The sequence below is a fragment of the Paenarthrobacter sp. NPDC091669 genome (genome assembly GCF_044756725.1).
Classification (GTDB): domain Bacteria; phylum Actinomycetota; class Actinomycetes; order Actinomycetales; family Micrococcaceae; genus Arthrobacter; species Arthrobacter bambusae_C.
Genome location: NZ_JBIVTK010000017.1, coordinates 1 through 57,671, shown reverse-complemented (window position 1 = coordinate 57,671; position 57,671 = coordinate 1). Strand labels below are relative to the sequence as shown.

Here is a 57,671-nt window from a genome sequence, read left to right as displayed (position 1 = left end):
GCGCATCACGCGAACAGGCTTCGAAGACGCACTCTTCGCCGCCTGGCGCAAGGATGATTCCTTTATCCTCAACCAGGCCCCGTTCAATGCCGGTTCGGTCCTGGTGGCCGGGCCGGACTTCGGCACGGGTTCATCCCGCGAGCACGCTGTCTGGGCGCTGAAGGACTACGGTTTCAAAGCCGTACTGTCTTCCCGCTTCGCCGATATCTTCCGGGGAAACTCGGGCAAACAGGGTCTCCTTGCCGCGCAGCTCGCGCAGGATGACATCGAGCTCATCTGGAAAGTGCTGGAGAACAATCCCGGCACGGAAGTCAAGGTGGACCTGGTCAGCAAAACCGTGGAGTGCGGCACCATCGTGGCTCCGTTCGACATTGACGACTACACCCGTTGGCGCCTCCTGGAAGGGCTGGATGACATCGGCCTGACACTTCAGCACGAAGAAGACATCACCGCCTACGAGGCCAAGCGTCCGTCCTTCAAGCCCAAGACGCTTCCCGCGAAACTTCAGGCTGGATAGCGCCGCCCTCTGAGGCCGCAGAGCTGCAGATTATGGACCGGTGGGCACCCTGTGGGAGTGCCCGCCGGTCCTTTTTCGTCAACGTTCAACCGATGCCTGAAGCTCGCGGCGCCGGGTGCGTCCATTTCGGTTCGGTAACGCGAGCTTCTATGCTTAGCTGGAGCCTTTGTAAGTTTGGGGGGCGAGTAGTCGTGAGGAAACCGGTATAGATGAGTAGTGTTCTGACAATCCGCGGTGGCGTCCCTTTAACAGGACGAGTGACCGTTCGCGGTGCCAAGAACCTGGTGCCCAAGGCCATGGTGGCGGCGTTGCTGGGCAGCGAACCATCGGTGCTGAGGAACGTGCCGGAAATCAAGGACGTAGAGGTTGTTACCAGCCTGCTGCAGTTGCACGGTGTGACGGTAGTGAAGGATCCGGTCACGGGTGACCTCACCCTGGACCCCAAGGATGCCAAGACAGCGTCCAGTACGGCCATTGACGCGCACGCCGGGGATTCCCGGATTCCCATTCTGCTGTGCGGACCCCTGATCCATGCCATCGGTGAGGCCTTCATCCCGGACCTGGGTGGCTGCAAAATTGGCGACAGGCCCATCGATTACCACTTGAACGTGCTTCGCCAGTTCGGTGCAGTGGTGGAGAAGCGCCCGGGCGGCATCCACATCTCCGCGCCGCACGGCCTTCATGGAGCCAAGATCTCCCTTCCGTATCCCTCGGTTGGCGCCACGGAGCAGGTGCTGCTGAGCGCAACGCGAGCCGAGGGCATCACTGAACTCATCGGTGCCGCAACTGAGCCCGAGATCATCGACCTCATTGCTGTCCTGCAGAAAATGGGCGCCATCATCAGCGTCCAGACTGACCGCACCATAAGGATTGAAGGCGTCAAGGATCTCCGCGGGTACAACCACCGTGCCCTTCCGGACCGCAACGAGTCCGCGTCCTGGGCCTCCGCTGCGTTGGTCACCAGGGGCGACATCTTCGTTGAAGGCGCGTCGCAGCGGGACATGATGACTTTCCTGAACACCTACCGCAAAGTCGGTGGCGGCATGGACATCGGCGACGACGGCATCCGCTTCTACCACCAAGGCGGGAAGCTCTCCCCATTGGTCCTGGAGACGGACGTGCACCCCGGTTTCATGACGGACTGGCAGCAGCCCTTGGTCGTGGCCCTGACACAGGCAGAAGGCGTGTCGATCGTCCACGAAACCGTCTACGAGAACCGGTTCGGGTTCACCGATGCGTTGGCCCGGATGGGCGCGAACATTCAGGTGCATCGCGAGTGCCTGGGCAGTGTCCCGTGCCGGTTCGGACAGCGGAACTTCCTTCACTCCGCCGTCATCTCAGGACCAACCCCGCTCCGGGGTACCGACATCGACATCCCGGACCTTCGGGGCGGCTTCAGCCACCTCATCGCGGCGCTGGCAGCCACTGGTACCTCCAGGGTGACGGGCATCGACATCATCAACCGCGGTTACGAGCGCTTTACCGAGAAACTGGCCGGCCTGGGCGCCGACTTCGATATCACCACCACCAAGTAGCGGGGGATCCCTTGAAGGAATCGGCCAAGAGCCGTGCCACGTTCGTGCTGCTGGCGGGCATCGCACGCCCGCTGATGAACCTCCTGATGGCCAAAAAGTGGGAAGGCGTTGAGAACCTTCCGACCGGCGGTTTCATTGCGGCGCCAAACCACTGCACCGAGATCGACCCCATCGTGATCGGGCACATGGTGTACAACCAGCAGCGTCCGCCGCACTTCCTGGCGAAGAAGGGCCTCTTCAAGGTGCCCGTGCTCGGAGCCCTGCTGAATGCCACCAAGCAGATACCTGTTGAACGCTCGACGGCGGGAGCGAACCGCTCGCTGCAGGTCGCCAAGGAGGTGGTGGATGCCGGCGGTGCCATCATTATCTATCCAGAAGGCACCCTGACCCGCGATCCCGATCTTTGGCCCATGAAAGGCCATACAGGGGCCGCCCGGCTTGCCTTGCAGACCGGGGCACCCGTAGTGCCCATGGCGCACTGGGGTGCGCAGGAGGTCTTCCCGCGCTATGCCAAGCGCTTCCACATCTTCCCGCGCAAGACAGTGCGGGTCCTCGTCGGGAAACCGGTGGACCTCAGTGCCTTCGCGGACCGGCCGATGGACCGCGCCACGCTGACCGAGGCAACCGAGGTCATCATGGACGCCATCACTGCTCTCCTGGCGACACTCCGCAACGAGCCCGCACCGGCCGAGCGCTGGGATCCGGCTGTTCACAAGCAATCAAAGCACGGCCGTTTCGTTGAGCGCGGATCCTCCGACGCACCGGAACCGGAGGAAGGTAAATGACCATTCTTCAGAGCCCCGTCCCCGTGCCGGACATTGTGGCGGTCTTGGGTGCGGGATCGTGGGGCACCACGTTCGCCAAAATCCTCGCCGACGCCGCGGAGGCTGCCGGCGCTGAACGCAGCATCCGGATCTGGGGCCGCCGTCCGGAGGTGGTGGAGCAGATCAATTCGCTGCACCGCAATGCCCAGTACCTGAAAGACATTGAGCTTCCCGCAACCATCACCGCTTCCACGGACGTGGCGGAAGTGCTGAAGGACGCCACGTTGGTGATCCTCGCCGTTCCGGCCCAATCCTTGCGGCCGCAACTGGGCGAGTGGAAGCCCTTGCTGGCTCCCGATGCCGTGGTGGTGTCCCTGATGAAGGGTCTGGAGTTGGGGACTGATGCCCGGATGAGCGAGGTCATTGCGCAGGAACTGGGGCTTCCCGCGTCCCGTGTGGCAGTGGTTTCCGGTCCCAACCTGGCGATGGAAATCGCCAGGGAGCAACCAACTGCATCCGTGGTTGCCTGCAGCGACGCTGATACCGCCGCCGCGATCGCGCTATCCTGCACTGCGCCCTACTTCCGGCCGTACACCAGTACGGACGTTGTTGGCGTTGAGATCGGCGGAATCGTCAAGAACGTCATTGCCCTTGCCGTGGGCATATGCGAAGGCCGGCAGATGGGCGACAACACCAAGGCTTCGGTGATCACCCGGGGACTGGCGGAGACCTCCCGGCTCGCCCTGGCCCTTGGGGGCGAAGCCCACACCATGGCCGGCCTGGCCGGCTTGGGCGACCTTGTGGCCACCTGTTCATCGGCGTTGTCGCGCAATCACACTGCTGGCCGTTTGCTTGGCGAAGGGCTCAGCCTGGAACAGGTCGCAGAGCAGATGACGCAGACCGCCGAAGGTATCAAGTCCGGCCCTGCCGTGCACGAGCTTGCCGGCAAGTTGAACGTTGAAATGCCCATTACGGCAGCCGTGGTAGCGGTGCTGGAAGGCAGAATGTCCGTTGATGACCTGGGGCCTCGTTTGCTGGCCCGGGCACTGAAGTCCGAAGGCGACTACTGATGGTGACAGACCACTCCACCCCTGCAACCGGCCGCCCCCGCGTCGCGGTTCTCTTTGGCGGACGCTCCAGCGAACACGCCGTCAGCTGCGTCACTGCGGCCGGTGTCATGGGGGCCATCGACAAGAACAAGTACGAGGTCATTCCCATCGGCATCGCCAAATCAGGACAGTGGGTCCTGGCCTCGGGCGACACCAGTCAATGGTCCTTGAGTTCCGCAGCGCTTCCTGAGGTGGCGCCGTCGGGGAAGACCGTGACGTTGGCCGAAGTGGGCGGTGAGCACCAGCTGATCGTGACCGAACCCAACGCTGTCCCACAGGAGCTGGGATCCGTGGACGTGGTGTTCCCGTTGCTTCATGGGCCGTGGGGCGAGGACGGAACCATCCAGGGCCTACTGGAACTTTCCGACACGCGGTATGTTGGGGCCGGCGTCCTGGCCTCCGCAGTGGGGATGGACAAGCACTTCATGAAGGTGGTGTTCGAGTCCGCGGGCCTGAGCGTTGGACCGTACATTGCAGTGACGGACCGTCAGTGGCTGACCGACGCCGAGGCTGTCCGTAAGCGCGTCGACAAACTCGGGTTCCCCGTGTTCGTTAAGCCTGCCCGCGCCGGCTCGTCCATGGGAATCTCCAAAGTGGACTCCCTGGAGGGCCTGGACGCCGCGATTGAAGAAGCCCGCCGGCATGACCTGAAGCTGGTGATCGAAGCCGGGATTGTGGGCCGCGAGATTGAATGTGCCGTCCTCCAGGGACGGGGCACCGAAGCGCCCCGAACGTCCATGCCCGGTGAAATTGCAGTGGCAGCGGGGGAGCACCAGTTCTATGACTTCGCCGCCAAGTACGTCGAAGACGGTGCGGCCGCCCTGAGTTGCCCGGCTGACATGCCCGAAGAAGCCATCAGCCGCGTGCGTGAACTGGCTGCTGTGGCTTTTGATGCTGTGGGAGCCGAAGGTCTCAGCCGTGTGGACTTTTTCTATACCCCTGCAGGCGAGCTGGTCATCAATGAGATCAACACCATGCCGGGTTTCACCCCCAAGAGCATGTACCCGCAAATGTGGGCGGCCTCAGGTCTGGCCTATGGCGAGTTGATCGACGAACTGATTCATCTGGCGCTGACCCGTAAGACCGGCCTGCGCTGACCTGTGGCCTGCTGACCGTGTCCGGCCGGTACTACTTGCCGGCCGGCAGGTTCTGCAGGTCTTCCTGGCCCACGCACTTGCCGGTGGCCTTGATCTTGCCCACCGCAGCCGCGAGTTCAGTGAGCACCGTGGCGGAGCTGATGTTCGCCGCTTCCAACTTGACCGGATCAATCAGGATCTCGGTGGCCGGTTCGCGGCCAAACGTGGTCAGGGTGTACACGGGATCGCCTTCTTTGATGACCCAATCGATGTCATTGACGCTCACGCAGCGGTCTGTGGTGGGTCCGGGAACATTCACTCCGCACCGGAGGATGACCTGCGAGGGCTCGCCCCAGGCTGCCGTGGCCTGGCTGTTGGTCTTGCGGAGTGCGGCATCGCCGATCTGGTCGGGGAGGGCAACCATCATGGGGGCGCAGGCAGGATTGGCGGCGTCGGTGGCGGCCGTGACATCAACGGCAGGGGAACAAGCCGACAAAGCGAGGACGGATACAGCGGCCATGGATACGGCCAGGGTTGTCCGGCGGAGGGTCTTTCGGTGCATCCATCCAGCCTATCCCGCGCGGGCTGCCCGGCAGATTCACGTATCCCCGGTCACATTCACCCGCGGGCTTGGCGACAATGCACGGCACTATTCTGTCAGTGGATCGCGATAGCGTAGAGCCGTGCCCGCAGAACAAACAACCGTCCAAGACCTTTCGGAATCCGAGCTCCTTGCCAGGATCTTTCCGCGCCTGAACCACAGCCCCGGCATCCTGTTGGGTCCGGGAGACGATGCTGCGCTGATCGCGGCACCGGATGGCCGCGTCCTGATTTCCATCGACACCCAAACCCAGGACCAGGACTTCAGGCTGGAGTGGAAGAACGGATACCGGACCACCGGATACGACGTCGGATGGAAGGCGGCGGCGCAAAACCTGAGCGACATCAATGCCATGGGCGGCAGCGCCACCTCCCTTGTTGTCAGCCTGACCATGCCGCCGCAGACTCCCGTCGAATGGGTCGAGGCGTTCGCCGATGGCCTCACTGCCGCAATCATCGGCCTGGGCGCCCCTGATTGTTCCGTTGCCGGCGGAGACCTCGGAAGGGGCAGCGAGCTGGCGGTGACGGTGGCCGTCGTCGGAACCCTCGGTGGTGTGGCGCCTGTGCTGCGGTCCGGAGCCAAACCCGGGGACGTCGTGGCTGTTGCAGGGACCTTGGGCAGGGCCGCTGCCGGGTGGGCTCTGTTGGAAAGCGGGTTTCCTATGGGCAGCCTGGACACGGAACAGCGGGGCTTGGTGGAGAGGCAATGCCGCCCGCAGCCCCCTTTGGCAGCAGGACCCTTGGCGGCCCGCGCCGGTGCAACCGCCATGATGGATATTTCGGACGGCCTGCTTCGGGACGGGAGCAGGCTCGCTGCCGCCAGCAACGTTGCCCTGGATTTCGATCCCGTGGCCTTGAAGGCCCATGCGGTGCCGCTGGAACCGGCTGCAGTACTTCTGGGCCGCGACGCGATGCCCTGGGTCTTGGGCGGGGGAGAGGACCATGGATTGCTTGCCACCTTCCCAGCAGGAATTCAGCTGCCGCAGGGGTTCACTGCGATAGGCTCAGTTCAAGCCGTTGTCGAGCCGCCAGGCAGCGGCGTCCGGATCGCCGGGCAAGCTGCTGACACCGTTGGATGGGATCACTTTGCAGACTAAGATCGCCGCGAATGCGCACGCCATGAAGCGTTGGCTCGGCAAGGCGGAGGTGGTCCTCGGCAACCACAGTGATCGCCTCAACGCGATCAACATATTCCCCGTAGCCGACGGTGATACCGGCACCAACCTCTACCTCACGGTTCGTGCGGCGGTGTCCGCCCTTGACGGCGCAGCCCCGGACAGCACCGAAACGGGTAGCGACGTCGGCGCAGTCCTGTCGCGCGCCGGCCAAGCTGCCATGGAGCAGGCACGGGGTAATTCGGGCACGCTGTTCGCTGTCTTCCTGTGTGCCGCCGCCGAACCGTTGGCCGGTAAATCGCGGCTGAGCGCACCGCTGCTCGCCACAGCGCTGAACAGGGCGCAGATCCGGGCATGGTCCGCGTTGAGTGAGCCCGTAGCCGGAACCATGCTGTCGGTCCTGGAAGCTGCATCGGACGCTGCGCAGGCCGTGGATGCTTCCCAAAACTCCGACGACAGCAACCACGCCCTTGGCCTCGCTCTTGATGCCATCGTGGAAGCTGCCTACCAGGCAGTTGTCCGCACTGAGGGTGAGCTCGCACAACTTCAGGAAGCCCACGTGGTGGACGCCGGGGGCGTTGGCATGCTGCTGATCCTCGACTGCCTGCGTTCCGCAGTCCTGGGTGAAGAACTCCAGGACGAACTCCTGGACGGGCTTCACGGCTATAAGCTTCAGGATCCCCACATCCATGAGCGCATGCCGGCCGACGACGGCGTGGAAGTCATGTGCACCATCAACCTTTCGCCTTTGAATGCAGCCATCCTGAGGCAGCGCTTGGATGAGATGGGTGATTCGGTCATCATGAGCCAGGTTGGTGGCGCCCGGAGCCAGGATGATGAGGACGAGGAATCCTCGGTTGAAGCAAGCTACCGGTGGAGGGTCCACGTTCACGTTCCAGATCCCGAGCCGGCAGTGGCCCTGATTCGGTCCTTGGGCGAGCCCACGGACATCGCAGTAAGCCAGTTGGCACTGCCCAGCGGAAATGGACAGGCTCCACCATCAGAGGAACCCAGCATTACAGGCCAGTCACGGCATGATTACTGAGCTGGCACTACCCCTCGAGCGTAGAATCGGCAAGCGGTCCGCGGCAGTCATCGAAAAGCATTTGGGCCTCAAAACCACGGGTGCCCTGCTGAACTACTTCCCGCGCCGGTACCTGAGCCGTGGCGAGCTGACCCCCATCAGCAACCTTCCGCTGGATGAGGAAGTCACCCTGATAGCGCGTGTCCTGTCCAACAGCACGCGTCAGATGCGGGCCCGCCGCGGCTCCATCACTGATGTTGTGGTGACGGACGAAGCCGGTGGAAGCGGGGCCCCGGGGACGTTGAAAGTCAGCTTTTTCAACGGATTCAGGGCCAAGGCGGAACTTCAGACGGGCCGGCGGGCCATGTTCTCCGGAAAGGTCACCCGCTATGGTGGCTCACTTGGCCTGACCAACCCGGACTTTTTGCTGCTGGACGAGGACCCGGAAGCTGAAGGCTCCATGGATCCTGAAAAGCTTGCCGCCATGCCCATCCCGGTCTATCCGGCAACCGCCAAGCTGACCAGCTGGTCCATCCACAAGGTGATCACGGCCTTGCTCCAGACCATGGACCTTGACGCCTTGGAGGATCCTCTCCCGGCAAGCATCGTCCGCAGGGACGGGCTGCTCAGTGTGGCTGAGGCCTACCGCCTGATCCATTCGCCGGAGACCGCCAAGGACTGGCAACGGGCGCAGGAGCGGTTCAGGTACCAGGAAGCACTGGTCCTGCAGACGGCCCTCGCGCGCCGTCGCGCCCAACTTGCAGCCGAGGAAGCCACCGCCCGCCGGCCCCGCGCCGACGGATTGCTCAGCAGCTTTGACCGGAACCTGCCTTTTACACTGACTGCCGGCCAGTCCGCCGTCGGAAAGACGCTTGCTGAAGAACTGGCGCGGGATGCTCCCATGAACCGGCTGCTGCAAGGCGAGGTGGGTTCCGGAAAAACCATTGTCGCCCTCAGGGCCATGTTGCAGGTGGTGGATGCAGGCGGCCAAGCTGCTCTGTTGGCACCCACCGAAGTGTTGGCGGCACAGCACTTCCACTCGATCCGGCGGACGTTGGGATCCTTGGCACGTGACGACGTCTTCGGCGGGGCCGGGATGCTCGGCGGGGATCCGGCGCAGGAGTCCGTTCACGTGACGCTGCTGACGGGCTCCATGCCCACCGCGGCGCGCAAACAGGCCATGTTGGACGCCGCCTCGGGCAATGCCGGAATCGTTATTGGCACCCACGCCTTGTTGAGTGACAAAACCAGCTTCCAGGATCTCGGCTTGATTGTGGTGGACGAGCAACACCGTTTCGGCGTAGAGCAACGTGACGCCCTCCGGGCCAAGGCGCAGCGACCGCCCCACCTGCTGGTCATGACAGCAACGCCCATTCCACGCACCGTGGCGATGACGGTTTTCGGAGACCTTGAGACCTCCATCCTGGATGAGCTTCCCGCTGGTCGGGCCCCCATCTCCACTCATGTGGTGGGACTGGTGGAGAACCCCGGCTGGGTGGACCGTATTTGGAAGCGGTCGCGCGAAGAGGTTGAGTCGGGCCATCAGGTGTACGTGGTGTGCCCCAAGATTGGAACGGACGACGACGGCGATTTCAGCCCGGGAGAGGCCGAACCAAGCGACGCCGAACTCGCGGAGGAAGGATCGGCTCGGGAGCTGGCATCGGTGACGGCCGTCGTCGAGAGCCTTCTGCAGGAACCGGCCCTGGCCGGTGTCCCTGTGGCGCCGCTTCATGGCCGGCAGGACCCGCAACTGAAGTCCGAGACCATGGCATCCTTTGCCGCCAACCAGGTCAAGGTGCTTGTTTCCACCACCGTCATTGAGGTGGGCGTGGATGTCCACAACGCCACCCTGATGGTGATCCTGGACGCCGACCGCTTCGGAATTTCCCAGCTCCACCAGCTCCGCGGACGTGTCGGGCGTGGCGGATTGCCTGGCACGTGCCTGCTCGTGACCACCTTGGAACCCGGGCACCCGAGCCGCCGGCGGCTTGAGGCAGTGGCATCAACCACCGACGGGTTTGAACTCTCGCAGGAAGACTTGAAGCTCCGCCGCGAAGGCGACATCCTGGGGGCCTCGCAATCCGGTGGGCGTTCCACGCTGAAGTTGCTCCGCGTCCTGGAACATGAGGACATCATTGCCCGCGCACGCACAGACGCCCAAGGCTTTGTTGCAGAGGACCCCACCCTCCAGCACCAGCCGGGACTTGCTGCGGCCATCGACGAATACTTGAACCCTGAAAAGGAGGCGTTCCTTGAACGCGGTTAGAAACCCAGGGAATGGCGGCCAGCAAGGCACGTCAGCTCCCGGAGTAATCCTGTGAGCCGGATCATTGCCGGAGTCGGTGGTGGGAACCCGCTCACCAGCGTCCCCGGGACCGCCACGCGGCCTACGACCGACCGGGTCAAGGAAGCTCTTTTTTCCCGTCTGGAATCCTTGGCGGTCATCGCCGATTCCCGCGTCCTGGACCTTTACGCGGGCTCGGGAGCCCTGGGCATTGAGAGCGCCAGCCGGGGTGCCCGCAGTGTGGACCTGGTGGAGTTCGACGCCAAGGCGAGCGACGTCTGCCAGCGCAATGCTGACTTGGTGAACCAGCTCCTGGGCGGCAAGAAGGTCTCGGTCCACCGATCCAAGGTGGAATCGTTCCTGGAACGGGTACGTGAGGGCGGGCTGTGGGACCTGGTCTTCCTCGATCCGCCGTACCCCTTGGACGAACCGGCACTGAGCGAGGTGTTGGCAAAACTGGCGCCGCACTTGGATGAGGGCGCCGTGGTGGTTGTCGAGCGGAGTTCGCGGAGCCCGGAACCGGCGTGGCCCGGGACCATGGAGTGCTTCGCGGATAAGAAGTACGGCGAAACCAAGCTATGGTTCGCGGAACCGGCCTAGGGTCGAGCCGGCCTGGCGGGTCGGGCCGGGGTCGGGGCCTTAGCCGGCGATCCGGTCCAGGTCCATCCCGGTGAGCACAGCGGCAGGATGCGGGCCGCGGGCCAGTAACTCCACCGTCCATTCCGGGGCCCACCGTTTGCGTGTGCCCACAAGAATGATGTTGCCTGGGTAACGGCCCTCGAACATGCCCGTTTCCGCGACCGCCGCAACGTCCGGCATGGCCTCACGCAAGGCCGTGACCTGGCTCCGCACCAAGGTCAGGGCGGGTTCGTCTCCCACGTTGACGATCAAAACCCCGTCAGGACCCAGCCGTGCGGCAGCTTCCTCATAGAACTCTTTGCACGCGATGTGTGTCGGGGCCTCTGGTCCGGAGAAGATATCAAGAATCACGACGTCGCATGTCACCTCGGCGTCAAGCTCCGCCAGCGCGTCGCGGGCATCGCCAATGTGGGTAGTCAACGTGGTGCCGTCGGGCATGGGAAGTTTGTGGAGCACGAAGTCCAGGAGTTCGCGTTCCAGTTCAACGGCATACTGTTCCGAACCCGGGCGGGTGGCCTGGATATAGCGGGCAAGGGTTAACGCCCCTGCACCCAAATGCAGTGCGCGGATGGGAGCCCCGGGCGCCGCAGCCAAATCCACCACATGACCGATCCTGCGCAGGTACTCATAAAAGATCTCCCGCGGATCCGCGAGGTTGACGTGTGATTGCTCGGCCCCGCCGATGCTGAGGATGAAGCTGCCCTCAATGAGGGTATCGGCGTCGATGGTGGCGTGCTGCCCCGTGGTCCGGAGGTAGCGCGAGGCGACGTGGTGTCCGGAGCCGGCGGTACTCAGAGCCGGCCCTTGAGCGAGGCGAGGCGTTCCGCGGCTTCTTCCAGGACGGACGTCTTTTTGCAGAAAGCGAAGCGCAGCAGGCTGCGGGTGCGCTCGGCCCCCTGTGGATGGCAGAAAACGGGCACCGGGATTGCGGCAACTCCCACCAGTCCCGGCAGGCGCCGTGCGAGGTCCACGGAATCGCGGATACCCAAGGGGGCGGTGTCCACGTTGATGAAGTAGGTGCCGCTGGGGACGTACACCCCGAACCCTGCTGCACGCAGCCCTTCGGCCAGAATGTCGCGTTTGTGCTGGAGCGTACTGGCAATGCCGGTAAAGAAATCGTCGGGAAGGCCGAGGCCGACGGCAATGGCTCCCTGGAAGGGTGTCCCGGAGCTGTAGGTCAGGAACTGTTTCACTGTGCGCACAGCAGAAACCAGGTGTTCAGGGCCGCTGAGCCAGCCGATTTTCCATCCGGTGAAGGAAAAGGTCTTGCCGGCCGAGGATATCGTGATGCTCCGGTCCGCTGCTCCCGGGAGGGAAGCGATGGGGATGTGGTCTACGCCAAAGGTCAAATGCTCGTAGACTTCGTCGCTGACGATGATGGCGTCGTATCTGGCAGCGAGTTCCACGATCTTCGCCAGGACATGGTGGGGGAAGACGGCGCCCGTCGGGTTATGCGGGTTATTCAGGAGAACAATGCGGGTCCGGTGACTGAAGACGTCTTCAAGGGCCGAGAGGTCAGGGAGGAAGTCAGGTGCCAGCAGGGGAGCGGTGACGTGTGTGGCACCTGCCATGCCAATGATGGCGCCGTAGGAGTCGTAGAAGGGCTCGAAGGTCAGGACTTCGTCACCAGGCTGGGTGAAGGCGAGCAGCGTGGCCGCGATCGCCTCCGTTGCTCCCGTGGTGACCAGGACCTCGGTATCAGGGTCCGGGGCCAGGCCGTAAAACCGCTGCTGGTGTGCCGTGATCGCTTCCCTCAGTACGGGAAGGCCTTTGCCGGGTGCGTATTGGTTCGCTCCGGAGGCAATGGCGGTTTGGGCTGCTGCCTTGATCTCATCAGGTCCGTCCTCGTCAGGAAACCCCTGGCCAAGGTTGATGGCTCCGGTGGAGAGGGCAAGCGTGGTCATCTCCTCAAAAATGGTCACGCCCAGCCCACCGTCGGGTGAGAGCAGGTTGGCTCCGATTGCTGCCCTCTGCCAAGGTGCGGTATAGGTACCTGGGGTGGTGCCGATGCTCGTGTCCAGGGAGGGGCTGCTGCCTGCGGATGCCATGTCTGCCATGGTATCCCGGCGAAGCTATGGGGTAGGTTCGTCTCATGAGACGAGCGGTTTGCCCTGGATCCTTTGACCCCATCCACAACGGACATCTCGAAGTCATTGCCCGGGCGGCCGGCCTCTTTGACGAAGTCATTGTGGCCGTGTCCACCAACTACGCCAAGAAGTACCGGTTCAGCCTGGAAGACCGCATGGAAATGGCACGCGAAACTCTGGCGTCCCTTCGAGGAATCATCGTGGAGCCCATGGGCGAAGGGCTGTTGGCCGAGTACTGCCGCCACCGGGGTGTATCGGCCATCGTCAAGGGCCTCCGCTCATCGTCCGATTTCGACTACGAATTGCCCATGGCCACCATGAACCGTCAGCTGGCCGGTGTGGAAACCGTGTTCCTTCCTGCTGAAGCGCACTATGTTCACTTGTCTTCGACACTCATCAAAGAGGTAAACGTTTTGGGAGGCGACATCTCGGATTTCGTCCCCAAATCGGTGCTGAAACGTCTCCTCGCTGGCGAGCCTGCAACGGACCACCCGCGCAAGGGGTAGTCTTGATGGGTACCTCGCGCCTTTATGCGGAGTGCCCCAAGCTGAAACCACCGCGCATTTATGCGCGCCCGGCGTCAGTTTGAGTCCTCAAGCGTGATCAGGCTAAGATGGTACGTCGGTCATATGTTCTACAGGAGTTCTCATTAAGCGAGATGCAAGTTCGCCCTTGGCGCTGGTAGTCAAGGACCTTGGACGTAGTCCAGGGACCATGCGGACACTCAACGAGCATGTACCTGCGCCAAGTGACCTTGGTGTGGCGCTCATTGGCGTGAAGGAAGGCTCGGATATCGAGTTGGATCTTCGCCTTGAGGCCGTACACGAAGGAATTCTGGTATCCGGCACCGTAATCGTCGATGTAACCGGCGAGTGTGGCCGATGCCTGGATCCCCTTGCGTATGACCTTGAAGTCAATGTGCAAGAACTTTTCTTCTATGAAGGCGTAGAGCTTTCGGGCGGAGAAGACGATGAAGAGCAACGTCGAGTCGAGTACGATCTAATCGATCTTGAGCCGGTGTTGCGGGACGCAGTTGTCACTATGCTGCCGTTCCAGCCGGTGTGCCGGGAAGACTGCCAGGGTCTGTGCTCCGAATGCGGAGCGCGCCTGGAAGACGAGCCGGGGCACCACCACGAGGTCATTGACCCTCGCTGGGCTGCCCTAGCTGATCTGGCTAAGACTGACCGGCAAACCGATTAGTAAGTGTTCGTCTAAGAGAGAAATGAGATAGCCGTGGCTGTTCCCAAGCGGAAAATGTCTCGCGCAAATACACGCGCCCGCCGTGCCCAGTGGAAGGCAACTGCCCCCAACTTGGTCAAGACCATCGAAAACGGTCAGGTTACGTACAGCCTGCCGCACCAGGCAAAGGTCGTTACTGACTCTGCCGGCACCGCGCTGTTCCTTGAATACAAGGGCCGCAAGGTCGCAGACGCCTAATCTGCCGTACAGGCTGACTAAGGATGTCTTCAACTGAAGAGCTTCTGAAGCGTCTCGGTGTCTCGATTGACACCGAGACGCTTCGTCTTGCTCTGACACATCGCTCATACGCGTATGAGAACGGCGGGATTCCCACCAACGAGCGCCTCGAGTTCCTCGGCGACTCCATTCTGGGATTCTCCGTCACCGACTCTCTGTACCGTGAGAACCCCACGCTGCCTGAAGGCGAGCTCGCAAAGCGGCGCTCCGCCGTCGTCAGTACGCGCGCCTTGGCCGGAATCGGCCGGGACATTGGCGTTGGCGAGTTCATCTACCTCGGGCAAGGCGAGAAGCTGACCGACGGTAAGAACAAGGCCTCCATCCTGGCTGACACCATGGAAGCCTTGATTGGCGCCACCTATCTGTCCAACGACATGGAGACCGCCCGCCAATTGGTGATGCGGCTGGTGGGTCCGCTCCTGAAGGACGCCGGAGCCCTTGGCGCCGGAACTGACTGGAAGACGAGCATCCAGGAATTGACTGCCAGCCGGCAACTGGGCGCCATCCACTATGCCGTGGAAGGTTCCGGACCGGACCATGCCCGTACCTTTGAAGCCGTGCTGAACATCGGCGGAACCCCCTACGGACGGGGCTCGGGTCACTCCAAGAAGGAAGCGGAACAGGAAGCCGCCGCTGATGCCTGGCGTGCCCTGACCGCCTTGGATCCGACTGCTGCCGGTCCTGCTTCCGCTTGAGCCCCGATGCCTGAGCTTCCCGAAGTAGAGGTAGTACGCCGCGGCCTGGCGCGTTGGGTCCGCGGCCGTTCCGTGACCGGCGTCGATGTCCTTGATCCGCGGTCCATCCGACGGCATGCCCTCGGAACGGAAGACTTCATCGGGAACCTGGAACACGCCACGGTGCTGGATGTGGTGCGGAGAGGCAAATTCCTCTGGATGCCCCTTGCCATGCCGGGTTTGCCTGACACCGAATCACGCCCCGCTGAAGACCTCCCAGCGGTGGCTCTCATGGCCCACTTGGGAATGAGCGGCCAGCTGCTGATGCAGGACCCGGATGTTCCGGATGAAAAACACCTCAAAGTCAGGATCAAGCTCAGTCCGGTGGAAGGCATGCCGGAACAGTTGCGGTTCGTGGACCAAAGGATTTTCGGCGGCCTGTTCGTGACGTCCTTAATACCGACGTCCGACGGCGGCCCTGGCGGTTTGGGCGAAACACCACTTCCGGAGATCGCGGAGGAAGCCGCCCACATTGCCCGGGATCCCTTGGATCCCCATTTTTCCTTCGACGCGTTCTACCGAAGGATCAAGAACCGGAAGACGGGCATCAAGAGGGCGCTGCTGGATCAGTCAGTCATCTCCGGCATCGGCAACATCTACGCGGACGAGGCCTTATGGCGTGCCCGTCTCCACTACGCCAGGGCTACGGACACCATGCGCCGCGCGGATGCCGGGAAACTGGTCGAAGCGGTCAATGACGTCATGAACGCCGCATTGGCCGCTGGCGGAACCAGCTTCGACTCCCTCTACGTGAATGTCAACGGAGACTCCGGGTACTTTGCCCGATCGCTTAACGCGTACGGGCGTGCCGGCGAACTGTGCAGCCGTTGCGAGGCAATCGGCCTTCACAGCGTCATTAAGAGGGAACAGTTCATGAACCGTTCCTCCTATACGTGTCCCGTATGCCAACCCCGGCCACGGAACGGACGATGGTAAGGCCAAAACTGTTCCGGAATCCGGATCGCAATGGCAGACTGTCCCCATGAACAGCTTGGCGCTTCGAATCGCCATCGCAAGGATGAACGCCACCTCAATCCGGGTGGCGTCACTTCTATCCGCGGCCGTTCTTGATGCAGGATCCACCTGCTTCTTCCGCGGCCCAGCCGGTCCAGGTAAGCCATGATGGCGCGGCGGCTGGTCATAGCAGGTATCTGCCTTGCTGTTCTCATTGCCGCCGTGGCCATAGTGTTCGACCAGATGGCCAGACCGGGAGCCACGTCCGCGCAAGCTCCTCCGTCGTCCACTTCGAGCCCTGACGGAAGCGCCGGGTCCGCTGGCGCAACCGCGCCGACGTCCGGCAGCACGGCGTCGGACGCTGCGAATAGTGCAACCGGGGGCAATGCTGCCGGGGGCAGCGGCAGCGGTACCAGTGGCACAGAAGGCAGTGCCGGCCCATCTACTGCCAAGCCCCTTGAAGTCCTCCCTCCTGTCACTGCCACGCAAACAGGCTTGCCTGAACCTTCCGCGCCCGCACCGCTCATCACTGGTGCACTTCCTGAGCCCGGCAGTGCGTCGGGTGAGCTGGTGGACGGCTGGCCCGACGGCGTCTTGTCGCTGCCAGCCGGGACCACTATCGGGTCTACCTCGGTTTCCACGTCCGGTGACATCCTCCAGCTGGCAGCTGACGGCATTGTTGCCAAGCCACGGGCTGAGGTCCTGGACTCCTTCCGCCAGTCGTTGGTCTCACGCGGATTTTGGACCGAGGACGCACCGGCCGCGGACGGCGCGGTGGCGGCACGCTTTGTGCGGGGCGCTGACACAGTGACGGTTTCAGTGTCCACGACGGGAACGGGCAACTCGCGCTTCCAACTGTTGGGCAGCCTGCACACGAGGGCGGAGTAGGGAATCGATGTACATTTCGCTTTCAGACCATAGCGGCGGTAAACGCGACAAGTCACGGAACACCGCAACGGCACTGGCAGCGGAGGTGCCGTTCCGTTTGTCCCCGGTCATCCTGTGGTTGGGCATTGTGAGCATGGTGACGGACGTTTCTTCCGAATCGGTCACCGCAATCCTTCCCTTGTACGTGACGGGATTTTTGGGGTTGTCCACTATTGCGTTTGGCTTGATCGACGGCATCAATCAAGGCGCCAGTGCCATCGTCAGGATTGCGGCAGGGTGGGCAGCCGACCGCAGCGGACATCCCAAACGGATTGCGCTGGCCGGTTACGGCCTTTCCATGCTTGCGAGAATCGGTTTCCTCTTTGCCGGTGGTTTCTGGGCGATTGCGGCCATTGTGACCGGCGACAGAATCGGCAAGGGAATTCGGACTGCACCAAGGGACGCACTGATCTCGGTGTCCGCCCAGCCCGAACATTTGGCGCGGTCCTTTGGCGTTCATAGGATGCTGGACAATATAGGGGCTGCGGCCGGGCCGTTGATCGCTTTCTTTGTCCTGTTGATGATTCCCAACGGATTCAGCACCGTCTTTGTGGTATCTCTTGCCTTCGCTGTCATCGGGGTCGCCGTCCTGGCACTGGTCGTGCCGGATATCCGCGCCCACGGCCTGAAGAGTACTGAGGGACGGGAGGACCGGCGGCTCTTCGCCTTTTCGTGGAGCCATTTGAAGGAACCGGGGCTGGGTAAGCTGCTGATCGCCGCAGGCCTTCTGGGCGTGGTGACCATCGGTGATGGCTTCATCTACCTGGTTCTGCAGGCCAGGGATTCGTTCGCCGTCCAGTGGTTCCCGTTGTTGTTCGTCGGCACCAATGTGGTCTTCCTTGCCCTCGCAGTTCCGCTGGGGCGGCTGGCTGACAGGGTGGGCAAAATTCCGGTTTTCGTGGGCGGGCATATCGCCTTGCTGGCAACATACCTTCTCGCTGCGGCACCTTTCGGTGGATTGTGGGGCACTGTGGGATGCCTGGTCCTGTTGGGAGCGTTTTATGCCGCAACCGATGGCGTCCTGGCCGCCTTGGCCAGCCAGCTCACGCCGGCGGGGAAGCTTGCTACGGGGATTGCTTCAGCCCAAACGGTGGTGGCGTTGAGTCGGATGACCGCCTCTGCGGGCTTTGGGGTGCTCTGGTATGCCGTGGGTGCGCCGACGGCCATGGTAGTGGCCAGTGGACTCCTGGCCTGTGCAGTGGTGGCTGTTACCGTGATCCTGCGAAGTGCCAGGCCAGCCGCACACCAGGACGCGGGCAGCGGGGCATGAGCGGGACACTGATCGGCAGCAAGGCGCGGTGGGGTGTTCTCCTCGCCGTGACGGCACTTGTGCTGGCAGCAGCCGGGATCTATGCGGTGGGCGCCTACCAACGGTTCGAAGAGAGCAGGACCACGGCTTCGTCCGTGGGTGTCACTGCTGGCCAGCCGCTTCCGGCTGCTCCTTTTGTCCTTTTCCGGAACACGGCGTCGGGCCAAGGCTATGGCAATGCAGCAACTGTGCCCCTGTCCGCTCCGGGCGGTACCAGGGCGGTGAGTGAACAAGAGTGCGACCGCGTCTATGGAACGGCCGGAACCGTGGTGTGCTTGAAGACGAACCGCGGGCTGGTGACCGCCTTCGAAGCAGCAGTCATGAACCGCGACTGGCAGGTCCAGCGTTCATGGCCCCTGCCGGGCATTCCGAGCAGGACCAGGGTCAGTGCTGATGGCTCCATGATCGCTACCACCGTCTTTGTCACGGGTCACTCCTACGCTGCTTCGGGATTTTCCACAGCCACTGAAATCAGTTTGCCCGGGGGTACGTCCGGAAACCTCGAGGACTTCGCGTTGATGGTTAACGGTGAGCGCCTGGTAGCCACGGACAGGAACATTTGGGGAGTGACCTTTGCCCCTGGACAGAGTGATGTTTTCTACGCCACAGCGGCTTCGTCGGGCCGTATCTGGCTGGTCCGGGGGAGCTTGTCGGCAAAAACCCTCACGGCCATCCATGACCATGTGGAGTGCCCGTCGATCTCGCCGGACGGCACCCGGATCGCTTACAAGAAGAACGACGGCGGCGGGCTGGTGGCCCATTGGAGGGTCGCCGTCCTTGACCTCGCGTCAGGTCAGGAAACGGTTCTTGCGGAAAAGCGCAGCGTGGATGACCAGATCGAATGGTTGGATGACCGGAACCTGCTCTATGGCTTGGCAGATGAGGCAGTGGAAGGCGACAGCAACATATGGCAGCTGGGAACCTCGCCGGGCTCACAGCCGAGCCTGTTCATCGCCCACGCGTGGTCTCCAAGCGTCGTTCGCTGAAGCAGCCACGGTGAATAGTGTGCCTGGCACAGCTCCGCTGGCGCCCGGCCCGGAGTTCAGAGGTCGGACGCCAGCGGAAACGCTCTCAGCAGACCCTCAGCAGGTACCCAGCAACCCGCAGAGCAACCCACCTGACTGCGTTGGACTGGGAGTCGGACTGGGCGAGGGGCTCGGGGAAGCAGTAGCCGTCGCCGTTGCCGTGGGTGACGGTGTGGGCGTGGCTGTCTGAGTAGCTGTGGGCGACGGAGCGGGTGCTGCCTGCTGCTGCGCCGGGGTAGTGAAGGAGTACACCACATCGACAAAGTAGTTGGTCGCGTTCCAGGAGTTGGTCGGCATGACGCCCCCGGATCCATACCGATAGCGGCCGTTGTTCGGGCCACTGGCGGTGAACACCCCGCTTGTGTAGGTCTGGTTGAAGAACGCAGAGGTGTAGGAGTAGCGGCCGTTGGGTGCCCTGTAGGACACTACGTAGGTTTGGCCTGTCACCAACGCGACTGGCGCGGAGAGGGTGGCAGTTTGCCAGCCCGTGGCCGTTTCGTTGGTGAAGGTCACCTGCGCCAGCCGGGTGCCCGCCGAGGTCCACAGCGAACCCACATGGGTTCCGGTGTTGCCGGCCCCTTTGTAGAAACGTATGCCGGTGACGTTCCCTGCCTGCGAAACACTGAAGGCTGTTCCGAGTTCAACAGGCATGAAGTCGGACGCCGAAACTACCTGGGGCGTCAGCGATCCAAAGATCGTGGATACCTGGACAGTGGGTGCCGCAGTGGTGAATTGCCAGTTGGTAGTCGGGAACGACTGCCCCTGTTGGGAGACGACATTACTGACGCTGGCCGAGATCACCGTGCTGTTGGGCAGCGCCGCGGTGGGGCTGAACGTGACGGTCCGGCTGTCCGCAGAGAGGACAGCTGCACCGGCTACAGGAGTGCCGTTCGCCGTCAGGGTGAACGATGTTCCTGGGTTGATGGCGGACGAGAAGGTGATGGATGGTTTGACGTCCGTCGGAATGCCCGTGGCGCCAGGGGCAGGGACCTGCTCGGTTACCGTCAGGGGCTGGGCGGGCGTAGCGAACACTACGTCCACCAGATAGCTGGCCGTGGACGATGCTCCGGGAAAGTCGCCGTTGTAGCTGAAGGCACCTGAGTCATTGGCAGTGCGCAGAGGTCCGCTCGTCAAACCTGCACCAAATCCGCCGGCGGTGTAGGAGTACTTGCCGGTGGGAGTCTTGTACGCAGCGACGTACTCAGTGTCGGCTTCGATGGTGACAGGTTGGCTGAACGTTGCGGTTTGCCAGCCAGTGCTTGACTCGTTGGTGAAAGTAACAGTTGCGAGGAGTTGTCCCGTTGCCGTGAAGAGCGAACCGGTGTGGGTTCCCGTGTTGCCGGCCGCCTTGTAGAAGCGCACCCCGGTGATCTGGCCCGCCGTATCGCTGGCGAACCGGACGCCGAGCGACAGCGCGACACCGTCATCGGCGTCGGGCGTTGTGGGCGTCACGGTGTCTTGGTAGAGCGTGCAGGGGCAAACGCCGGGGGTACGCGGTGGGGGAACAGTCGTGAACGTCCAGGTTCCGCCGGCGGACATCGGTTGTCCGGAGACTGACGTTGCCGTTACCGTCGCCGTGTAGGAGGTTCCTGCAGCCAGCGGAGCGGTGGGGGTGAAGGTGACTTTGCGGGTAGCAGAGTCGTAGGCCGTCGTGCCGGCTACAGCCGTGCCTCCGGTCACTTTCACCGTCAAACCGACGCTGGATGCCACTGCTGCCTCGGACAGCACTGCGCTGACCGCGGTGTTCAGCGGAACACTGGAAGCGTTCGGCAGCGGCGAATGAGAGCCGACCGTGAACGGTGGGTTCGGCACTGTCACTACGACGTCCACCAAGTAGCTGGCGGTCGATCGGGAAGCGGCAAAGTCACCGCTGTAGGCATAGGCGCCGGCATCAGATGCTGCCCTCAATGGTCCAACACTGAGCCCGGACCCGAAGCCGTTGGCGGTAGCCGAGTAGGTACCCGTCAACGATTTATAGGAAACGATGTATTCCGTGTTGGCAGCCATCTGTATTGGCTGGCTGAACATCGCCGTCTGCCATCCGGAGGAACTTTCGTTGGTAAATGCCACCGTGGCCAACTGCTGGCCTGCCGCGGTGTACAAGGCTCCGTTGTGGGTACCCGTGTTCCCCGCGGACTTGTAAAAGCGCATACCCAGCACTTCACCAGCCGATACGCTGGAGAATCTCACACCGAGCGTCAACGGCACGCCTTCACGCAGTTCGGCGATCCCGGGTGTGACGGAATCATCGAAGAGGCTGCACGGGCAAGAACCCGGAACAGGCAACGTCGCTGCAGTGGTGAAGGACCACGTCCCGCCGGCAGTGACCGGGCCGCCGATCGAATCGGTGCCTGACAACGTCGCTGTGAATTGGGTGCTGAACGCCAGGGCGTTCGACGGCGTGAAAGTCGCCCGCCGCGTCGCGGCGTCGTACGCCGTAGTGCCGGCCACAGGTCCCGACGGTGACTGCAACGTCAGCTGGACGCTTGCTGCCGTGACGGGCTTGGAGAAGACAGCACTAACTTTGGTGTTCACGGACACGCTCGACGACGACGGAATGGGCGTGTGGCCCGAGACGGTCATGGGGGAGCTGTCTACCGTGCTGAAGAGCGCGTCCGCGAAGTAGTTGCCACCGTTGAAGCTGGTGGTGGGGAATCCTGGCGAGGTGCTGTAGACGCCCGCCGGTTCAGCCCCGAAACCACCAGCAACCTTCAAAGGCGCGTCGGTGGAACCGAAACTCGCCCATTGATAGTCCTTGGTGGCGTAGTGGCCATTGGGTGCCCAATAGGACGCCGTATATTTCTGGCCGGCCGCAACAGGCACGGCCTGGCTGAACAGGGCTGTTTGCCAGCCGGAGGCCGTTTCATTGGTGAACGTGGCTGTCGCCAGGCGCTCGCCGGTTGCGCTCCACAATGAGCCGGTGTGCGTGCCGGTATTGGCGGTGCTCTTGTAGAAGCGGACGCCGGTGATAAAGCCGTCCACTGACGGGGTAAACCGCAGACCCATTTCGTAGGCTCCACCGTCACCTGAGTCTTTGACCACAGGAACTGTTTGGCCGAATACGCTGTACGGTCCGCTGAGGGTCAGGTTCCTGGTGGCGGCGGCACCGATGTTGGCGCTGTCGTCGATGGCCCGCGCCTGGATAGTGGCCGTTGCGAGGCCCTTTTGGATATACGTATAGGTCCAACTCTGCTTGCCCGTGGCGGGGTGCCAGGTGGCGCCGCCGTCGGTGGAAACTTCGACACCGGCCACCACTCCACCCACATCTGTGGCTGTGCCGGTCACGGTGACGCTGCTGCCGTGCGCCACGGTGGCTCCATTGGCAGGTGTGGAGATGGCGGCGGTGGGCTTGGTGGTATCGGTGCTGGCGGCGGCAGCGACCAGTCCTGCCGCCCGCGTAGCGGGCTGCGCGCCCATGTCGGCGAGGATGTTGACCTGCGCCTGCCTCATGCGGGTGTCGGCTGGAGCACCATTGCCGTCGTGCATCTGGTCCAGGCCCCAGGTCCACTGGACGCTGCCCGCCGAGAAGACCAACGCGCCACTGGCTGCCCGATACAGGGTGAGATTATGCGTGGTGGTCCCCGGAGCCACGGTGTTTCCAAAGTCCTGAAGATATTGTGGAACGTTTCCCACGGTGGTGGACAACCGGATCAAACCTGCTGGACGGAATCCATTGTCCAGGTCTTCGTTTGATTCGTATCCCACAGTATGGGGAGCCAGCGCTGCGGATGAACCGGCGGCAAGCGCCGCCAAAGGCGTATTGCGCCACAGCCGGGTCTTACCTTCTTCCGCGGACACCGTCACGGGCAGGTCTGAGAAGTTGGACATATACAGCGTGCCTGTCAGGCCATTCTCGGGCAGGCCGCCGCCGTTGGCTTGGGCCGCGAAGCGGGGATCACGCCACGTGCCCGTCCATTGGGCAGTGGGATCAATTTTTTCATTTGCCCATGTTTCCTTGTAACAGGTCAGCGTCCGGTTGGCGGCACCGTCAACGATCGATGGCTCAAACCGTGTCCTCCAGTACATTTCGTTGCCCGAAAGGAATTGGAGATTCACTCCTGCATCCCGCGCCGCCGTGACGTTGGCCCGTTGGGGACCTGACCAGTATTCGTCGTGTCCTACTGACAGGAATACCTTATGGTTCAGCAATTCTCCGCCGTTGCGGTCAGCATCGAGGCCGCTGATGTAGCTGACGTCGTAGCCGTTCTGTTCCAGAAAACGCACCATGGGGTATTCGTTGGCGAAATAGAAGTCCCGGCCATCCGGACCTCCCCTGGTTGCCACGGGACGGTTGTAGCTGACCTTATAGGCACGGCCGTTCACCCCCTGGTAAAAGTCAGCCCCGCCGTAGGAGTTATACGCCTGCCAGGTCTGGTCCGCCGTCTGGAAGACCACGGCAGAACGGTTGCCATCGTTGCGGACGACGAACGTGATGTGGCTCATGCCGCCCGTATCGGGACGCCGGAGGAGCGCAATGTAGACACCCGATACGGCCGTGGAGGGCACCTGCCACGTTGCAGATACCGCCCAAGTGCCGCAGTCGTAAATTCCGGTGGTGACATCAGTCCGGCAAGCTGGCTGGTTTTGCCGGAGGACTGAAGGCGTGACATCGGCGACCTTTCGGGCTCCGTTGCCCGCATACCAGCCTGTCCGGTAAATCGCGATGGTGTAGCTGGGCGCGTTGGTGTCCACCTTGAAGCGGATGGGTTGGCCGGCGTTGACACTGATTTCCGTGGAAAATCCCTGGATTGTATCGTCGCCGGCACCATCAATATCCCACTCGGAGGGGGGACTTCCCGTCTTGGAGTTCTCGCACACCACGGCGTTCACCACGGGATCGCAGGGACCCGCAGCCACCGCCGCTGGCGCAGTGAGGGGCAAGAGGGCCGCCACCGTGGCGATCACCAAGGGCACGAGGAAACCCTTGAGGACTCGCTGGGGTTGGTTGGCTGAAGTACCGGGCATCAGAACTCCTGGGGGTGGCGCGCCGAAAATGCGAATGCGGGTCCGCGGTTTCACGCACGGTCCCTGCTTGCCGCTCCCCAGCCAGGGTCAAACCAAGATCTTCAGTTATGGAACACGGGGCGTTGTGCACTTGGCTCGACGTTCCGAAGATCGGGACCGGATCCGGCAGTGGCAGAACCAAAGTTCATGCTGCAGCCGGATCACCGGAACGAACAGGCCAAGTAGCCCTTGGCAGGAGTGTAGGGGTGTGGCCTTCCGACCACAAGGCGTTCCGGCAACAGATCCGTAGATTTCGCTCGAACGGCAGTAGATTTAGGGGATACAACCACCCGGGCCACCCAGGAGAACCGAAGCGCCTTGCACCTGAAAAGTTTGACTGTCCGAGGATTCAAGTCGTTCGCGTCGGCTACGACGTTCGACTTTGAGCCCGGCGTCACTGCTGTCGTCGGTCCCAACGGATCGGGTAAATCCAACGTGGTTGATGCCTTGGCATGGGTGATGGGGGAGCAGGGTGCCAAAACCCTGCGCGGCGGCAAGATGGAGGATGTCATCTTCGCCGGCACGTCCGGCCGGCCGCCCCTGGGCCGCGCGCATGTCTCCCTCACCATAGACAATGCGGACAACGCGCTCCCCATCGACTACAGCGAAGTCACCATTTCCCGGACACTCTTCCGGACCGGCGGCTCCGAATACGCCATTAACGGCGCACCCTGCAGGCTCCTGGACATCCAGGAACTCCTCTCCGATTCCGGCCTCGGCCGTGAAATGCACGTCATTGTGGGACAGGGCCAACTGGACAGGGTCCTGCACGCCACACCGGAAGACCGGCGGGGCTTCATTGAAGAGGCCGCAGGCATCCTCAAGCATCGCCGCCGCAAGGAAAAGACCGTCCGCAAACTCGAAGCCATGCAGGCCAACCTGGCACGGCTCGGCGACCTCACCGCGGAGATCCGGCGCCAACTGACTCCCTTGGGCAAGCAGGCGGAAATCGCCCGCCGCGCCCAGACGGTCCAGTTCGATGTCAGGGATGCCAGGGCCCGCCTCCTGGCTGATGACCTGGTGCAGCTCACCACCAGTCTTGAACAGGATGTTGCTGACGAGGCTGCGTTGAAAGAACGACGCCAGGTGGTGGAGGCGGAGCTGGGGACCGGACGTCGGCGTCAGGCTGCCTTGGAACAGCAGGCTGCCGAAGCAACCCCGAAGCTCAACGCCGCGCGCGATCATTGGTACCAGCTCTCTGCCGGCCGGGAGAGGTTGCGCTCTCTTGGATCCCTTGCGTCTGAACGTCGCCGGCTTCTTGGTTCCTCCGAGGCCGCGGCGGATACGGGGCGGGACCCGGATCAGCTGGAACGTCAAGCCGCCCGGGTCCGCGAAGAAGAGTCTGCCCTGCAGCACGACATCCTGGCGAAGCAAGCCGCACTTCTTGAAGCCACCGTGGCCAAGGACGCTGCTGAATCGCTGGCGGCTGCCGAAGACAAGAGACTCACGGCCATGTTGCGCGCCGCTGCCGACCGCAGGGAAGGGCTCGCCAGGCTTGCGGGCCAAGTGGCCGCTGCCAGGTCCAGGGCCGAAGCCGCCGAAGCTGAACGTGGCCGGCTCAGGGAATCCCTCGCATCCGGCGATGAACGTCGACGTAAGGCCCAGAGCGAGTTCACGGCCCTTGAATCCCAAGTGGCAGGCGTTGAGGACGGCGAGGAGAGCCTGGACGCCGACTATGAAAATGCGAACGATGTCCTGGATGCCGTCCTTGCTGAAATTGAGGAACTGAAAGCGGCGGAACGGGAAGCTGTCCGCGAGAGGGATGCCTTGACGGCGCGCCGGGATGCCCTTCAATTGGGACTCAACCGCAAGGACGGCTCTGGCAGCCTGCTCTCGGACGGGGGCGTTCTTGGGCCCCTGGCTGCACTGGTGGCCATCGAGCCGGGGTTCGAGACTGCCGTTGCCGCGGCCCTGGGGAGTGCGTCGGACGCCTTGGTGGTGGCAGATGCTGATGCCGCATTGGCAGCCATTGCCTCCTTGAAAGACAACGACGCCGGCCGTGCAGCATTGCTCCTGGCCGGCGGATCTGCCGGCGGTGCTGACCATGGTGCCGGTGTGCTGCTTCCCTCCGGCAGCCGCTGGGCTGCGGACGTCGTGAAAATTTCCGATCCCACAGCCCAAGGCGTGTTGGCCCTGCTGATGGGGACCGCCGTCGTCGACGATCTTCGGACCGCGGCAGCGTTCGTCAAGGAACACCCGGAACTCAGGGCGGTCACGCGTGAGGGCGATGTTCTTACGGCGTTGACCGTCACCGGCGGTTCAGCCACAGCGCCGTCGCTCCTGGAAGTCCAGGCAGCAGTGGACGACGCCGGTGCCCGCCTCCAGGAGGTCACAGCCCGTTTGGAGAGGGGTCGTTTTGCCCTGGCCGGCGCCCAGTCCCGCCGCGCCGAAGCGCAGGACCGGGCCGACGCCGCGCTGGAACGCCTGCACGAGTCCGATGCCCGTCTGGCGGCAGTGGCGGAGCGCCTGGGGCATCTCAATTCCGTTCTTCGCAGTGCCGTGGGCGAAAGCGACAGGCTGGCTGACTCCATGGCCAAGGCTGAAGCCAACATCGCTGAAGCCCAACTGGATCTTGAAGTGGCCGCGGAACGGCTCGCCGCCGCCCAGGAGGCCCCGGACGAGGAACCATCCACGGATCAGCGCGACGAACTGGCCGCGCAAGCCAGGATGGCCCGGTCCTTCGAAACAGAAGCGCGCCTGGCCCTCAGGACCGCAGAAGAGCAACTGGGGGCCATCAGCAACCGGGCCGCGTCGCTTGAGCGGGCGGCCGCAACGGAACGGCGCGCCCGTGAAGAGGCGGCCCGTAGGGCCCAGCGCCGCCGTGCCCAGGCGCAGCGTGCTGCAGCAGTGGCGTCAGCTGTGGAACAGGCCCTGCGGTTCATCGATGTCTCGGTTGAGGCTGCCGGCTGGGAGCGCGACCTCGCAGAGCAGACGCGGGAACGGCTGGAGACGGAACTGACGCTGGTCCGGACCGGTAACGAGGCCCTGGCGAAGGAGCTGGCCGAACTAACGGATTCCGTGCATCGGGACGAGATGGCGCGAACCCAGCAACGCCTGCGCATCGAGGCCTTGGAGACACGTTCCATAGAGGAACTCGGCCTGTCCGCCGAACAACTCGTGGCGGACTATGGACCCGGGCTGCCTGTTCCGGTGCCCGCCGGAACCACTAACGACAAGTGGGCAGAGCTCCGGACACCCGTTGATGAGCATGGCGAAGCAATCGTGGAAGGCATTCCGTTCGTCAGGGCAGAGCAGGAGAAAAGACTCAGAAAGGCTGAGCGGGAGCTGGCTGCCTTGGGCAAAGTGAACCCCCTGGCGTTGGAGGAGTTTGCCGCGCTCGAAGAACGGCATCAGTTCCTCAGCTCGCAGCTCGAAGACCTCAAATCCAGCCGCAAAGACCTGTTGGACATCATCAAAGAGGTGGACGCCCGGGTCCAGCAGGTCTTCACCGAGGCCTTTGCCGACACGTCCGCCCAGTTCGACCACGTCTTTGCCCGGCTTTTCCCCGGCGGCGAGGGAAAGCTGGTGCTCACGGATCCTGACGACATGCTGAACACGGGAATCGAAGTGGAGGCACGACCCGCGGGCAAGAAGATCAAGCGGCTGTCCCTGCTCTCCGGCGGTGAACGGTCCCTCACGGCTGTGGCACTGCTGGTGGCGATTTTCAAGGCCCGGCCGTCGCCGTTCTATGTCATGGACGAAGTGGAAGCTGCGCTGGACGACACCAACCTGGGCCGGCTCATCACCATTTTCGAGGAACTGCGGGAGTCCAGCCAGTTGATTGTGATCACCCACCAGAAGCGGACCATGGAAGTGGCAGACGCCCTCTACGGGGTGACGATGAGGGGCGATGGCGTCTCCACTGTCATCAGCCAGAGGCTCGGTGCCGGGGCGTAGCTTTATGAGAAGGTAGGGGAGTGAACGATTTCCTACCCATAATTCTGTCCATTCTCGCTGCCCTCGTGGTGGTCGGCGGACTCGTGCCGGTACTCCTGAAGGCCCGGAAGTCCGGGGCGAAGTACCCCGGAACCCGGGATGCGAACGACCCCCTGCAGTCGCCGGCAGCGGGCGGCGGAACCTTGGTGGAAGAGCGCCCGGACGCGGCGAAAGCCCCGGCGCCCACCTTTGACGGAACTGTTGAGGGCGCGGATGTGCCCGATGATGCCGCCGGGCTCGAGACCATTGCCATCGACACCCCCGCGCCGGTCGAAGGCCGTCTGACCCGCCTGCGCGCCCGCTTGGTCAAGTCCAACAGCATCCTGGGCAAGGGCCTCCTGGCTCTGCTGTCGGGCGACAAGATCGACGAAAACGTGTGGGACGAGGTGGAGGAAACCCTCCTCCTGGCCGACCTAGGCACCGAACCCACCCTGCAGTTGGTTGATGCGCTGCGGGAGCGCGTCAAGGTCTTGGGCACCCGCAGCCCCGAGGACGTCAAGGCGATGCTCCGCGAGGAACTCATCAAGCTCGTGGATCCCTCCATGGACCGTACCCTGAACGTCGAGCGCAAGGGCGACCGTCCCGCCGTCGTGCTGGTTGTTGGTGTGAACGGCGTTGGCAAGACCACCACGGTGGGCAAGCTGGCGCGCGTCCTGGTTGCCGAAGACAAGGACGTCCTGCTGGGCGCCGCTGATACCTTCCGCGCAGCCGCCGCCGAGCAATTGGCGACGTGGGGACAGCGTGTAGGTGTACCTACCGTCAGGTCCGACATCGACGGCGCCGACCCTGCCTCGGTGGCTTACGAGGCCGTGAAGGCCGGCATCGACCAGGAGGTCGATGTTGTCATGGTGGACACCGCCGGACGACTGCAGAACAAGACCGGCCTGATGGACGAACTCGGCAAGGTCAAGCGGGTCATCGAGAAGTTGGCTGAAGTGGACGAGGTCCTGCTGGTATTGGACGCCACCACCGGGCAGAACGGCCTCAACCAAGCCCGGGTTTTCGCCGAGGTGGTCAATATCACCGGCATCGTACTGACCAAGCTGGACGGAACCGCAAAGGGCGGGATCGTTGTGGCCATCCAGAAGTCGCTGGGTGTGCCGGTCAAGCTCATTGGCTTGGGCGAAGGCCCCGACGACCTCGCACCGTTCGACGCCGAGAGCTTCGTGGACGCGCTGCTCAACTAGCGCCGGTCCAGGCAACCAGTGCGGGTCCTAAACCCTCGCACTCAACTGGCTGGCAGCATGGTGTGCTCTGAGGACTCAGAGCACACCATGCTGCCAGTCAGTTTTTGGGTTTAAGGGGTTCACGGGCCGGCAGCCATGCTGCTGCCGTGAGGAGCAGAACGCCACCTGTGATCCCAAACGCCCAGCCATAGCCCAGCTGGTCAGCCAGGAGGCCCGCCACAACCGGTCCGATGATGGCACCCGTGTCCGCAGCCATTTGGAAGACCGCGAGCACCTTGCCTCCGGAGCGTCCCCTGCCGATGACATCAGCGACGGCTGCCTGTTGGGCCGGGCCCAACAAGCCGGATCCGAACCCAGCCACCGCGGAAGCGACAAGGAATCCGGTCAAGTCCGTGGTGAGACCGATAACACCGGTGGCGGCACCAGTGATGAGCAGTCCGGGGATCAGCAGGGGCTTCCGTCCCCAGGCATCGGCCAAACGCCCGCTGAAGGTCAGGGCCAAGGCGTTGCCCAAGGCAAAGATGGCCAAAGCCCAGGCTGCCGTCTCAGGTTTGGACTGCAGGACAGCCACCGCGAACAGTGGAATGGTGGCCATGCGGACGCCGAACGTCACCCAGCCGTTACCGAAGCTCGAGAACACCGCAGCGCGGTAAGCGGAGTCGGACAGAGCTTCCTTCAGGGTCATGGCCGGGGCTGGCTCAGCATTTTCTGCGGCGTTGCCCTCACCGCTCAGCAGGGTCCGGACCACCAGCGCCGCCACCAGGAGCGCTCCTGCGTACGCCAGGAACGGTACCCGGAGGCCGAAACCCGCCAGCAGACCTCCTACTACCGGCCCCAGGACGCTGCCGATCAGGAAGGCCGAGGCGTACGCACCGGAAACCCGCCCGCGTCGTTCAGGGGGTGCGAGGCGGATGAGCAGTCCCATCGCGGCCACGGTAAACATGACGGATCCGGCCCCTCCCAGGCCGCGGAAGATCAGCAGTTGCCAGTAGTCCTGGGCAAACGCGCACGCCGCCGTGGACACCGCCACGATCAGCAGGCCCGAGACGTAGACGTTCCGCTCTCCAAAGCGTCCGATCAGGGCACCGCCTGCCGGAGCAAACACCAGCCTCATGAAGGCGAAGATGCTGACGATCACAGCGGCAGCCGTGGCTCCAACATCGAAGGTGGTGGCGAATTGCGGCAAAACGGGGGCCACCAGCCCAAAGCCCAAAGCGATCAGGAACGCTGCAGCCAACATCACCTTAATATCGCGGGGCAACGGGGCTTTCTCCTGCCGGATCCTTGGAGCTTTGACGGATCTGGGCGACTCGGTCATACGGGGCGGGTCCTTCAAGGTGATGTGGGGCCGCGGTGGGCCGGATGGTCAAAAACCGGGGACTTTCCAGAGAAGTCCGACGCCTGAAACATATCCGTAACACCGGAGATATGCACCATTTACGTTGGGGAGGTTGTTGTAACCAGCGCGCAATATAAAACCCGAGCAGGTGAAACACGGCGGCACAAAACTCTTAAGCAGGACGCAAAAGGCGTCAGGACAGCGGTTGAACCGCAGATCTAGCAAGAGAGGAACGTGCACCATGGAACTTACCGCAGGTCACGTATGGGTCATGGTGGCGGCGGCGCTTGTGCTGTTCATGACACCTGGTCTGGCATTTTTCTACGGCGGCATGACACGCGCCAAGGCAGCCTTGAACATGATGATGATGAGCTTCATCTCCATCGGCATCGTGGGCGTCGTCTGGGTACTGTGGGGCGCCTCAATGAGCTCCGGCGAGGGCTTCATGGAGATCGTGGGCAACCCGTTCGCCACCTTCGGCCTCGAAGGCATCGATACCCCCGATGGTCTCATCAAGGTTGGCTATGCAGCCACCTTCGCCATCATCACCGTTGCACTGATCAGCGGCGCGATCGCTGACCGAGCCAAGTTCGGCGCCTGGAGCATCTTCGTTCCGGTATGGGTGACCCTGGTCTACTGCCCGCTGGCCTACATGGTCTGGGGTGGCGGCCTGTTCGGTCCCGAAGGCGCAATCGGCAAGGCCCTCGGCCCGGCCATCGACTTCGCCGGCGGCACCGTGGTGCACATCAACGCCGGTGTGGCGGCACTCGTCCTGGTCCTCATCATCGGCAACCGCCGCGGCTTCGGCAAGGACCCGAACCACCGCCCGCACAACATCCCGTTCGTCATGCTCGGCGCAGCGATCCTCTGGTTCGGCTGGTTCGGCTTCAACGGCGGTGCAGCAACAACAGCAGAGCAGGGTGGCCTGATCTGGATCAACACCCTGGCAGCTCCCGCAGCGGCCATGATCGGCTGGCTCATCACCGAACGTATCCGCGACGGTCACCCGACGTCCCTGGGCGCAGCATCCGGCGTGGTTGCCGGCCTCGTGGCCATCACCCCCGCATGTGCCAACGTCAGCCCGGTCGGGGCCCTGGGGCTTGGTGTGGTTGCCGGTGTGGCTTCCGCCTTGGCCGTTGGCCTGAAGTTCCGCTGGGGCTTCGATGACTCCCTGGATGTTGTGGGCGTCCACCTCGTCTCCGGCATCATCGGCACCGTGGCGCTGGGCTTCATCGCCCTTCCCGCCGACGGCGTGGGTGGCGGCCTCTTCTACGGCGGCGGCATGGCCCAGATGTGGGCCCAGCTCGCAGCGGCCGGCATCGCCATCGCGTTCTCGGCCATCATGACGGCCATCATCGCCTTCGCCATCCACAAGACCATGGGCTTCCGGGTCTCCACGGAACAGGAGAACGTTGGCGTCGACCTCAGCCTCCACGCTGAGACGGCCTACGAATTCGGAGTCAACGGCCACGGCGGCAGCTTCCAGCCGCTGCACAACGCCATGACTGGAAAGTCCGAAACCACCGCAGCCAAGGCCCCCGCAGAAGGCAAGGAGAGTGTCCAGGCATGAAGCTCATCACAGCGATCGTCCGTCCCGAAAAGCTTGAAGCAGTCCGGGAAGGCCTCGAATCATACGGGGTCCAGGGCCTGACGGTCAGCGCGGCCAGCGGCTACGGCCGCCAGCGCGGCTACACCGAGGTGTATCGCGGAGCCGAGTACAACGTGGATTTGCTGCCGAAGATCCGCATTGAGGTCCTCGCCACGGATGAGCAGGCCGACGACATCCTGGATGTCCTTATCGCCAGCTCCAACACCGGACGCGCCGGTGACGGCAAGGTGTGGACCGTGGATGTCTACGAAGCAGTCCGGGTCAGGACCGGGGAGCGCGGCTCGGCCGCAATCTAAGTCCTTCACCCAACAAGCGGGCCGGGTACCAGTCACTGGTACCCGGCCCGCTTTCGCGTGTTGACGTTGGCGTGAGGCCAGTTGCCTTCAGTCCGCCGCCTGACTTTAGTCCACGACGCCGGTGGGCCAGGCCGCCGGCCCCGCGCTGCCGGCGTCGTACTCTTCCAAAGGGACGTCGCCGCTCTCCCAGGCACGGAGCACCGGCTCGATGATCCGCCAGCAGTCCTCGGCCGTATCACCACGGACGGAAAGGAGGGGATCGCCGCTGATGATGCCCTCCAGCACTTCCCCATAGGGCAGCATGCCGGCCGCGTTGAGCTCGGTCACCAGGCTGGCGCGGTCCAGGGTGAAGATGTCGCCCGGGCCGTTCACGTCGACGTCAAGCTGGAGCACGTCCGGGCCGAAGCCGATGCGCAATTGGTTGGGGGAGTCCACGCCTGAGAATCCCCTGGGGAGGTGGGGGACCGGGCGGAAGGTGATGACGGCTTCCTTGCGCCGGCGTCCCATGGCCTTGCCGGAGCGCAGGATGAACGGAACCCCTTTCCAGCGCCAGTTGTCAATCTCCACCCGGACCTCGGCAAGGGTCTCAGTATTGCGGGCAGGGTCCACGCCTTCCTCGGCAGCGTAGTCCGGCACGGTTCGTTCGCCGAGGACCCCCGCGGTGTACCGTGCCCGCCGTGTGGAGTCCTTGAACGGGGCCTTGATGCTGCTGGCGCGCAGAACGGTTGCCACGGCGTCGCGCAGGTCCCGCTCCTCGATGGTTGCCGGCGCGTCGATCGCCAGGAAAGCCATGATGTGCAGGAGGTGGCTCTGGATCATGTCCCGGAGCGCCCCGGCAGTGTCGTAGTAGCGGGCGCGGCCTTCGAGGGCCAGATCCTCGTCAAAGACGATCTCCACTTTTTCGATGTGTTCGCGGTTCCACACGGGCTCCAGGAACCGGTTGGCGAATCGAAGTCCCAGGATGTTCAACACTGTGGCTTTGCCCAGGAAGTGGTCCACGCGGTGGATGTGGTCTTCGGGGACCAGGGCTGCGAGCGTCTTGTTCAGCTCGTGGGCGGATTCGGTGCCTGAGCCGAAGGGCTTCTCCATGACAAGGCGGGTCCCGGCAGGGACCTGATCGCCATGGAGCACCTCGCACGCCTTCTCGCTGACGTGCGGCGGCAAAGCGAAGTAGATGGCGACGGGGCCCTGCAGCCTGGCCAGGAGGTCCGCCAGGGGACCGTCCGCTGTGACATCAAGCTGGTGGTACCCGGTGGCGTCAGCGACTGTTGCCAGTGCCGCCCGGCCGGCATCATCAGCCGTGCCCGAGGCCGCGGTGAACGCGCCCGCAACCCGCTCCCGCCATTGTTCCTGGGACCAGGGGTCCGAGCCCGCACCTACCAGCTGCAATCCTGGCGCCTTGCCGGAAGCCAGCAGTCCGGCAAGTCCGGGCAGCAGGAGCCTTCCTGTCAGGTCCCCGGACGCGCCGAGGATGAGCAGCGTTTTTACAGTTGTTTTACTGGTCACTGTGCCAGCATGCCATCTTGCAGGTGCGACTTGGTACCCTAGATAGTCGAGTCCCCTAGTCGATTCAGATTTGTTGGGTTAAGACATGTTTGCTGGGGGCAATCGTCAAGACTCTGGTGTGCCGCATTTGGCCGCCATTCGCAGACCATCGAAAGAAGTGCACGGCGCGTGTTCAATTCACTCTCTGACCGGTTGACAGCAACCTTCAAGAACCTTCGTGGCAAGGGCCGCCTCACCGAGGCTGATGTTGATGCCACAGTCCGGGAGATCCGCCGCGCCCTGCTGGACGCGGATGTTGCAGTATCCGTGGTCCGTGAGTTCACCGGCCGCGTGCGCGAACGTGCCTTGGGTGCCGAGGTTTCGGGTGCGTTGAACCCGAGCCAGCAGATCGTCAAGATCGTCAACGAGGAACTCGTGGAGATCCTCGGTGGCGAGACCCGCCGGATCCGCCTGGCCAAGAACGGCCCCACCATCATCATGCTCGCCGGGCTCCAGGGTGCAGGTAAGACCACCCTCGCCGGCAAGCTGTCCAAGTGGCTTAAGGCACAGGGCCACAGCCCCATGCTGGTTGCTTGCGATCTTCAGCGCCCCAACGCCGTCACCCAGCTCCAAGTGGTGGGCCAGCGCGCCGGCGTCCCGGTGTTCGCTCCACACCCTGGTGCCACCTCCGAGCTCGAACACCCTGCCGGCGACCCCGTAGCCGTCGCCAAGGCAGGCGTCGAGGAAGCGCGCCAGAAGCTCCACGACGTCGTGATCGTCGATACCGCCGGCCGTCTTGGCGTAGACGCCGAGATGATGGACCAGGCCCGCCGGATCCGCCAGGCCATCATCCCCAACGAAGTCCTCTTCGTGATCGACTCCATGATCGGCCAGGACGCCGTCAACACGGCCATGGCCTTTGATGAAGGCGTCAACTTCACGGGCATCGTGCTGTCCAAGCTCGACGGCGACGCCCGCGGTGGTGCCGCGCTGTCGGTTGCGTCCGTGACCGGTAAGCCGGTGATGTTCGCCTCCACCGGTGAAGGCCTGGACGACTTCGAACTTTTCCACCCGGACCGCATGGCTTCCCGCATTCTGGATATGGGTGACGTCCTTACCTTGATCGAACAGGCTGAGAAGGCCTGGGACAAGGACGAAGCCGCCCGGATGGCGAAGAAGTTCGCCGACCAGGAAGACTTCACCCTGGACGACTTCCTCGCCCAGATGCAGCAGATCCGCAACATGGGCTCCATGAAGAAGATGCTCATGATGATGCCGGGTGCGCAGAACATCCGTCAGCAGCTTGAGAATTTCGATGAGAAGGAGATCGACCGCGTCGAAGCAATCGTCCGGTCTATGACGCCGCACGAACGCGTCGCTCCCAAGATCATCAACGGCTCCCGCCGCGCCCGTATCGCCAAGGGTTCCGGTGTCCACGTGTCCGAGGTCAATGGCCTGCTGGAGCGCTTCGCGCAGGCCCAGAAGATGATGAAGAAGCTCGCCCAGGGCGGCGGCATGCCGGGCATGCCGGGCATGCCCGGCCTTGGAGGTCCAGGCGGAGGCCGTAAGGGCGGCAAGAATGCGCCCAAGAAGAAGGCGCGTTCAGGCAACCCTGCCAAAGCGGCACAGGAGTTGCGCGATGCCGAAGCCAAGCGGGCGAACGCAGCCTCGGCTGCGCCGTCGGGCGCGGCTTTCGGCCAGGGGGCGGCAGACTTCGATCCCTCATCGCTCAACCTTCCCAAGGGCTTCGACAAGTTCCTCGGCAAGTAGGCCGTGGCTGACATCCCAACCGCGCCGCAGTTGGGATGTCGGGGCTGTGGAATAGGCTGAACCAATGCATAAGCAGCGCGTAGTCTTCGTTCACGGCCTGGGCAGCTTCGGTGCTGCGGCATGGCCGAAGCAGCACGGCATGGCCCTCGCTTATGACGCGTTGTTCCTGCGCCGGCATGGCTTTGACGCTGCAGCCGAGCCCGTGGGATCCAGCGTTGCCGCGGACGTTGCCATCGTCATCAATGCCTTGGCGGATACGGGGGGTGGCCACGTCGTTGCGCACGAGCAAGGCGCCATCTCCGCCATGCTTGCAGCCATCGAACGTCCGGACCTGGTGTACTCGCTGAGCTTGGTCGAGCCTGCTTGTTTATCCCTGACAGCCGAGCTACCAGCCACGGCCTCCCACCGCGCCCTGATGGAACCGCTGTTCGATGTACGGAGCCAGCTCAACGACGCCGACTATCAGCGGGAGTACTACCGCCGGGCGTTTTCTGCCGAAACGGGGGGATTGGATACTCCCGAAGCGCGGCGTTCCGCCCGCAGGCTCAGGCTCCAGGCCCCGCCCTGGGAGGCTCCGCTGCACATTGTGCCCGGCGTCCCAACGTTGGTCCTCACCGGTGGGTGGGAACCCCTGTACGAGGAAATCGCGGGGTACCTCCAGGAAACCGGCGCCCTCCGCCGTGTTGCCGCGGGAGGACACCGGCCCCAGGATTCAGTGGACGGCGATCAGATCATCCGATCGTTTGTTGGCGACGTCGGCCGGGCCATGTCAGTTCAGGCTTCCTGAGCCGGCCTCAAGCGTGTCTGGGCTGCCGGGTACCTGAAGTTCCGGCAAGTAGACCTTTCCGCCCGATGCCAGGAATTCCTGGCTCTTCCCGCGCATGCCGCTGTACATTTCCGCGATGGAGGTCTGCGCCTCTTCCGATCCGTATTCGTCACGGATGTCCTGGCTGATGCGCATCGAACAGAACTTGGGGCCGCACATGGAACAGAAATGGGCGGTCTTGGCCGGTTCTGCCGGCAGCGTTTCGTCGTGGAAGGCTTCCGCGGTCACAGGGTCCAACGAGAGGGCAAACTGGTCCCGCCAACGGAACTCGAACCTGGCCTTCGACAGGGCATCGTCACGCTCATGTGCCCCGGGATGACCCTTGGCGAGGTCGGCGGCGTGGGCTGCGATCTTATACGTGATGACACCGGTCTTGACGTCGTCTTTATTGGGAAGGCCCAAATGTTCCTTGGGGGTCACGTAGCAGAGCATGGCGGTGCCGTACCTGGCGATCTCGGTGGCGCCGATGGCTGAGGTGATGTGGTCATAGCCAGGAGCGACATCCGTGACCAAGGGTCCCAAGGTGTAGAAAGGGGCTCCCTTGCACAATTCCTGCTGGCGTTCCACATTTTCCCGGACCAGGTGGAACGGCACGTGGCCAGGTCCTTCCACCATCACCTGCACATCGAACTCCCACGCCCGCTCTGTCAGCTCGGCGAGGGTATCCAACTCGGCGAACTGGGCCGCGTCGTTGGCATCGGCGGTTGCGCCCGGGCGCAGGCCGTCGCCCAGGGAGAATGCGACGTCGTATTGGGCGAAGATTTCGCAGAGTTCGTCAAAGTGCGTGTAGAGGAAGTTCTCCTGGTGGTGCGCCAGGCACCAACCCGCCATGATGGACCCGCCCCGGGAGACAATTCCGGTGACCCGGTTGGCGGTCAGGGGCACATAGCGCAGCAGCACCCCGGCGTGGATGGTCATGTAGTCCACGCCCTGCTCACATTGCTCGATCACGGTGTCCCGGAAAATCTCCCACGTCAGCTTGTTCGCCTCGCCGTTGACCTTCTCCAGCGCCTGGTAGATAGGGACCGTCCCGATCGGGACCGGGGAGTTGCGGATGATCCACTCCCGGGTGGTGTGGATGTCATCCCCGGTGGAGAGATCCATGACGGTATCGGCACCCCACTGAGTGGCCCATTGAAGTTTGTCCACCTCCTCCGCGATGGAACTCGTCACGGCTGAGTTGCCGATGTTGGCGTTGATCTTCACCAGGAAGGCCTTGCCGATGATCATCGGCTCTGACTCAGGGTGGTTGATGTTGTTCGGAATGATCGCCCGTCCTGCGGCAACCTCGCTGCGGACCAACTCAACGTCGCAGTTCTCCCGCAACGCGACGAACTGCATCTCGGGAGTCACCGTGCCCTGCTTGGCGTAGTGCATCTGCGTGACGGTTTTACCTTCGACGGCGCGGCGGGGCACAGGTTGGGTGCCCTTCCACTCCGCTGATGCTTCCCCGCGCCGAACCGCTGACTTGCCGTCGTCCAGCAGGTTTCGTTCCCGTCCGCGGTAGGCCACGGTGTCGCCACGGGCTTCGATCCATGGAGCGCGGAAGGGCTCAAGCCCCACAACGGGATCACTGCCGGGACCTGCAGTGCGGTACACCTGGAACGCCGGGTTGGCTTTGCCGTTGGGCGACGGATCCAAGGCGATCTCCGTGACGGGAACCCGGATCCCGTGGTCCGGGTCTTCGCGGTAGGCCAATGAATGGGATTTCAGCGATTGGGTCACGGATTCCGGCGTCTTTGCGCTGGATTCGGACCGGTTTTGGGCAGGGCTGTGCTGTGTTTTGGTGGTGCTCAAAGGATTACTCACTTCCTTCGCCGGCATTACCCGGACAGGTTCAACGGTCGCAGACTGCATCAGTCCGATCTCAGCCCCTGCAGGGGCCCCCGTGTGGTCGTAGACGAAGCTACCACAGCTCCCCGGAGGCTCCCAGTCACATGGAGTCCGGGGTTGCCGTCCCCTGAACTTCCCTGGACCTGCGGACTAGGCTTTTTCCATGGCCAAGATCATCGAATTCACCGGACCCGTGCTCGTGTCCCGGAACGACCAGCGGTACGGCATGTGGTCCGTGGACGGCACCCTGACGTTTGTGCGCCCCACGACGGCACCGGACCGCGTGCTGGATGGCTGGGTCCTCCCGGGCTTCGTTGATGCCCACTGCCACATCGGTTTGGGAGTGGGCGGCGCCGTTGACGAGCAGACCACTCTCGCCCAGGCCCAGGCTGACCTCGACGCCGGGACGCTGCTGATCCGGGATGCCGGATCACCCAGTGACACCCGGTGGGTCCAGCAACGTCCGGACGTGCCCCGGCTGATCCGGGCCGGAAGACATATTGCCCGGAGCCGGCGGTACCTCCGCGGTTTGGGGCACGAAATCGAACCCGACCAACTTGTGGAGACCGTCCGGAAGGAAGCCTGGGATGGTGACGGGTGGGTCAAGCTGGTGGGGGACTGGATCGACCGCGGCGTGGGCGACCTCGCCGCCTCCTTCCCCGCCAAAATCGTCAAGGACGCCATCGCTGCCGCCCACGATGAAGGTGCCCGGGTAACGGCCCACTGCTTTGCCGAGGACACACTGGACGACATGCTGGATGCAGGCATCGACTGCATCGAACATGCCACGGGCCTGCTGCCGAGACACCTTCCGCGTTTGGTGGAGCAGGCCGTGCCGATCGTTCCCACCCTGGTCAATATCGCGACCTTTCCTGACATTGCTGCCCAGGCTGCCCCGAAGTTTCCCGACTATGCGGACCACATGGTGCGGCTTTGGGAGCGGCGGCGCGAGCGTGTGCTGGAGGCCTATGAGGCCGGTGTGGCCATTTATGCGGGCACGGATGCCGGCAGCGTGATTAAGCACGGCAGGATCGCCGACGAAATGAAGGAACTGCACGACGCCGGCCTGCCGCCGGCCGCGGTCCTGGACGCCGCGGCGTGGCGCGCCCGGGAGTGGCTGGGAGCCGAGGGCATCAGCGAAGGGGCGAGTGCCGACGTCGTGCTGTGTTCCGAGGATCCCAGAATCCAGCTGGAGGCTGTTTCCCACCTCAAGCACATCGTTCTGCGCGGTTCCTTGGTCCGTTAGGAATAAATTGAAGCTTCAAGTAATTTAGTAGGATAGAAGGTGCCGATGAGCGGCCACCTCAGAACCGGGAGCTTCACATGACCACACCACTCAGCCAGGATCTTCTGCCTGCCGAACTCACCATGGGCACCGTCATGCTCAAGGTCGGCGACATGAAGGTCATGAGCGACTACTACCAGCGGGCCCTTGGCTTGGAAGTCGTGGCCGAGCAGGATGGCGGGCTCTACCTCGGGCGCGTCGGAAAGCCCGTGGTCCACCTTGCCCCGGCCTCCGGCCTGCACATTCCGGGCCGCGGGGAAGCCGGTCTGTTCCACACGGCCATCCTGTTCCAGGACCAGCCTTCACTGGCTGCCACCATCGCCACTGCCGCCGAATACGAGCCGCGCGCATTCGCGGGCAGTGCCGACCACCTGGTCAGCGAAGCGTTCTACTTCACCGACCCTGAAGGCAATGGCATTGAGCTCTACTACGACAAGCCGCGGGAACTCTGGCAGTGGGACGGCAAGAGCGTGGTAATGGACAACGTAGCCCTGCCACCGCAGCGTTTCCTCCAGCAGCACCTGAGTGAAGCCGCGGTGACCGGACAGCGCGAGGCGGCGGCCGGCATCGGGCATGTCCACCTTCAGGTGGGCAACGTCGAGACCGCCCAAGCCTTCTATGTTGAGACCCTCGGCTTCGAAAGGACCGCGGGTTGGCACGGCCAGGCGCTGTTCGTTTCCGCCGGCGGCTATCACCACCACATGGCCATGAACGTATGGAACAGCCGTGGCGCCGGGCCCCGCAAGGACACGCTGGGCCTGGGGGAAGTGCTCATTGAGGTCCCTGGCGCCGACGACGTAGCGGCGCTTGCGGATCGCTTGAAGATCGCAGGGGTGCAGAATCACCACACCGGAGCCGAACTTCAGTTCGAGGATCCGTGGCGGAACAAACTGCGGGTCGCCGTCCGCTAAGCAGCGCCACCCCCGCAGCGCCGGATCACTCCCGCCGCGCTGGCCACTCCTGCACTAGGCTGGGCAGTGACGGCACGGAACCAATCAGGGTTTTGTGCCGCCGCCCCGTCAGCACGAAGGAATGAGAGTTTCCATGGGCTTTGCCGAAATTTTTGTAGCCACCCACGATGAAGCGCTCAAGAGGGCAGCGGCCCTGGATAAGGGCGCGGGTGTCACCGGCCCCGCCGTCAGGATTGACGGCATTACCGATTTCGAAGTGGAGCAGTTGGGTGATCTTGCCGGCCAGGCGGTCCACGCAGCCGGCGCCGACTATGAACTTGCCCTGGTTGATGTCACCAGCGATGCACTTCTGGGTGTCCCCGAAGCCATGGTGCGGGCACTGGCCGAGCTGTTGACGTACGAGAGCGAAGGCGAGGCAAATGTCCTCGATGACGTTGCTGCCGCCTGGGCTGCGCAGGACGACATGCCCTTCGATGCCGCCCAATCCCGCCAGTACGTCCAGCAGTTGGCCGCCTTGGCAACCGATGTTGAAAAGGTGGAGCGCTCCGGGCTCTACGTCTGGTCCGAATAGCACCCCTCGCTCGGGTTTGGGTGCACTTTGCGCCCCCCGCGGGTGAGCAACAACACACGGGCCCACGTGGCGTAAGTCGTATTTGCTCCGGGCATCTGGCACAATAGACAGGTACTCGATCGGTGCGGCCCCTCTCTCCGTGCTCGTATCTTGTCCTTCGAACCGTCCAGTATGGCCCGCCCCACGGGTGCAGAACGTCGGGTTCACCTCGTTTCAGAAACAGGAGTGACCACAAAAGTGGCCGTAAAGATTCGCCTTAAGCGCTTCGGTAAGATGCGCGCACCGTACTACCGCATTGTCGTCATGGATGCCCGCGCCAAGCGCGACGGCCGTGCCATTGAAGAAATCGGCAAGTACCACCCCACCGAAGAGCCGTCGTACATCGAGGTCGCTTCCGAGCGCGCCCAGTACTGGCTTTCCGTTGGCGCCCAGCCGACCGAGCAGGTTGCTGCGATCCTCAAGATCACCGGTGACTGGCAGAAGTTCAAGGGCCTCCCGGGCCAGGAAGGCACCCTGAAGACCAAAGCTCCGAAGGAAGCCTTCGTAGCACCGGAGAAGGGTTCCGTCATCATTCCGGAAGCCATCACCAAGAAGGCCAAGAAGGACGAAGCAGAAGCTCCGGCCGAGGCTGAAGCAGAGACCACCGAGGCTGAGTAAATTGCTGGCAGAAGCGCTCGAGCACTTGGTCCGTGGGATCGTTGACAGCCCTGAGGATGTCAAGGTCAGTGCCAAGAACAACCGCCGCGGGGAATCCCTTGAGGTGCGCGTTCACCAGGAGGACCTCGGACGGGTGATCGGCCGTCAAGGACGCACCGCACGCGCATTGCGCACAGTGGTTGCGGCTTTGGCAGGTGGCGAGCAGGTCAGGGTCGACGTCGTCGACACCGACCGCCGCCGGTAACGCGCTCAGCACTGCTTGTCTTAGGTCCGGCCCCTTCACCGAATATGGTGGAGGGGCCGGATTGCTTTATCCACCATTTCATCACCGTGGCTGCCCGGCGGCGCGGAACACAAGAATTCAGAGGAACCCATGCAGCTCCAGGTGGCCCGGATCGGCAAACCCCATGGCATCCGCGGCGAGGTGACCGTCCAGGTACTCACCGACGCCCCTTCCGAGCGATTCGTCGCAGGAACCGAGTTCATTGTGGAACCGGCATCGGCTGGCCCGTTGACCATCAGCAGTGCCCGGTGGAACAAAGACATCCTGCTGCTGGGCTTCGAGGAAATCGCGGACCGCAACGAAGCGGAAGTCATCCGTGGTGCGAAGCTCTTCATCGAGACCGAGGAGCTTGACGACGAAGACGACGACGAAGGCTGGTACGAGCACGAGCTGGTCGGCCTCGAGGCGCGGGTTGGTTCGCAGGTAGTTGGCAAGGTGGCCGCCCTCAACACCATGCCCGTTCAAGACCTGCTGATGGTCAAGACGGACGAGGGCAAGGAAATTCTGGTGCCCTTCGTCGAGGAGATCGTTCCCGAGGTCAACGTGGCGGGCGGGTACATCCTGATCACCCCGCCGGCCGGTCTTTTTGAGGTCAACGACGACTCATCCGAGGAGCCCAAGGACGGCGCGGGGGATGAAGCCTGAATGAGGATTGACGTTGTCAGCATCTTCCCGGAGTACCTTGCGCCGTTGGAGCTCTCGCTCATAGGCAAAGCCCGCCAGGACGGTCTGCTGGAACTGAACGTCCACGACCTACGCGCGTTCACTACGGACAGGCACAGGACTGTGGACGATACGCCCTATGGTGGCGGCGCAGGAATGGTGATGAAGCCGGAACCGTGGGCGCAGGCCCTCGAATCAGTGGCCGGTGGCCGCGAAGGCTCCAAGCCTGTACTGATTGTTCCGTCGCCGGCAGGGGAGCGGTTCAACCAGGCCCTCGCCTACGAGCTTGCCGAGGAGGAACAGCTTGTTTTCGCCTGCGGGCGGTATGAAGGCATTGATGAACGCGTCATCGACTGGGCGCAGGACCGCTTCACGGTCCGTCCCGTCAGCCTCGGTGATTATGTGCTCAACGGCGGCGAAGTTGCCGTGCTGGCCATGGTCGAAGCCATTGGCCGGCTGCTTCCAGGCGTGGTGGGAAACCCCGAATCCCTGGTGGAGGAGTCCCATTCGGACGGCCTCCTGGAGTACCCCGTCTACACCAAGCCGTCCGCGTGGCGCGATCATGACGTCCCTGCTGTCCTGCTGAGCGGGAACCACGGAAAAATCGCCCAGTGGCGACGCCACGAGCAATTCCGGAGGACCGCAGAGCGCCGTCCGGACCTTATGGAAACGTTCGACGCCGGTGCGTTGAGCCGCGCTGACCGCAACGCCCTCGCTGACCTCGGGTACGACGTCGTCGACGGTCGCTTGCGTCCCCGGCCCGGTGGCGACGCCGCAATCTGAGGTCCGCTGCCGCCGTCGAACGTTCAACAGTCATGACAGTTGGCCCGATGGCAGCGCATATGGCAGAATTAACCCTTGTGTCTACTGGGCTGACACCTGCCACAGGGGGAGTTCAGCCAACAGTCGGGCAACCCGGCCGCGCCAATCAGTGGTGGAGCCGGACACTAAGAAACTTCGGCGGAGATTTTCGGTGGCCTTTCGTGCCCCGGGCTTGTCTGCCGTAACCCAAAGTGAATGACCTGTGGCGTTCACCAGGAGTGGATTAATGCATATCCTCGATAGCGTAGATGCAGCCTCGCTGCGTAACGATGTTCCTGAGTTCCGCGCGGGTGACACCCTCAAGGTTCACGTCAACATCATCGAAGGCAAGAACTCCCGCGTCCAGGTATTCCAGGGCTTCGTCCTGGGCCGCCAGGGTGACGGCGTTCGCGAAACCTTCACCGTGCGCAAGGTTTCCTTCGGTGTCGGCGTAGAGCGTACCTTCCCGGTACACTCCCCGATCATCGACAAGATCGAGGTCGTCACCAAGGGTGACGTCCGCCGCGCCAAGCTTTACTACATGCGCGCACTGCGCGGTAAGGCTGCGAAGATCAAGGAAAAGCGCGACTTCGCCAAGTAAGTCCTGCGACTTATGTAACGGGTCCAGGATTCGTGCCCGGTTGTTCCGGAGCAATCCGCAACGCAACAGGGATACGAGTCATGGACACATCAGAACGCCAGCCCCGGAAACAGGGCTGGCGTTTTGTTTTCCTGGCGCTGGTCCTCGCCGTAGCCATCAGCGGACTGGTCCGGTCCTTGTGGCTGGACGTTTACTACATCCCGTCCGAATCGATGGAACCCCTCCTCGGGGCAGGGGACAGGATCCTGGTGTCACGGACGGCCTTTACTTCCGAGCCGATCCGCCGCGGTGACATCGTGGTCTTCGACGGCCGTGGCTCGTTCGCTCCGCTGAGCAGCGGACAAGGTCCTTTTGTTGACGCCGTCTCGGCCGCAAGCCAATGGTTTGGACTGACCGGCAGCGACACCACCTATGTCAAGCGGGTCATCGGCGTTGCAGGGGACCGCGTCCAGTGCTGCGATTCCAGCGGTTACCTCACAGTCAACGGCCAGCCGGTTGAGGAACCCTATGTGTATCCAGGGGATGAACCCAGCAAGCAGAAATTCGACGTCGTGGTCCCTGATGGCCGCCTATGGCTGATGGGCGACCACCGCTCCCGGTCAGCCGACTCCCGGGGACTGCTGGGTGCACCCGGCGGCGGCATGGTTCCTGTGGAACGCGTGATCGGCCGACCGGTCCGGATCATCTGGCCACTTGATAGATTTGCAGAGATGCCTCGCTCTACGCAGGCCGAAACATCGAAGAACGGACAGTAGATGCCGGACAAAGCTCCAGAGAATCCCGAGCGGTACGACGACGACGCCCGGGTCTCGGACGGAACGGCACCTGCCGCCGGGGTGGATGATTCGCGCCAAACCGACGACGCGTCAAGTGTTCCCGGCACCGCCGGCTCTGCCGGCGACAACGGCAAACCGGCCGCCCGTGAAACCTCGGGCGGCGCCCACGCAGTGGAGAAGCCCCGCAAGAACCCTGTCCTGGTCTGGGTCAAGGAGATTGTGACCGTGGTGGCCATCGCGCTGGTGCTGTCCTTCCTGCTCAAGACTTTCCTTTTCCGGGCGTTCTACATCCCGTCGGAGTCCATGGAAAGCACCCTTGACGTCAATGACCGCATTTTCATTAACCTCCTGGTTCCTGAACCCTTCGCCCTGCAACGTGGCGATGTTGTGGTGTTCAAGGACTCCCAGAACTGGTTGACGCCGGTGGCCAAAGAGCCCGCCGGCCCCATGGACTGGGTAGGGGACGCACTGGAGTTTGTGGGGTTGGCTGCCGACGACAATGAGCAGCACCTCGTCAAGCGTGTCATCGGCCTTCCCGGGGACCGGGTTTCCTGCTGCGATGCCCAGGGTCGTGTCAGTATTAATGGTGTGCCGTTGGATGAGACGTATATCAACGCGGCGGAAATCCCGCAGCCGAATGCCTTCGACATTGTTGTTCCGGAGGGCAAGGTGTGGGTGATGGGCGATAACCGCAATCATTCCGCGGACTCACGGGCCCACCAGGAGAGCAACGGCGGCTTCATCAACATCGAAGATGTTGAGGGCAGGGCCACTGTCATAGCCTGGCCCGTGAATCGCTGGACCTACCTCGACAACTTTTCGGACGTCTTCCGCGATGTCCCTGAAAGCACCCCGGCAAAGTAATGGAAGCAACGGCTGCCGGTCCCAAGGGCAAGGCGCAGGTCAAAGTCCCGGCCAAGACCAAGAAGAAGGCCAGGCCCACCACCAAGGCCAAGAACCCTGTGGGTGTCCCCACCCTCGACGTGGAGCGGTCCTTCCTGACGCCCGGTGTCCGGTTGCTGGCCGGCGTGGATGAGGTGGGCCGTGGCGCCCTGGCCGGACCCGTCAGCGTAGGGATTGCCGTGGTCAACCTCGAGGACCATGGCTTGTTGGCCGATGTCCGGGACAGCAAACTTCTCAAGCCCGAGGATCGTGACAGGCTGGAACCCTTGGTCCGCGAATGGGCGGTTGCCTCCGCCGTAGGGCACGCCTCGTCCAGGGAAATTGATGACATTGGCATTATTGCCGCCTTGCGCCTGGCAGGAACGCGTGCATGGCTTGAGATCCTGGCCAACGGGATCACGCCCGACGTCGTCCTCCTGGATGGCAGCCACAACTGGCTCTCCCCGGATGTTCAGGCTTCCCTTTTTGACGAGCCCGCTCCGGGACCTTGGTGCGAGGCTCCCGTACACACCCGAGTCAAAGCAGACATGAGCTGCCTCAGCGTTGCCGCCGCCAGCGTCCTGGCCAAAGTGGCCCGTGACCGCATCATGGTGGACCTCCATTCGGAGGTCCCTGCCTACGGGTGGAACGAGAACAAGGGATATGCCACCTCAGCCCACAGGGATGTGATCCGGCTCCAGGGGCCAAGCGCCTACCACCGGACCAGTTGGAACCTCACGGGGCCTGAAGCCGGCTGACGGCACACCGCACAGTGTTGCGGCTCTGCTGTGTCATCGGGGCGGAGTCTGTGTGGCGCGTGCCGCCCGGCAGATAGTGCAAGATGGAACTATGAGTGCCGAGGACCTTGAGAACTATGAAACCGACATGGAGCTGCAGCTCTACCGCGAATACAGGGATGTTGTCGGTCTGTTCAGCTACGTCGTGGAAACTGAACGACGGTTCTACCTGGCTAATCATGTGGATCTACAGGCACGCAGCGCGGACGGTGAAGTCTACTTCGACCTGACCCTGCAGGATGCCTGGGTATGGGATGTTTACCGCTCAGCGCGTTTCGTGAAGAACGTCCGTGTGATCACGTTCAAGGACGTCAATGTCGAAGAACTCCCCCGCAGCGAAGACCTGTCTTTGCCCAAGGATGGCGGGCTCGGAGACTTGGGCGATCTCGGAAACTAGTTTCGACCCTTCCTCCACAGCAGTGATCCGGGAGGATTTACCCACATAGCCTCCTGAGCCCCTGCCGCCCACCGCTTCCAGCCGGAAAGCTGGTAAGCGGAGGTGATGGTCATGAGAGCAAAAGACCTGCTGGGCCGCAGCGGCGAGGCCCTGGCGGCCGGTTTTCTGGAAAACCAGGGGATGCGGATCGTCGATCGTAATTGGCGCTGCGCAGACGGTGAAATCGACATCGTAGCGATCGACGGAGACACCCTGGTGGTGGCTGAAGTCAAGACCCGCCGGAGCCTTGACTACGGGCATCCTTTTGAAGCGGTGGGGACTGCCAAGTTGGCCCGGCTCCATCGCTTGGCTTCATCGTGGTGCCGGGAACATGAGCTGAAGGCACCCCGCAGGCGCGTCGACGTCGTGTCGGTCATCGACAACGGCGTGGGCGAGCCCGAGCTTGACCACCTGCGGGGTGTGGGCTGAATGGGAGTGGGGCGCAGCTACTGCGTTGCCCTGGTGGGCCTCAACGGCTACATCGTGGAGGTTGAAGCCGACATCGGCCAGACGCTTCCGAACTTTGTCATTCTGGGCTTGCCGGACGCTGCACTGAATGAAGCCAAGGAACGAATCCGGTCGGCTGCCCAAAACTCCGGGATACCCCTGAGCCGGCGAAAGATCACAGCCAACCTGATACCGGCGTCGCTCCCCAAACGGGGCTCCGGCTTTGACCTGGCGATTACCATGGCGGTTCTTTGCGCCGCCAACGACGTCCGTTCCATCGGCGGGACGGTCTTCATCGCGGAACTGGGTTTGGACGGTCGATTGCGGCCGGTCCGGGGCATTCTGCCGGCGGTGATGGCGGCCGTTCAGGCTGGCTATCCCGACGTCGTGGTAGCCGACTCAAACGCCGTGGAGGCTTCCTTGGTACCGGGCGCGAACGTCCGCGGATACAAGACGCTCGCCAGGCTCGCGTTCGACTTCGGGGCCGACCCCAAGGAGTTGGCCCTCGACTACGACCCCGGGGACGGCTGTGTCCCTGACGGCGACGACGGCGACCATGCCATGGTGCCGGACCTTTGCGATGTGTCGGGCCAAGGTGAGGCGCGCCGCGCGCTTGAAGTGGCCGCCGCCGGCGGGCACCACATGCTGCTGACAGGGCCGCCGGGTGCTGGGAAAACAATGCTGGCGGAGCGTCTGCCCGGACTCCTCCCGGACTTGGCAGATAACGCTGCGATGGAGGTGACGGCCATCCATTCGTTGGCGGCCGTACAATCCTCGGCCGTGCGGCTGATCCGTAGGCCGCCTTTCGAGAACCCGCATCACAGTGCCACAGCTGCGGCCATCATTGGCGGTGGATCCGGACTTCCGCGCCCGGGTGCTGCCTCCCGGGCGCATCGCGGCGTGTTGTTCCTGGACGAAGCCCCGGAGTATGAACGCCGTGTGCTCGATGCGCTCCGGCAGCCGCTGGAGAGTGGGGAACTGGTAATTCACCGCTCGGCAGGAACGGCGGCGTACCCAGCCCGTTTCCAACTCATCCTTGCTGCCAACCCTTGCCCGTGCGGGAAGGCGTCAGGCAAGGGCATGGACTGCACCTGTACTGCCATGATGCGGCGGCGGTACTTCGGGAGGATGTCGGGCCCGCTGCTGGACCGGGTAGACATCCAGCTCCAGGTTGAACGGGTCTCTTTGGCGGATTTCGGTCAGGCAGGACGGGAAGAGGACACAGGCGCTGTAGCGGCCCGGGTATTGGCGGCGAGGGAAGCCCAGTTGGACCGGTTGCAGAAATTGGGGCTTGAAACGAACTCCCAAGTTCCAGGACGCACCTTGCGCGGCGAACTGCGGCTGTCGTCGGGGACCACCCGGATCCTGGACACCGCATTGGAACGCGGCACGTTGACTGCCCGCGGTTACGATCGCGTCCTTCGGTTGGCATGGACGCTCGCCGACCTGGGACACAGCGGGACACCGGATGTTGACCATATCGGCCAGGCGCTCGGGCTGCGACAAGCGGCGGGTGCGACATGACAGACATTGAATCGAAGGGAAGCAATCCAGTGGCAGCAGTGGGGATGCAGGACAAAGAACGGATTGCGCGGGCAGCACTTGCCCGGCTCATGGAGCCGCAGGACTCCGTGGGGCTCGCCTTGGTACGGGCTCTCGGGGCGGTAGATGCCCTGGGCGTGGCCACCGGGGAACTGTCGACGGGTCCCACCGTGGAGCAGGAGATTTCCGCCCTGCTGGTTGAAGCCGGGGGACCGTCCACTTGGATGGGGCTCCCGGCTACTCTCCGGAGATGGGCGCCGCGCGTCAGTGACCTTGCACCGGAGCGTGACCTTGAAACCATGCGTCGGCTGGGTGGGCGTTTGATCATTCCCGGGGATGGGTTATGGCCGGAGCAACTGGAGAACCTTGGTCTCCAGGAACCGCTCTGTCTGTGGTGGCGGGGCCAGGAGCAGCCGCTGCCGCCCCTGGATCGAAGCATTGCCTTGGTGGGGTCGAGAGACAGCACGAGTTATGGCGCGTCCGTTACGGGAGACTTCGCGTATGGCTTGGCGCAGCGCGGCTACACGGTGATCTCCGGAGGCGCCTATGGCATTGATGCCCATGCGCACCGAGGGGCGCTCAGCGGCGGGGGAGCGGGACTGCCCACCATTGCCGTGATGGCCGGCGGTGTGGACCGCTTCTACCCCTCCGGCAACGAGGACCTGCTCCGGGCGGTTGCCACCCAAGGGGCTGTCATTTCGGAGGTGCCGCCTGGGTCGGCCCCTACCCGGTACCGGTTCCTGCAGCGGAACAGGATCATTGCCGCCCTGGCATCCGTCACCGTCGTGGTGGAGGCTCGTTGGCGCTCCGGTGCTCTCAATACTGCTCATCATGCAGAATCGATCGGCAGGGTTGTCGCGACGGTCCCGGGATCCATTCACAGCGCCAACTCGGCAGGTTGCCATCGCCTGCTGCGGGACGGAGGAGCTGTGTGCGTCACTGACGTGGGTGAGGTCGCCGAACTTGCCGGAGCAATCGGAGAATCCAACAGCGAGGAAAAGACTGCCGACGCGGCTGTGCACGATGGCTTGTCGCTGGAAGATCTCATCCTTCTGGATGCTCTGCCCCTCCGATCCACCAGTTCCGTGGAGAAGCTGACCGTGGTGGCTGGCCTGAGCCCGGATGCTGTGCGCGCAGGCCTCGGTCGGTTGGGACTCATGGGATTGGCCAGCTCGGAACGAGGCGCCTGGAAACGGGCCCAAAAAACCTGACCAGGAGTGGAAACATGTTGATCCGAACTGTTGGCGCCCGATGCTGGCACAGTGGGAGGTGTGAACGGACAATCACTGCCATCATCGATGCTCAGCGCACTTGCCGGCTTTCGCCGTTACCTGGAGGGTGAACGGGCGAGGTCGGCGCACACTGTGCGTGCCTATCTTGCAGATGTGGAGAGCCTCCTCGGTTTTGCCGTTCAGGAGGGTATCGAAGAGCTCGGCCAGCTCGAGCTGGGTTCCCTGCGTCGCTGGCTTGGCGCGCAGAGTGAAGCGGGCATGGCCAGGGCTACCCTGGCCCGCCGGGCCGCGACCGCCAGGTCTTTCACCGCCTGGGCCCTGAGGGAGGAAATCATTGCCGCAGACCCGGCGATCCGTCTTCAGGCACCCAAACGGGATAAATCTCTGCCAGGAGTCCTTCAGCAGCAACAGGTGACCCGTATGGTGGATGACCTGAATACGGCCGCCGCAGAAGGAGGCCCCATGGCTGTTCGCAACCGGGCCATGGTGGAACTCCTGTACGCCACAGGAGTTCGCGTCGGAGAACTTGCCGGCCTGGACATTGATGACCTCGACCCGGACCGGCGGACTCTCCGGGTTCTGGGCAAGGGAAACAAGGAGCGGACTGTACCCTATGGTGTCCCGGCAGCTGTGGCAGTCGATGACTGGCTTCGTCGGGGTCGTCCTGCCGTGGTCACCTCCAGCAGCGGGCCGGCCCTTTTCTTGGGGCTCCGGGGCAACCGGGTTGATCCACGCCAGATCCGGGCCGTGGTCAGTGAGTTGCTGCAAGCCTTGGGCGATACGTCGGCCACGGGTCCTCATGCGCTCAGGCACAGCGCGGCCACCCACCTTTTGGACGGGGGAGCGGACCTGCGCGCCGTCCAGGAAATTCTAGGACACAGCAGCCTGGCGACCACGCAGATTTATACCCACGTGTCCGTAGACCGGCTGAGGAAAAGCTATCAGCAGGCGCACCCCAGGGCCTGAACAGCACCGCTCATGAGCCGCACTGGCGGAAACCGGCGCCGTACGGCAAAATAAGAGCACCACGGGGAAACCTTCAATTCACAGTTGAGGGTTCTCTTTGTGCCAAGATCGTCAGTAGCACTTCACATAACTGAATAGCCTGTCAGGGCCCACAGAGATTTCATGGCATCCGGCAGCAACAGCAAACATCCAGGCAGAGGTCGTTGGGGAAGACGTACCTACAGCTATGGAGGATGGAATGTCTGTTGCAACAACCCGCGGTGTCCTGTTTGTGCACTCGGCCCCTACGGCACTTTGCCCGCACGTAGAGTGGGCCATTGGATCGGTCGTGGACAAGCGGACCGATCTTGAGTGGACCCCTCAACCTGCTGCGCCTGGAATGTTCCGGGCGGAGTTGTCGTGGACGGGAACGCCCGGCACGGGGGCGCAGTTGGCGTCGGCCCTTCGGGGTTGGGCCCACCTGCGTTATGAGGTCACTGAAGAACCGAGTCAGGGAGTGGACGGCGCCCGTTGGTCCCACACCCCGGAGCTCGGAATTTTCCATGCCGTCACCGACGTCCATGGCAACATCATGGTCACCGAGGACCGCATCCGCTATGCCTATGAATCGGGCGCAGGCGACCCCTCAGCTGTCTACCACGAGCTGTCCCTGGCGCTGGGTGAGGCGTGGGATGAGGAACTCGAACCCTTCCGGCATGCAGCAGAGGGCGCTCCGGTTCGCTGGCTGCACCAGGTCGGATAGCAGGGCAGCACCAGATAAGGCGACCGCGCAAAGTCCGCCGATTGCATCCAACTTGATCCAACGAGAAGCGTCTTCCATAGCAATGAGAAGGGCCCCACCTGGAGGTGGGGCCCTTCTCACGTTTCAACCAAGGAGCGTGCTCCGAGTCCGGTCAGACGTTCCTGACCGCAATGACGGCGTTGTGTCCTCCGAAGCCGAAGGAGTTGCTCAGCGCCACGATGTCGCCGCTGGGAAGATCGCGGACGGACGTCACGACGTCGAGGGGGATCTCGGGATCCTGGTTTTCGAGGTTGATGGTCACTGGGGCCTTGCGCTCGTAGACCGCCAGCACGGTCAATACCGCTTCAACGGCCCCTGAAGCGCCCAGGAGGTGGCCCATCTGCGACTTGGTGGCAGAGACCGCCACATTGTCTACGTGGGTCCCCAGGGCTGCACGCAGCGCCGTGTACTCGGGCTTGTCGCCGACAGGAGTCGAGGTGGCATGTGCATTGACGTGGACCACGTCCTCGGCCTGGATGCGGCCATCGAACATTGCCGCCTTCAGAGCGCGGGTAGCACCAAGGCCTTCGGGGTCAGGTGCGGTGATGTGGTAGGCATCCGCTGTGACGGACGTTCCGGCCAGTTCGGCATAGATGCGGGCCCCACGGGCAATGGCGTGTTCCTCGGCCTCGAGGACCAGTGCGCCGGCACCTTCACCCATGACGAAACCGTCGCGGTCGGTGTCGTACGGGCGGGAGGCACGCTCTGGCTCGTCGTTGCGGCGGGACAATGCCTGCATCGACGAGAACGCGGCCAACGGCATCGGGTGGATGGCAGCTTCAGCGCCACCGCACACTACGACGTCTGCTTTGCCGGAGCGGATCAGGTCCAGGCCCAGATGGAGGGCTTCGGTGCCGGACGCGCACGCCGAAACCGGGGTGTGCGCTCCGGCGCGGGCGCCGAGGTCAAGGCTGACCGCTGCGGCCACGCCGTTGGGCATGAGCATGGGCACGGTCATGGGCAGGACCCGGCGCGGGCCCTTGTCCCTGAGCGTGTCCCAGGCATCCAGGAGGGTCCAGACTCCGCCGATTCCAGTGGCGAAGGCCACTGCGAGGCGGTCGTGGTCGATCTCTTCGATACCGGAGTCGGACCAGGCTTCACGTGCGGCGATGACACCAAACTGCGTGGATGGGTCCATGCGCTTGGCCTCAACGCGGCTCAGAACCTCAAGTGCCGGCGTGGAGCACCGGGCAGCAAAGTGAACGGGGAGGTCGTACTTGGCCACCCACTCGTCTTCGAGCGTGCGGGCGCCGGAGACCCCTTTCAGCGCGTTCTTCCACATTGTGGGTACGTCGCCGCCGATGGGAGTGGTGGCCCCCAGACCGGTTATGACTACTTTGCGTGCCATGCGATCACTCTCTGTCGGATCAGCCATCCCTCCTGCAGCGTTCACAAGGGGAGGCAAAAAAATCTTTGGGTGGTATTGCGGCTGTGCCGGGCGCAGGGACGATAATCCCGGCCCGGCACAGCTGGTGTCAGGACTAGGCCTGTGCGTTGGCGATGAAGCTGACGGCGTCGCCGACGGTCTTGAGGTTCTTGACCTCTTCGTCCGGGATACGAACGCCGAACTTCTCTTCAGCGTTAACGACGATGGTCATCATGGAGATGGAGTCGATGTCCAGGTCCTCGGTGAAGGACTTGTCGAGCTCTACGGCTTCGGTGGCGAGGCCCGTCTCTTCGTTGACGATTTCAGCCAGGCCGGCCAGGATCTCTTCGTTGCTAGCCATTGTTGGCTCCTTTTCTTGTTGTACCGGCTACTGCCGGAAAGGGGGCAAACCGCGGGTTACGGTTTGGGTTTGTAAGTCGTATTCAGTTGGCTGGAGGTATCCGGGACAAGTCCCGATCTACGGAAGAACCACTACCTGGGCGCCGAAGACCAGTCCGGCGCCGAACCCGATCTGCAGGGCCAGGCCGCCGCTCAGCCCAGGGTTTTCCTGAAGCAGGCGGTGCGTTGCCAGCGGGATCGACGCTGCGGAGGTATTGCCCGCTTGCGCGATGTCGCGGCCGATGACAACGGATTCGGGAAGCTTGAGCTTCTTGACCATCTCGTCGATGATCCGCATGTTTGCCTGGTGCGGAACGAAGGCAGCGAGGTCGCTTGCTTCAATGCCGGCGGCGTCCAAAGCCTGCTGGGCAACCTTGGCCATCTCCCATACGGCCCAGCGGAACACGGTCTGACCGTCCTGCCGCAGGGTAGGCCATACATCCTGGGTTGCCGAAAGAATGGCGGGATCGTCGATTTCATCGGAGTGCCGGGCGGACTCGCCCAGCTTCTTGACGTCCTCAAGGGAGTGGGTCATGCCGATGGCGTCCCACTTGCTGCCGTCTGAGCCCCAGACGGAGGGGCCGATGCCAGGAGTGTCGGACGGGCCAACCACCACAGCACCTGCGCCGTCGCCGAGGAGGAACGAGATGGTGCGTTCGTGGTTGTCGATGACATCGGAAAGCTTCTCTGCGCCAACGACCAGGACGTATTGGGCTGCGCCGGAACGAACCAGTGCATCGGCCTGGGCCACGCCGTAGCAGTACCCGGCACAGGCGGCCGAGATATCGAAGGCGGGTGCCGGCGTCGCACCCAAACGTTCGGTGAGCGCAGCCGCAGCGGACGGCGTAGCGTAAGGGTGCGTCACGGTGGACACGATCACGGCGCCCAGTTGGGACGCTTCGATGCCGGCTTGCTGCAGCGCTTCGCGTGCGGCGCCTTCGGCCATGTCGATGACGCTGATGTCAGCAGCAGCACGGTGGCGGGTGATGATGCCGGTGCGCTGGCGGATCCATTCGTCGGAGGAGTCGATCCACTGACAGACGTCCTCGTTGGTGACAATGACGTCGGGGCGATAGGCGCCAATGCCGAGGATGCGGGCATTCTCGTTGACAACAGCCTTGTTCAACACGGGAGTGCTCATGCCTCTCCCTCCAATTCTGCGAAGAGCGCGAGAGCCGCGGAAAGGTCATCCGGGGTCTTGACGGCGACAGTCTTGACGCCGGGCATGCCGCGCTTTGCGAGTCCCGCGAGAGTGCCGGCGGGGGCCAGCTCGATCACGCCGGTGACACCGCGGCTGACGAGCGTTTCCATGCATTTGTCCCAGCGGACGGGACGGGAAACCTGGGCGATCAGGCTGTCGACGGCGGCAGGTCCGGCAGTGACTTCCTTGCCGTCGTAGTTGGACAGCAGGGGAACGGCCGGGTTCTGCGGTGACAGCGACGGTTTGAGGGACTCTAGAGCGCTGACGGCCGGGGCCATGTGGGAGGTGTGGAAGGCTCCTGCGACCTTGAGCGGGATCACACGCGCCTTGGCCGGCGGATTCTCTGCCAAGGCCTTGAGCTGATCGAAGGTGCCTGCTGCGACCGTCTGTCCGGCGCCATTGACGTTCGCGGGCGTTGCTCCGGAGGCTTCGATGGCTGCCAGGACCTCAGCGGGATCGCCGCCCACCACAGCACTCATGCCGGTGGGGGTGACAGCAGCTGCGGCGGCCATGCTGTTGGCGCGTTCCCGCACGAAGGTCATGGCTTCAGTTTCCGTGAGGACACCTGCCAGGGCAGAAGCGGTGATTTCGCCTACGGAGTGGCCTGCGAGGATCACGGGGAGGGTGCTGAGTTCGACGTCGAACAACGACGTGGCAGCAACCAGCCCGGCCGCAACAATCAGCGGCTGGGCCACCGCGGTGTCCTTGATGGTTTCTTCATCCGAGGTGGTGCCGTGGGCCTTGAGGTCAATGCCTGCGATCTCGCTCAGGTTGGCCAGTTGGCCTTCGACGGAGGGGAGTTCAAGCCAAGGGGCCAAAAATCCGGGGGTCTGGGAGCCCTGTCCAGGGCAGACGATTGCAAGCACGTATCCAGCTTTCCAAATTGCCACGTGATCCACTGGTGTTTTGGTACACCAAGCTCACTGGGTCAGTTTGTAGGAAGTCTACAACGGTTCAGTTCTGTGAACGCGACGTATGACGTTCGGGAGCGGCTTTCGGTTGGGCTGAAAGCCGGCCTACCACCAGCGCGGTTTGGAGGACGAAAGCTTCCCTTGGGAGGAGCGGATCCCAGCCTGTCACGTCGCAGACACGCTTCAAACGGTAGCGCACTGTGTTGGCATGGACGAACAGTTCGCGTGCCGTGGCTTCCAGGGAATGCCCTAGCTCCAGGTAGGTTCCCAGGGTCTCCACCAAGCCGTTTGAGGCGGCAAGCAGCGGCCGGTAGATGTTCTTGATCAAGGACCTGCGGGCGGCGTCATCACCGGAGACAACACGTTCTGGAAGAAGGTCGTCGGCGGCCACTGGTCGTGGGGCGGCGGGCCACGCACGCGCGGCTGTGAGTCCCGCGAATGCTGCCTGGGCCGAGCTGCTGGCCTCCAACAAAGACCCGGCCTCGGGACCATAGACCACAGCGCCCGGCGCAAAAAGTTCGCTGAGTTTGAGGTAGGCGGTGTCACGGTCCTGGACACCACCAAGGATCAGGATGAGCCGGTCACCCTGGATTCCCACCAGTGCGTCCTCGGCGAAACGCCCGGCAGTCCGGCGGAGTTCGCTGACGTAGCTGGCGCTTGGTTCGGACGGCGAATTCCCCACCATCACCGTGAAGCGCTCCTGGGCTTTCCAGCCAAGGGCTGCGATCCGGGACCGCAATGCATCCGTGTTCTCACCGCGAAGGATGGCGTCCACAATCAGTGCTTCCAGGCGGGTATCCCAGGAGCCGCGGGACTCGGCGGCCCGGGCGTAGACGTCCGCAGCTGCAAAGGCCACTTCCCGTGAATAACGGAGGACGGCTTCGCGAAGTGAGGGCTGGTCCGATTCCGGCGCGATCACCGGTACCTGGTCCTCCACCACCTCCACCACGATGCGGATCAGTTGCAAGGCTTTTTGCAGGCTGATGGATCGGGTCAGTTCCGTGGGGGCGTTGCCGAATACGTCCGTGAGAATCCACGACGGCGAGCTGGGGCGTTCGTACCAGGTCACGAACGCGGCGATGCCGTTCTGTGCCACGAGGCCCAGCGCCGAGCGCTCATCGGAACTCAAACGGCTGTACCAGGGCAGCGACTTCTCGAGTTGGCGCATGGTGCTGGTGGACAGTTGGCCCACGTTGGCACGGAGTTGACGCAGAGTTTCGGCCTTTTCAGGCGACAATGCCTGGGTTGCTGCCTTGCGCTTGGTGGTGGTTTTGCTCGGCTCTGCCATGGAATGAGCATACGGCCCATCCCGGGCAAGCTCCATTTGTGAGAAGGCTACAACTTGCGTTGTTGCTGGTCACATGCACGGGAGTCGTCTTTCCAGGCGGTTAAACCACGACGGCGGCCGCCACCTTTCGGTGGAAGCCGCCGTTTCGTTGGGTGCTGGAGTGGCCCTTGGTACCGGACTGCGTCCGAGGGTTTTCCTGCGGTGGTTAGGCTTCGCCGCCTGCGCCGCCAGTGGTGCCGGCGTTCACATCCAGGAGCCGGTACTTCTCGATGGCCTTCTCCAAGGCACCTTCTTCAACTTCTCCCTTGGCGGCAAGGAGTTGCAGGGTTTTGGCGACGATGGAGTGGGTGTCGTTTTTGAAGTAGCGGCGTGCGGCTTGGCGGGTGTCGGAGAAGCCGAAGCCGTCTGCTCCGAG

General features: G+C 63.3%; 53 protein-coding genes and 1 riboswitch (1 of these 54 running past the window's edge). Of the genes, 40 read left to right on the top strand and 13 right to left on the bottom strand.

The window, feature by feature from the left end; translation table 11 throughout:
• From leuD to ACIQLI_RS21630, 5 genes are all read left to right on the top strand, one after another.
• A protein-coding gene (leuD, locus tag ACIQLI_RS21650) for a 3-isopropylmalate dehydratase small subunit (protein ID WP_400392308.1) crosses the window boundary here: on the top strand, positions 1–517 show its 3' portion. Its footprint begins 92 nt before the window's first position; only the last 517 of its 609 coding nucleotides appear in the window; its start codon lies off the left edge, out of view; its stop codon occupies positions 515–517.
• 209 nt (positions 518–726) lie between these two features.
• Complete coding sequence (gene murA / locus ACIQLI_RS21645) at positions 727–2,052, top strand: UDP-N-acetylglucosamine 1-carboxyvinyltransferase (RefSeq protein ID WP_089595453.1); 1,326 nt, start codon at positions 727–729, stop codon at positions 2,050–2,052.
• A gap of 11 nt (positions 2,053–2,063) precedes the next feature.
• Positions 2,064–2,837: a lysophospholipid acyltransferase family protein gene (locus ACIQLI_RS21640; RefSeq protein ID WP_400392304.1), complete on the top strand. Its 774-nt coding sequence runs from the start codon at positions 2,064–2,066 to the stop codon at positions 2,835–2,837.
• Positions 2,834–3,886, top strand: coding sequence for an NAD(P)H-dependent glycerol-3-phosphate dehydrogenase (locus ACIQLI_RS21635; RefSeq protein ID WP_354228508.1), 1,053 nt, complete (start codon positions 2,834–2,836; stop codon positions 3,884–3,886). Before ACIQLI_RS21640 ends, ACIQLI_RS21635 begins: the two co-directional genes overlap by 4 nt.
• The gene (locus tag ACIQLI_RS21630; protein WP_400392301.1) at positions 3,886–5,022 is read left to right on the top strand and encodes a D-alanine--D-alanine ligase family protein; all 1,137 of its coding nucleotides are present in this window, start codon (positions 3,886–3,888) and stop codon (positions 5,020–5,022) included. Before ACIQLI_RS21635 ends, ACIQLI_RS21630 begins: the two co-directional genes overlap by 1 nt.
• 31 nt (positions 5,023–5,053) lie before the next feature.
• Here ACIQLI_RS21630 and ACIQLI_RS21625 read toward each other — a convergent pair whose 3' ends face one another.
• Positions 5,054–5,563, bottom strand: coding sequence for a DUF3515 domain-containing protein (locus ACIQLI_RS21625; RefSeq protein WP_354228512.1), 510 nt, complete (start codon positions 5,561–5,563; stop codon positions 5,054–5,056).
• A gap of 121 nt (positions 5,564–5,684) precedes the next feature.
• Here ACIQLI_RS21625 and ACIQLI_RS21620 point away from each other — a divergent pair, with 121 nt between their 5' ends.
• The 4 genes from ACIQLI_RS21620 to rsmD are packed head-to-tail and all read left to right on the top strand — an operon-like array spanning position 5,685 to position 10,624.
• Entirely contained in the window at positions 5,685–6,698 is a 1,014-nt protein-coding gene (locus ACIQLI_RS21620; RefSeq protein WP_400392298.1) for a thiamine-phosphate kinase, read from the top strand.
• A gap of 22 nt (positions 6,699–6,720) precedes the next feature.
• Positions 6,721–7,761 (top strand): DAK2 domain-containing protein, encoded by a 1,041-nt coding sequence (locus ACIQLI_RS21615; protein ID WP_354228516.1) that lies wholly within the window; start codon positions 6,721–6,723, stop codon positions 7,759–7,761.
• On the top strand, positions 7,751–10,006 hold the full coding sequence (locus ACIQLI_RS21610) for an ATP-dependent DNA helicase RecG (RefSeq protein ID WP_400392295.1): 2,256 nt from the start codon (positions 7,751–7,753) through the stop codon (positions 10,004–10,006). Before ACIQLI_RS21615 ends, ACIQLI_RS21610 begins: the two co-directional genes overlap by 11 nt.
• A 51-nt stretch (positions 10,007–10,057) precedes the next feature.
• Positions 10,058–10,624 carry a 16S rRNA (guanine(966)-N(2))-methyltransferase RsmD gene (gene rsmD, locus ACIQLI_RS21605; RefSeq protein ID WP_354228520.1) on the top strand — a complete coding sequence of 189 codons (567 nt, stop codon included), beginning with the start codon at positions 10,058–10,060 and terminating at the stop codon, positions 10,622–10,624.
• A gap of 39 nt (positions 10,625–10,663) precedes the next feature.
• On the opposite strand, the gene ACIQLI_RS21600 is transcribed toward rsmD, so the two are convergent.
• Positions 10,664–11,458, bottom strand: a complete 795-nt coding sequence (locus tag ACIQLI_RS21600; RefSeq protein ID WP_400392327.1) for a spermidine synthase — start codon at positions 11,456–11,458, stop codon at positions 10,664–10,666.
• Positions 11,455–12,720, bottom strand: coding sequence for an aminotransferase class I/II-fold pyridoxal phosphate-dependent enzyme (locus ACIQLI_RS21595; protein ID WP_400392291.1), 1,266 nt, complete (start codon positions 12,718–12,720; stop codon positions 11,455–11,457). Before ACIQLI_RS21595 ends, ACIQLI_RS21600 begins: the two co-directional genes overlap by 4 nt.
• A 35-nt stretch (positions 12,721–12,755) precedes the next feature.
• Between ACIQLI_RS21595 and coaD the strand changes: the two genes are divergently transcribed.
• From coaD to ACIQLI_RS21555, 8 genes are all read left to right on the top strand, one after another.
• Complete coding sequence (gene coaD, locus ACIQLI_RS21590) at positions 12,756–13,256, top strand: pantetheine-phosphate adenylyltransferase (RefSeq protein WP_354228524.1); 501 nt, start codon at positions 12,756–12,758, stop codon at positions 13,254–13,256.
• A gap of 166 nt (positions 13,257–13,422) precedes the next feature.
• On the top strand, positions 13,423–13,950 hold the full coding sequence (locus tag ACIQLI_RS21585) for a DUF177 domain-containing protein (RefSeq protein ID WP_089595442.1): 528 nt from the start codon (positions 13,423–13,425) through the stop codon (positions 13,948–13,950).
• A gap of 33 nt (positions 13,951–13,983) precedes the next feature.
• Positions 13,984–14,187 (top strand): 50S ribosomal protein L32, encoded by a 204-nt coding sequence (rpmF, locus tag ACIQLI_RS21580; protein WP_011775139.1) that lies wholly within the window; start codon positions 13,984–13,986, stop codon positions 14,185–14,187.
• A gap of 23 nt (positions 14,188–14,210) precedes the next feature.
• On the top strand, positions 14,211–14,921 hold the full coding sequence (gene rnc / locus ACIQLI_RS21575; RefSeq protein ID WP_354228527.1) for a ribonuclease III: 711 nt from the start codon (positions 14,211–14,213) through the stop codon (positions 14,919–14,921).
• A 6-nt stretch (positions 14,922–14,927) separates the two neighbouring features.
• Positions 14,928–15,896 carry a bifunctional DNA-formamidopyrimidine glycosylase/DNA-(apurinic or apyrimidinic site) lyase gene (mutM, locus tag ACIQLI_RS21570; RefSeq protein WP_400392287.1) on the top strand — a complete coding sequence of 323 codons (969 nt, stop codon included), beginning with the start codon at positions 14,928–14,930 and terminating at the stop codon, positions 15,894–15,896.
• Between the two features lie 183 nt (positions 15,897–16,079).
• Positions 16,080–16,802 carry a hypothetical protein gene (locus tag ACIQLI_RS21565; RefSeq protein WP_400392284.1) on the top strand — a complete coding sequence of 241 codons (723 nt, stop codon included), beginning with the start codon at positions 16,080–16,082 and terminating at the stop codon, positions 16,800–16,802.
• 85 nt (positions 16,803–16,887) lie between these two features.
• Positions 16,888–18,111: an MFS transporter gene (locus ACIQLI_RS21560; protein ID WP_400392324.1), complete on the top strand. Its 1,224-nt coding sequence runs from the start codon at positions 16,888–16,890 to the stop codon at positions 18,109–18,111.
• Positions 18,108–19,136 carry a TolB family protein gene (locus tag ACIQLI_RS21555; RefSeq protein WP_400392281.1) on the top strand — a complete coding sequence of 343 codons (1,029 nt, stop codon included), beginning with the start codon at positions 18,108–18,110 and terminating at the stop codon, positions 19,134–19,136. Before ACIQLI_RS21560 ends, ACIQLI_RS21555 begins: the two co-directional genes overlap by 4 nt.
• A 96-nt stretch (positions 19,137–19,232) precedes the next feature.
• Here ACIQLI_RS21555 and ACIQLI_RS21550 read toward each other — a convergent pair whose 3' ends face one another.
• Positions 19,233–24,140 (bottom strand): DUF4082 domain-containing protein, encoded by a 4,908-nt coding sequence (locus ACIQLI_RS21550; RefSeq protein WP_400392278.1) that lies wholly within the window; start codon positions 24,138–24,140, stop codon positions 19,233–19,235.
• 357 nt (positions 24,141–24,497) lie between these two features.
• Between ACIQLI_RS21550 and smc the strand changes: the two genes are divergently transcribed.
• On the top strand, positions 24,498–28,076 hold the full coding sequence (smc, locus tag ACIQLI_RS21545; protein WP_400392275.1) for a chromosome segregation protein SMC: 3,579 nt from the start codon (positions 24,498–24,500) through the stop codon (positions 28,074–28,076).
• 20 nt (positions 28,077–28,096) lie between these two features.
• The gene (gene ftsY / locus ACIQLI_RS21540) at positions 28,097–29,302 is read left to right on the top strand and encodes a signal recognition particle-docking protein FtsY (protein ID WP_400392272.1); all 1,206 of its coding nucleotides are present in this window, start codon (positions 28,097–28,099) and stop codon (positions 29,300–29,302) included.
• Positions 29,303–29,399: 97 nt separating this feature from the next.
• On the opposite strand, the gene ACIQLI_RS21535 is transcribed toward ftsY, so the two are convergent.
• Positions 29,400–30,620 carry an MFS transporter gene (locus ACIQLI_RS21535; RefSeq protein ID WP_400392269.1) on the bottom strand — a complete coding sequence of 407 codons (1,221 nt, stop codon included), beginning with the start codon at positions 30,618–30,620 and terminating at the stop codon, positions 29,400–29,402.
• A 262-nt stretch (positions 30,621–30,882) separates the two neighbouring features.
• Between ACIQLI_RS21535 and ACIQLI_RS21530 the strand changes: the two genes are divergently transcribed.
• Positions 30,883–32,211: an ammonium transporter gene (locus tag ACIQLI_RS21530; protein WP_354228543.1), complete on the top strand. Its 1,329-nt coding sequence runs from the start codon at positions 30,883–30,885 to the stop codon at positions 32,209–32,211.
• A complete protein-coding gene (locus tag ACIQLI_RS21525) occupies positions 32,208–32,546 on the top strand; it encodes a P-II family nitrogen regulator (protein ID WP_089595433.1) in 339 nt (112 codons plus the stop codon). The genes ACIQLI_RS21530 and ACIQLI_RS21525 overlap by 4 nt, the downstream gene beginning before the upstream one ends.
• Before the next feature lie 105 nt (positions 32,547–32,651).
• Here the strand turns inward: ACIQLI_RS21525 and ACIQLI_RS21520 are convergent, their stop codons facing one another.
• A complete protein-coding gene (locus ACIQLI_RS21520; protein WP_400392265.1) occupies positions 32,652–34,052 on the bottom strand; it encodes a glucose-6-phosphate dehydrogenase in 1,401 nt (466 codons plus the stop codon).
• A 168-nt stretch (positions 34,053–34,220) separates the two neighbouring features.
• Between ACIQLI_RS21520 and ffh the strand changes: the two genes are divergently transcribed.
• Positions 34,221–35,801: a signal recognition particle protein gene (ffh, locus tag ACIQLI_RS21515; protein WP_089595431.1), complete on the top strand. Its 1,581-nt coding sequence runs from the start codon at positions 34,221–34,223 to the stop codon at positions 35,799–35,801.
• Positions 35,802–35,865: 64 nt separating this feature from the next.
• A complete protein-coding gene (locus ACIQLI_RS21510; RefSeq protein ID WP_400392261.1) occupies positions 35,866–36,588 on the top strand; it encodes an alpha/beta fold hydrolase in 723 nt (240 codons plus the stop codon).
• Here ACIQLI_RS21510 and thiC read toward each other — a convergent pair.
• The gene (thiC, locus tag ACIQLI_RS21505; protein WP_400392258.1) at positions 36,571–38,424 is read right to left on the bottom strand and encodes a phosphomethylpyrimidine synthase ThiC; all 1,854 of its coding nucleotides are present in this window, start codon (positions 38,422–38,424) and stop codon (positions 36,571–36,573) included. The genes ACIQLI_RS21510 and thiC overlap by 18 nt on opposite strands.
• Positions 38,420–38,527, bottom strand: a riboswitch (TPP riboswitch). It overlaps the preceding gene by 5 nt.
• Before the next feature lie 96 nt (positions 38,528–38,623).
• On the opposite strand from thiC, the gene ACIQLI_RS21500 reads away from it, so the two are divergent.
• The 17 genes from ACIQLI_RS21500 (at position 38,624) to ACIQLI_RS21420 (ending at position 52,052) form a co-directional block, all read left to right on the top strand.
• Complete coding sequence (locus ACIQLI_RS21500; protein WP_400392255.1) at positions 38,624–39,706, top strand: amidohydrolase family protein; 1,083 nt, start codon at positions 38,624–38,626, stop codon at positions 39,704–39,706.
• Between the two features lie 77 nt (positions 39,707–39,783).
• On the top strand, positions 39,784–40,656 hold the full coding sequence (locus ACIQLI_RS21495) for a VOC family protein (RefSeq protein ID WP_354228554.1): 873 nt from the start codon (positions 39,784–39,786) through the stop codon (positions 40,654–40,656).
• 133 nt (positions 40,657–40,789) lie between these two features.
• Complete coding sequence (locus ACIQLI_RS21490; RefSeq protein ID WP_354228556.1) at positions 40,790–41,227, top strand: hypothetical protein; 438 nt, start codon at positions 40,790–40,792, stop codon at positions 41,225–41,227.
• Positions 41,228–41,464: 237 nt separating this feature from the next.
• Positions 41,465–41,884, top strand: coding sequence for a 30S ribosomal protein S16 (gene rpsP, locus ACIQLI_RS21485; protein WP_017199647.1), 420 nt, complete (start codon positions 41,465–41,467; stop codon positions 41,882–41,884).
• Between the two features lies 1 nt (position 41,885).
• Entirely contained in the window at positions 41,886–42,128 is a 243-nt protein-coding gene (locus ACIQLI_RS21480) for an RNA-binding protein (protein ID WP_011775119.1), read from the top strand.
• Positions 42,129–42,257: 129 nt separating this feature from the next.
• On the top strand, positions 42,258–42,812 hold the full coding sequence (gene rimM, locus ACIQLI_RS21475) for a ribosome maturation factor RimM (protein WP_400392251.1): 555 nt from the start codon (positions 42,258–42,260) through the stop codon (positions 42,810–42,812).
• The gene (gene trmD, locus ACIQLI_RS21470) at positions 42,813–43,613 is read left to right on the top strand and encodes a tRNA (guanosine(37)-N1)-methyltransferase TrmD (RefSeq protein WP_400392248.1); all 801 of its coding nucleotides are present in this window, start codon (positions 42,813–42,815) and stop codon (positions 43,611–43,613) included.
• Positions 43,614–43,878: 265 nt separating this feature from the next.
• A complete protein-coding gene (gene rplS / locus ACIQLI_RS21465; protein WP_014922079.1) occupies positions 43,879–44,232 on the top strand; it encodes a 50S ribosomal protein L19 in 354 nt (117 codons plus the stop codon).
• Positions 44,233–44,312: 80 nt separating this feature from the next.
• The gene (gene lepB / locus ACIQLI_RS21460; RefSeq protein WP_354228565.1) at positions 44,313–44,987 is read left to right on the top strand and encodes a signal peptidase I; all 675 of its coding nucleotides are present in this window, start codon (positions 44,313–44,315) and stop codon (positions 44,985–44,987) included.
• Entirely contained in the window at positions 44,988–45,872 is an 885-nt protein-coding gene (gene lepB / locus ACIQLI_RS21455) for a signal peptidase I (protein ID WP_400392245.1), read from the top strand.
• Positions 45,872–46,648 (top strand): ribonuclease HII, encoded by a 777-nt coding sequence (locus tag ACIQLI_RS21450; protein WP_400392242.1) that lies wholly within the window; start codon positions 45,872–45,874, stop codon positions 46,646–46,648. Before lepB (ACIQLI_RS21455) ends, ACIQLI_RS21450 begins: the two co-directional genes overlap by 1 nt.
• A gap of 91 nt (positions 46,649–46,739) precedes the next feature.
• Positions 46,740–47,084: a DUF2469 domain-containing protein gene (locus tag ACIQLI_RS21445; protein WP_089595421.1), complete on the top strand. Its 345-nt coding sequence runs from the start codon at positions 46,740–46,742 to the stop codon at positions 47,082–47,084.
• A gap of 102 nt (positions 47,085–47,186) precedes the next feature.
• Positions 47,187–47,552 carry a YraN family protein gene (locus ACIQLI_RS21440; protein WP_354228572.1) on the top strand — a complete coding sequence of 122 codons (366 nt, stop codon included), beginning with the start codon at positions 47,187–47,189 and terminating at the stop codon, positions 47,550–47,552.
• On the top strand, positions 47,553–49,094 hold the full coding sequence (locus ACIQLI_RS21435; protein WP_400392238.1) for a YifB family Mg chelatase-like AAA ATPase: 1,542 nt from the start codon (positions 47,553–47,555) through the stop codon (positions 49,092–49,094).
• Positions 49,091–50,323, top strand: a complete 1,233-nt coding sequence (gene dprA / locus ACIQLI_RS21430) for a DNA-processing protein DprA (RefSeq protein ID WP_400392237.1) — start codon at positions 49,091–49,093, stop codon at positions 50,321–50,323. Before ACIQLI_RS21435 ends, dprA begins: the two co-directional genes overlap by 4 nt.
• Before the next feature lie 87 nt (positions 50,324–50,410).
• Complete coding sequence (locus ACIQLI_RS21425) at positions 50,411–51,310, top strand: tyrosine recombinase XerC (protein WP_354228618.1); 900 nt, start codon at positions 50,411–50,413, stop codon at positions 51,308–51,310.
• A gap of 238 nt (positions 51,311–51,548) precedes the next feature.
• On the top strand, positions 51,549–52,052 hold the full coding sequence (locus tag ACIQLI_RS21420; protein ID WP_026005636.1) for a DUF3145 domain-containing protein: 504 nt from the start codon (positions 51,549–51,551) through the stop codon (positions 52,050–52,052).
• A 151-nt stretch (positions 52,053–52,203) separates the two neighbouring features.
• On the opposite strand, the gene ACIQLI_RS21415 is transcribed toward ACIQLI_RS21420, so the two are convergent.
• The 6 genes from ACIQLI_RS21415 to ACIQLI_RS21390 all read right to left on the bottom strand — a co-directional run.
• Complete coding sequence (locus ACIQLI_RS21415; RefSeq protein ID WP_207593783.1) at positions 52,204–53,439, bottom strand: beta-ketoacyl synthase; 1,236 nt, start codon at positions 53,437–53,439, stop codon at positions 52,204–52,206.
• A 133-nt stretch (positions 53,440–53,572) separates the two neighbouring features.
• On the bottom strand, positions 53,573–53,818 hold the full coding sequence (locus ACIQLI_RS21410; RefSeq protein WP_011692310.1) for an acyl carrier protein: 246 nt from the start codon (positions 53,816–53,818) through the stop codon (positions 53,573–53,575).
• Between the two features lie 117 nt (positions 53,819–53,935).
• Positions 53,936–54,997, bottom strand: a complete 1,062-nt coding sequence (locus tag ACIQLI_RS21405) for a beta-ketoacyl-ACP synthase III (RefSeq protein ID WP_354228581.1) — start codon at positions 54,995–54,997, stop codon at positions 53,936–53,938.
• Positions 54,994–55,923: an ACP S-malonyltransferase gene (locus tag ACIQLI_RS21400; RefSeq protein WP_400392232.1), complete on the bottom strand. Its 930-nt coding sequence runs from the start codon at positions 55,921–55,923 to the stop codon at positions 54,994–54,996. The genes ACIQLI_RS21405 and ACIQLI_RS21400 overlap by 4 nt, the downstream gene beginning before the upstream one ends.
• Positions 55,924–56,011: 88 nt before the next feature.
• Positions 56,012–57,256: a helix-turn-helix domain-containing protein gene (locus tag ACIQLI_RS21395; protein WP_354228585.1), complete on the bottom strand. Its 1,245-nt coding sequence runs from the start codon at positions 57,254–57,256 to the stop codon at positions 56,012–56,014.
• A 205-nt stretch (positions 57,257–57,461) separates the two neighbouring features.
• The coding region (locus tag ACIQLI_RS21390) for a hypothetical protein (protein WP_400392229.1) at positions 57,462–57,671 on the bottom strand (210 nt) is incomplete at its 5' end.

Coding starts and splice junctions, on each gene's coding strand:
- coaD (WP_354228524.1), top strand. CDS start 12,756: ATGAGACGAGCGGTTTGCCCTGGATCCTTTGACCCCATCCACAACGGA.
- ACIQLI_RS21530 (WP_354228543.1), top strand. CDS start 30,883: ATGGAACTTACCGCAGGTCACGTATGGGTCATGGTGGCGGCGGCGCTT.
- rnc (WP_354228527.1), top strand. CDS start 14,211: ATGTCTTCAACTGAAGAGCTTCTGAAGCGTCTCGGTGTCTCGATTGAC.
- ACIQLI_RS21405 (WP_354228581.1), bottom strand. CDS start 54,997: ATGAGCACTCCCGTGTTGAACAAGGCTGTTGTCAACGAGAATGCCCGC.
- trmD (WP_400392248.1), top strand. CDS start 42,813: ATGAGGATTGACGTTGTCAGCATCTTCCCGGAGTACCTTGCGCCGTTG.
- ACIQLI_RS21595 (WP_400392291.1), bottom strand. CDS start 12,720: ATGGCAGACATGGCATCCGCAGGCAGCAGCCCCTCCCTGGACACGAGC.
- ACIQLI_RS21500 (WP_400392255.1), top strand. CDS start 38,624: ATGGCCAAGATCATCGAATTCACCGGACCCGTGCTCGTGTCCCGGAAC.
- ACIQLI_RS21425 (WP_354228618.1), top strand. CDS start 50,411: ATGCTCAGCGCACTTGCCGGCTTTCGCCGTTACCTGGAGGGTGAACGG.
- ACIQLI_RS21610 (WP_400392295.1), top strand. CDS start 7,751: ATGATTACTGAGCTGGCACTACCCCTCGAGCGTAGAATCGGCAAGCGG.
- ACIQLI_RS21615 (WP_354228516.1), top strand. CDS start 6,721: ATGAAGCGTTGGCTCGGCAAGGCGGAGGTGGTCCTCGGCAACCACAGT.
- ACIQLI_RS21395 (WP_354228585.1), bottom strand. CDS start 57,256: ATGGCAGAGCCGAGCAAAACCACCACCAAGCGCAAGGCAGCAACCCAG.
- ACIQLI_RS21510 (WP_400392261.1), top strand. CDS start 35,866: ATGCATAAGCAGCGCGTAGTCTTCGTTCACGGCCTGGGCAGCTTCGGT.
- ACIQLI_RS21495 (WP_354228554.1), top strand. CDS start 39,784: ATGACCACACCACTCAGCCAGGATCTTCTGCCTGCCGAACTCACCATG.
- ACIQLI_RS21630 (WP_400392301.1), top strand. CDS start 3,886: ATGGTGACAGACCACTCCACCCCTGCAACCGGCCGCCCCCGCGTCGCG.
- ACIQLI_RS21550 (WP_400392278.1), bottom strand. CDS start 24,140: ATGCCCGGTACTTCAGCCAACCAACCCCAGCGAGTCCTCAAGGGTTTC.
- murA (WP_089595453.1), top strand. CDS start 727: ATGAGTAGTGTTCTGACAATCCGCGGTGGCGTCCCTTTAACAGGACGA.
- ACIQLI_RS21435 (WP_400392238.1), top strand. CDS start 47,553: ATGGGAGTGGGGCGCAGCTACTGCGTTGCCCTGGTGGGCCTCAACGGC.
- lepB (WP_354228565.1), top strand. CDS start 44,313: ATGGACACATCAGAACGCCAGCCCCGGAAACAGGGCTGGCGTTTTGTT.
- rimM (WP_400392251.1), top strand. CDS start 42,258: ATGCAGCTCCAGGTGGCCCGGATCGGCAAACCCCATGGCATCCGCGGC.
- rplS (WP_014922079.1), top strand. CDS start 43,879: ATGCATATCCTCGATAGCGTAGATGCAGCCTCGCTGCGTAACGATGTT.
- ACIQLI_RS21450 (WP_400392242.1), top strand. CDS start 45,872: ATGGAAGCAACGGCTGCCGGTCCCAAGGGCAAGGCGCAGGTCAAAGTC.
- ACIQLI_RS21420 (WP_026005636.1), top strand. CDS start 51,549: ATGTCTGTTGCAACAACCCGCGGTGTCCTGTTTGTGCACTCGGCCCCT.
- ACIQLI_RS21490 (WP_354228556.1), top strand. CDS start 40,790: ATGGGCTTTGCCGAAATTTTTGTAGCCACCCACGATGAAGCGCTCAAG.
- ACIQLI_RS21415 (WP_207593783.1), bottom strand. CDS start 53,439: ATGGCACGCAAAGTAGTCATAACCGGTCTGGGGGCCACCACTCCCATC.
- ACIQLI_RS21565 (WP_400392284.1), top strand. CDS start 16,080: ATGATGGCGCGGCGGCTGGTCATAGCAGGTATCTGCCTTGCTGTTCTC.
- ACIQLI_RS21635 (WP_354228508.1), top strand. CDS start 2,834: ATGACCATTCTTCAGAGCCCCGTCCCCGTGCCGGACATTGTGGCGGTC.
- ACIQLI_RS21525 (WP_089595433.1), top strand. CDS start 32,208: ATGAAGCTCATCACAGCGATCGTCCGTCCCGAAAAGCTTGAAGCAGTC.
- ACIQLI_RS21625 (WP_354228512.1), bottom strand. CDS start 5,563: ATGCACCGAAAGACCCTCCGCCGGACAACCCTGGCCGTATCCATGGCC.
- ACIQLI_RS21410 (WP_011692310.1), bottom strand. CDS start 53,818: ATGGCTAGCAACGAAGAGATCCTGGCCGGCCTGGCTGAAATCGTCAAC.
- ACIQLI_RS21555 (WP_400392281.1), top strand. CDS start 18,108: ATGAGCGGGACACTGATCGGCAGCAAGGCGCGGTGGGGTGTTCTCCTC.
- lepB (WP_400392245.1), top strand. CDS start 44,988: ATGCCGGACAAAGCTCCAGAGAATCCCGAGCGGTACGACGACGACGCC.
- mutM (WP_400392287.1), top strand. CDS start 14,928: ATGCCTGAGCTTCCCGAAGTAGAGGTAGTACGCCGCGGCCTGGCGCGT.
- ACIQLI_RS21445 (WP_089595421.1), top strand. CDS start 46,740: ATGAGTGCCGAGGACCTTGAGAACTATGAAACCGACATGGAGCTGCAG.
- ACIQLI_RS21535 (WP_400392269.1), bottom strand. CDS start 30,620: ATGACCGAGTCGCCCAGATCCGTCAAAGCTCCAAGGATCCGGCAGGAG.
- dprA (WP_400392237.1), top strand. CDS start 49,091: ATGACAGACATTGAATCGAAGGGAAGCAATCCAGTGGCAGCAGTGGGG.